The 54,998-nt window shown below is 73.1% G+C and carries 57 protein-coding genes, 1 tRNA gene and 3 pseudogenes (1 of these 61 running past the window's edge); 30 read left to right on the plus strand and 31 right to left on the minus strand.

All coding sequences use genetic code 11. The annotated features are described in order from the left end of the window. Positions 1-242: pseudogene (locus tag H1A17_RS07960) on the minus strand (aminotransferase); the annotation flags it as partial. 166 nt (positions 243-408) lie between these two features. Here H1A17_RS07960 and H1A17_RS07965 point away from each other — a divergent pair. Further along, on the plus strand, positions 409-2,541 hold the full coding sequence (locus H1A17_RS07965; protein ID WP_145921355.1) for a transglycosylase domain-containing protein: 2,133 nt from the start codon (positions 409-411) through the stop codon (positions 2,539-2,541). Positions 2,542-2,574: 33 nt separating this feature from the next. On the opposite strand, the gene H1A17_RS07970 is transcribed toward H1A17_RS07965, so the two are convergent. Continuing rightward, positions 2,575-4,005, minus strand: coding sequence for a cobyrinate a,c-diamide synthase (locus H1A17_RS07970; RefSeq protein WP_370516924.1), 1,431 nt, complete (start codon positions 4,003-4,005; stop codon positions 2,575-2,577). A gap of 128 nt (positions 4,006-4,133) precedes the next feature. Between H1A17_RS07970 and H1A17_RS07975 the strand changes: the two genes are divergently transcribed. Further along, positions 4,134-4,949 (plus strand): SURF1 family protein, encoded by an 816-nt coding sequence (locus H1A17_RS07975; RefSeq protein ID WP_145921356.1) that lies wholly within the window; start codon positions 4,134-4,136, stop codon positions 4,947-4,949. 424 nt (positions 4,950-5,373) lie between these two features. Then, on the plus strand, positions 5,374-6,129 hold the full coding sequence (locus H1A17_RS07980) for a hypothetical protein (RefSeq protein ID WP_194821522.1): 756 nt from the start codon (positions 5,374-5,376) through the stop codon (positions 6,127-6,129). Between the two features lie 24 nt (positions 6,130-6,153). On the opposite strand, the gene H1A17_RS07985 is transcribed toward H1A17_RS07980, so the two are convergent. From H1A17_RS07985 to H1A17_RS08000, 4 genes and pseudogenes are all read right to left on the minus strand, one after another. Then, positions 6,154-7,752 (minus strand): ATP-dependent DNA ligase, encoded by a 1,599-nt coding sequence (locus H1A17_RS07985; protein ID WP_194821523.1) that lies wholly within the window; start codon positions 7,750-7,752, stop codon positions 6,154-6,156. 103 nt (positions 7,753-7,855) lie between these two features. Continuing rightward, positions 7,856-8,062, minus strand: a complete 207-nt coding sequence (locus H1A17_RS07990; protein WP_088646578.1) for a hypothetical protein — start codon at positions 8,060-8,062, stop codon at positions 7,856-7,858. Between the two features lie 76 nt (positions 8,063-8,138). Continuing rightward, positions 8,139-9,491, minus strand: coding sequence for a dipeptidase (locus tag H1A17_RS07995; protein ID WP_194821552.1), 1,353 nt, complete (start codon positions 9,489-9,491; stop codon positions 8,139-8,141). After that, a pseudogene (locus H1A17_RS08000) lies at positions 9,484-10,428 on the minus strand (uridine kinase); the annotation flags it as partial. The pseudogene H1A17_RS08000 and the gene H1A17_RS07995, both read right to left, overlap by 8 nt. Between H1A17_RS08000 and H1A17_RS08005 the strand changes: the two are divergent. Beyond that, positions 10,363-10,764, plus strand: a complete 402-nt coding sequence (locus H1A17_RS08005; protein ID WP_145923004.1) for a rhodanese-like domain-containing protein — start codon at positions 10,363-10,365, stop codon at positions 10,762-10,764. The pseudogene H1A17_RS08000 and the gene H1A17_RS08005 sit on opposite strands and share 66 nt — an antisense overlap. 135 nt (positions 10,765-10,899) lie before the next feature. Here the strand turns inward: H1A17_RS08005 and H1A17_RS08010 are convergent, their stop codons facing one another. The 3 genes from H1A17_RS08010 to H1A17_RS08020 form a co-directional block, all read right to left on the minus strand. Next, positions 10,900-12,444 (minus strand): cobyric acid synthase, encoded by a 1,545-nt coding sequence (locus H1A17_RS08010; RefSeq protein ID WP_194821524.1) that lies wholly within the window; start codon positions 12,442-12,444, stop codon positions 10,900-10,902. Further along, positions 12,441-13,436, minus strand: coding sequence for a cobalamin biosynthesis protein (locus H1A17_RS08015; RefSeq protein WP_194821525.1), 996 nt, complete (start codon positions 13,434-13,436; stop codon positions 12,441-12,443). The genes H1A17_RS08010 and H1A17_RS08015 overlap by 4 nt, the downstream gene beginning before the upstream one ends. A gap of 157 nt (positions 13,437-13,593) precedes the next feature. Further along, positions 13,594-14,412 (minus strand): single-stranded DNA-binding protein, encoded by an 819-nt coding sequence (locus H1A17_RS08020; protein WP_194821526.1) that lies wholly within the window; start codon positions 14,410-14,412, stop codon positions 13,594-13,596. Between the two features lie 396 nt (positions 14,413-14,808). Here H1A17_RS08020 and H1A17_RS08025 point away from each other — a divergent pair, with 396 nt between their 5' ends. Then, complete coding sequence (locus H1A17_RS08025; protein ID WP_145921363.1) at positions 14,809-15,231, plus strand: HPF/RaiA family ribosome-associated protein; 423 nt, start codon at positions 14,809-14,811, stop codon at positions 15,229-15,231. Between the two features lie 165 nt (positions 15,232-15,396). Further along, complete coding sequence (locus H1A17_RS08030) at positions 15,397-16,416, plus strand: alpha/beta hydrolase (RefSeq protein WP_194821527.1); 1,020 nt, start codon at positions 15,397-15,399, stop codon at positions 16,414-16,416. A gap of 147 nt (positions 16,417-16,563) precedes the next feature. Here the strand turns inward: H1A17_RS08030 and H1A17_RS08035 are convergent, their stop codons facing one another. Beyond that, a complete protein-coding gene (locus H1A17_RS08035; RefSeq protein ID WP_194821528.1) occupies positions 16,564-17,247 on the minus strand; it encodes a hypothetical protein in 684 nt (227 codons plus the stop codon). A 151-nt stretch (positions 17,248-17,398) separates the two neighbouring features. Here H1A17_RS08035 and H1A17_RS08040 point away from each other — a divergent pair. After that, positions 17,399-17,471, plus strand: a tRNA-Arg gene (locus H1A17_RS08040). 211 nt (positions 17,472-17,682) lie between these two features. After that, on the plus strand, positions 17,683-19,104 hold the full coding sequence (locus H1A17_RS08045; protein WP_194821529.1) for a hypothetical protein: 1,422 nt from the start codon (positions 17,683-17,685) through the stop codon (positions 19,102-19,104). 166 nt (positions 19,105-19,270) lie between these two features. On the opposite strand, the gene H1A17_RS08050 is transcribed toward H1A17_RS08045, so the two are convergent. After that, positions 19,271-19,840, minus strand: a complete 570-nt coding sequence (locus tag H1A17_RS08050) for a TetR/AcrR family transcriptional regulator (RefSeq protein WP_194821530.1) — start codon at positions 19,838-19,840, stop codon at positions 19,271-19,273. Between the two features lie 83 nt (positions 19,841-19,923). Between H1A17_RS08050 and H1A17_RS08055 the strand changes: the two genes are divergently transcribed. Further along, entirely contained in the window at positions 19,924-20,871 is a 948-nt protein-coding gene (locus tag H1A17_RS08055; RefSeq protein ID WP_194821531.1) for a ketopantoate reductase family protein, read from the plus strand. Between the two features lie 96 nt (positions 20,872-20,967). On the opposite strand, the pseudogene H1A17_RS34315 reads toward H1A17_RS08055, so the two are convergent. Both H1A17_RS34315 and H1A17_RS08065 read right to left on the minus strand, forming a co-directional pair. Continuing rightward, positions 20,968-21,250, minus strand: a pseudogene (locus tag H1A17_RS34315) (hypothetical protein); the annotation flags it as partial. A gap of 8 nt (positions 21,251-21,258) precedes the next feature. After that, positions 21,259-21,435, minus strand: coding sequence for a hypothetical protein (locus tag H1A17_RS08065; protein WP_194821532.1), 177 nt, complete (start codon positions 21,433-21,435; stop codon positions 21,259-21,261). Positions 21,436-21,732: 297 nt separating this feature from the next. Between H1A17_RS08065 and H1A17_RS08070 the strand changes: the two genes are divergently transcribed. From H1A17_RS08070 to H1A17_RS08100, 7 genes are all read left to right on the plus strand, one after another. Further along, positions 21,733-22,617, plus strand: coding sequence for a helix-turn-helix transcriptional regulator (locus H1A17_RS08070; protein WP_194821533.1), 885 nt, complete (start codon positions 21,733-21,735; stop codon positions 22,615-22,617). After that, complete coding sequence (locus H1A17_RS08075) at positions 22,614-22,811, plus strand: DUF397 domain-containing protein (protein ID WP_194821534.1); 198 nt, start codon at positions 22,614-22,616, stop codon at positions 22,809-22,811. Before H1A17_RS08070 ends, H1A17_RS08075 begins: the two co-directional genes overlap by 4 nt. Before the next feature lie 102 nt (positions 22,812-22,913). Next, the gene (locus H1A17_RS08080; protein ID WP_194821535.1) at positions 22,914-23,453 is read left to right on the plus strand and encodes a DUF4240 domain-containing protein; all 540 of its coding nucleotides are present in this window, start codon (positions 22,914-22,916) and stop codon (positions 23,451-23,453) included. 156 nt (positions 23,454-23,609) lie between these two features. After that, positions 23,610-24,803 carry a sensor histidine kinase gene (locus H1A17_RS08085; protein WP_194821536.1) on the plus strand — a complete coding sequence of 398 codons (1,194 nt, stop codon included), beginning with the start codon at positions 23,610-23,612 and terminating at the stop codon, positions 24,801-24,803. Then, positions 24,793-26,004 (plus strand): hypothetical protein, encoded by a 1,212-nt coding sequence (locus tag H1A17_RS08090; RefSeq protein ID WP_194821537.1) that lies wholly within the window; start codon positions 24,793-24,795, stop codon positions 26,002-26,004. Before H1A17_RS08085 ends, H1A17_RS08090 begins: the two co-directional genes overlap by 11 nt. Next, a complete protein-coding gene (locus H1A17_RS08095) occupies positions 25,974-26,690 on the plus strand; it encodes a response regulator transcription factor (protein WP_145921384.1) in 717 nt (238 codons plus the stop codon). The genes H1A17_RS08090 and H1A17_RS08095 overlap by 31 nt, the downstream gene beginning before the upstream one ends. Before the next feature lie 75 nt (positions 26,691-26,765). Beyond that, the gene (locus H1A17_RS08100; protein ID WP_145921385.1) at positions 26,766-27,491 is read left to right on the plus strand and encodes a hypothetical protein; all 726 of its coding nucleotides are present in this window, start codon (positions 26,766-26,768) and stop codon (positions 27,489-27,491) included. Positions 27,492-28,129: 638 nt separating this feature from the next. Here the strand turns inward: H1A17_RS08100 and H1A17_RS08105 are convergent. The 9 genes from H1A17_RS08105 to H1A17_RS08145 form a co-directional block, all read right to left on the minus strand. Next, positions 28,130-28,879, minus strand: coding sequence for a 1-acyl-sn-glycerol-3-phosphate acyltransferase (locus H1A17_RS08105; protein WP_145921386.1), 750 nt, complete (start codon positions 28,877-28,879; stop codon positions 28,130-28,132). Positions 28,880-28,953: 74 nt separating this feature from the next. Beyond that, complete coding sequence (locus H1A17_RS08110) at positions 28,954-31,014, minus strand: amylo-alpha-1,6-glucosidase (RefSeq protein WP_194821538.1); 2,061 nt, start codon at positions 31,012-31,014, stop codon at positions 28,954-28,956. Next, the gene (locus tag H1A17_RS08115) at positions 31,014-31,385 is read right to left on the minus strand and encodes an SCP2 sterol-binding domain-containing protein (protein ID WP_145921388.1); all 372 of its coding nucleotides are present in this window, start codon (positions 31,383-31,385) and stop codon (positions 31,014-31,016) included. The genes H1A17_RS08110 and H1A17_RS08115 overlap by 1 nt, the downstream gene beginning before the upstream one ends. Before the next feature lie 160 nt (positions 31,386-31,545). After that, on the minus strand, positions 31,546-31,962 hold the full coding sequence (locus H1A17_RS08120; protein ID WP_145921389.1) for a CBS domain-containing protein: 417 nt from the start codon (positions 31,960-31,962) through the stop codon (positions 31,546-31,548). A 64-nt stretch (positions 31,963-32,026) separates the two neighbouring features. Further along, on the minus strand, positions 32,027-33,052 hold the full coding sequence (locus H1A17_RS08125; RefSeq protein ID WP_194821539.1) for an aspartate-semialdehyde dehydrogenase: 1,026 nt from the start codon (positions 33,050-33,052) through the stop codon (positions 32,027-32,029). 248 nt (positions 33,053-33,300) lie between these two features. After that, positions 33,301-34,647 (minus strand): pitrilysin family protein, encoded by a 1,347-nt coding sequence (locus tag H1A17_RS08130; protein ID WP_194821540.1) that lies wholly within the window; start codon positions 34,645-34,647, stop codon positions 33,301-33,303. After that, positions 34,644-35,936 carry a pitrilysin family protein gene (locus H1A17_RS08135; RefSeq protein ID WP_145921392.1) on the minus strand — a complete coding sequence of 431 codons (1,293 nt, stop codon included), beginning with the start codon at positions 35,934-35,936 and terminating at the stop codon, positions 34,644-34,646. Before H1A17_RS08135 ends, H1A17_RS08130 begins: the two co-directional genes overlap by 4 nt. Positions 35,937-36,057: 121 nt before the next feature. Beyond that, on the minus strand, positions 36,058-36,276 hold the full coding sequence (locus H1A17_RS08140) for a hypothetical protein (RefSeq protein ID WP_145921393.1): 219 nt from the start codon (positions 36,274-36,276) through the stop codon (positions 36,058-36,060). 86 nt (positions 36,277-36,362) lie between these two features. Beyond that, the gene (locus H1A17_RS08145; RefSeq protein ID WP_194821541.1) at positions 36,363-37,517 is read right to left on the minus strand and encodes an alkaline phosphatase PhoX; all 1,155 of its coding nucleotides are present in this window, start codon (positions 37,515-37,517) and stop codon (positions 36,363-36,365) included. Between the two features lie 314 nt (positions 37,518-37,831). Here H1A17_RS08145 and H1A17_RS08150 point away from each other — a divergent pair, with 314 nt between their 5' ends. Genes H1A17_RS08150 through H1A17_RS08160 form a run of 3 tightly spaced genes read left to right on the plus strand, consistent with a single transcriptional unit; the run spans position 37,832 to position 39,453 of the window. Next, positions 37,832-38,935 (plus strand): 3-deoxy-7-phosphoheptulonate synthase, encoded by a 1,104-nt coding sequence (locus tag H1A17_RS08150; RefSeq protein ID WP_145921395.1) that lies wholly within the window; start codon positions 37,832-37,834, stop codon positions 38,933-38,935. Between the two features lie 37 nt (positions 38,936-38,972). Further along, positions 38,973-39,215: an NAD-glutamate dehydrogenase gene (locus H1A17_RS08155; protein ID WP_145921396.1), complete on the plus strand. Its 243-nt coding sequence runs from the start codon at positions 38,973-38,975 to the stop codon at positions 39,213-39,215. Positions 39,216-39,243: 28 nt separating this feature from the next. After that, positions 39,244-39,453, plus strand: a complete 210-nt coding sequence (locus H1A17_RS08160; RefSeq protein WP_194821542.1) for a hypothetical protein — start codon at positions 39,244-39,246, stop codon at positions 39,451-39,453. 63 nt (positions 39,454-39,516) lie between these two features. On the opposite strand, the gene H1A17_RS08165 is transcribed toward H1A17_RS08160, so the two are convergent. The 3 genes from H1A17_RS08165 to H1A17_RS08175 all read right to left on the minus strand — a co-directional run bounded on the left by H1A17_RS08165 (position 39,517) and on the right by H1A17_RS08175 (position 40,766). Beyond that, positions 39,517-40,059, minus strand: coding sequence for a DUF1360 domain-containing protein (locus tag H1A17_RS08165; protein ID WP_088642719.1), 543 nt, complete (start codon positions 40,057-40,059; stop codon positions 39,517-39,519). A 69-nt stretch (positions 40,060-40,128) separates the two neighbouring features. Then, positions 40,129-40,446 carry a hypothetical protein gene (locus H1A17_RS08170; protein WP_145921398.1) on the minus strand — a complete coding sequence of 106 codons (318 nt, stop codon included), beginning with the start codon at positions 40,444-40,446 and terminating at the stop codon, positions 40,129-40,131. Continuing rightward, a complete protein-coding gene (locus tag H1A17_RS08175) occupies positions 40,446-40,766 on the minus strand; it encodes a DUF6158 family protein (protein ID WP_145921399.1) in 321 nt (106 codons plus the stop codon). Before H1A17_RS08175 ends, H1A17_RS08170 begins: the two co-directional genes overlap by 1 nt. Positions 40,767-40,909: 143 nt before the next feature. On the opposite strand from H1A17_RS08175, the gene H1A17_RS08180 reads away from it, so the two are divergent. Both H1A17_RS08180 and H1A17_RS08185 read left to right on the plus strand, forming a co-directional pair. Further along, positions 40,910-41,329, plus strand: a complete 420-nt coding sequence (locus tag H1A17_RS08180) for a hypothetical protein (protein WP_145921400.1) — start codon at positions 40,910-40,912, stop codon at positions 41,327-41,329. Positions 41,330-41,353: 24 nt separating this feature from the next. Next, a complete protein-coding gene (locus H1A17_RS08185; RefSeq protein WP_145921401.1) occupies positions 41,354-41,683 on the plus strand; it encodes a DUF3817 domain-containing protein in 330 nt (109 codons plus the stop codon). 26 nt (positions 41,684-41,709) lie between these two features. On the opposite strand, the gene H1A17_RS08190 is transcribed toward H1A17_RS08185, so the two are convergent. Beyond that, positions 41,710-42,225, minus strand: coding sequence for a DUF6232 family protein (locus tag H1A17_RS08190; RefSeq protein WP_194821543.1), 516 nt, complete (start codon positions 42,223-42,225; stop codon positions 41,710-41,712). 482 nt (positions 42,226-42,707) lie between these two features. Here H1A17_RS08190 and H1A17_RS08195 point away from each other — a divergent pair, with 482 nt between their 5' ends. After that, entirely contained in the window at positions 42,708-43,691 is a 984-nt protein-coding gene (locus tag H1A17_RS08195; protein WP_145921403.1) for a C40 family peptidase, read from the plus strand. A gap of 96 nt (positions 43,692-43,787) precedes the next feature. Here H1A17_RS08195 and H1A17_RS08200 read toward each other — a convergent pair whose 3' ends face one another. From H1A17_RS08200 to H1A17_RS08215, 4 genes are all read right to left on the minus strand, one after another. Continuing rightward, complete coding sequence (locus tag H1A17_RS08200) at positions 43,788-44,777, minus strand: RNA polymerase sigma factor RpoD/SigA (RefSeq protein WP_194821544.1); 990 nt, start codon at positions 44,775-44,777, stop codon at positions 43,788-43,790. Between the two features lie 443 nt (positions 44,778-45,220). Beyond that, positions 45,221-46,195 carry an N-acetylmuramic acid 6-phosphate etherase gene (gene murQ / locus H1A17_RS08205; RefSeq protein WP_370516925.1) on the minus strand — a complete coding sequence of 325 codons (975 nt, stop codon included), beginning with the start codon at positions 46,193-46,195 and terminating at the stop codon, positions 45,221-45,223. Continuing rightward, positions 46,192-47,106, minus strand: a complete 915-nt coding sequence (locus H1A17_RS08210) for a MurR/RpiR family transcriptional regulator (protein ID WP_145921405.1) — start codon at positions 47,104-47,106, stop codon at positions 46,192-46,194. Before H1A17_RS08210 ends, murQ begins: the two co-directional genes overlap by 4 nt. Positions 47,107-47,254: 148 nt before the next feature. Next, complete coding sequence (locus H1A17_RS08215) at positions 47,255-47,995, minus strand: thymidylate kinase (RefSeq protein ID WP_194821545.1); 741 nt, start codon at positions 47,993-47,995, stop codon at positions 47,255-47,257. Between the two features lie 156 nt (positions 47,996-48,151). Between H1A17_RS08215 and H1A17_RS08220 the strand changes: the two genes are divergently transcribed. The 5 genes from H1A17_RS08220 to H1A17_RS08240 all read left to right on the plus strand — a co-directional run bounded on the left by H1A17_RS08220 (position 48,152) and on the right by H1A17_RS08240 (position 50,591). After that, positions 48,152-48,757 carry a nucleotidyltransferase gene (locus H1A17_RS08220; protein ID WP_088642727.1) on the plus strand — a complete coding sequence of 202 codons (606 nt, stop codon included), beginning with the start codon at positions 48,152-48,154 and terminating at the stop codon, positions 48,755-48,757. Then, positions 48,754-49,020 carry a hypothetical protein gene (locus H1A17_RS08225; protein WP_088642728.1) on the plus strand — a complete coding sequence of 89 codons (267 nt, stop codon included), beginning with the start codon at positions 48,754-48,756 and terminating at the stop codon, positions 49,018-49,020. Before H1A17_RS08220 ends, H1A17_RS08225 begins: the two co-directional genes overlap by 4 nt. Before the next feature lie 10 nt (positions 49,021-49,030). After that, positions 49,031-49,753, plus strand: coding sequence for a metallophosphoesterase (locus H1A17_RS08230; protein ID WP_145921406.1), 723 nt, complete (start codon positions 49,031-49,033; stop codon positions 49,751-49,753). A gap of 42 nt (positions 49,754-49,795) precedes the next feature. Beyond that, entirely contained in the window at positions 49,796-49,939 is a 144-nt protein-coding gene (locus H1A17_RS08235) for a GPGG-motif small membrane protein (protein WP_007464364.1), read from the plus strand. Positions 49,940-50,096: 157 nt separating this feature from the next. Further along, on the plus strand, positions 50,097-50,591 hold the full coding sequence (locus H1A17_RS08240) for a TspO/MBR family protein (protein WP_145921407.1): 495 nt from the start codon (positions 50,097-50,099) through the stop codon (positions 50,589-50,591). Between the two features lie 39 nt (positions 50,592-50,630). Here H1A17_RS08240 and H1A17_RS08245 read toward each other — a convergent pair whose 3' ends face one another. Further along, positions 50,631-51,401 (minus strand): M23 family metallopeptidase, encoded by a 771-nt coding sequence (locus tag H1A17_RS08245; protein WP_194821546.1) that lies wholly within the window; start codon positions 51,399-51,401, stop codon positions 50,631-50,633. Positions 51,402-51,677: 276 nt separating this feature from the next. Between H1A17_RS08245 and H1A17_RS08250 the strand changes: the two genes are divergently transcribed. From H1A17_RS08250 to H1A17_RS08260, 3 genes are all read left to right on the plus strand, one after another. Then, complete coding sequence (locus tag H1A17_RS08250) at positions 51,678-53,018, plus strand: ABC transporter substrate-binding protein (protein WP_145921409.1); 1,341 nt, start codon at positions 51,678-51,680, stop codon at positions 53,016-53,018. 76 nt (positions 53,019-53,094) lie between these two features. Beyond that, positions 53,095-54,144, plus strand: coding sequence for a carbohydrate ABC transporter permease (locus H1A17_RS08255; RefSeq protein ID WP_145921410.1), 1,050 nt, complete (start codon positions 53,095-53,097; stop codon positions 54,142-54,144). A gap of 1 nt (position 54,145) precedes the next feature. Further along, positions 54,146-54,998: the 5' portion of a carbohydrate ABC transporter permease gene (locus H1A17_RS08260; RefSeq protein WP_145921411.1), read on the plus strand. The gene runs 113 nt beyond the window's last position; only the first 853 of its 966 coding nucleotides appear in the window; its start codon is at positions 54,146-54,148; its stop codon lies beyond the right edge, outside the window.

Genomic DNA, 54,998 nt, shown 5'->3' on the forward strand with positions numbered 1-54,998 from the left:
CGGGGGTCGGGGTAGCCGGCCAGGGCGGCGAGGGCGGCGGTGACCGGGGCGGCCAGCCAGTCCGGCATCGGGCCCCGGCGGACGTTGACGGCCAGGTCGACCAGGCCGGGGGTGGCCTCGGCGTCCCCGTGGTGGGCGAGATCCGGTCCGGGGTCGGCGGTCGTCCCGCGCGTCGTCGCCGGCACGTCGCCGCCGCCGTCCGGACCGGTCGACGGCGTGCCGCCGGTCAGTTGCCCATGCATGTCCGCGATCCTGCCGGGAAGCCGGCGCAGGGGACAGCCGATCCCGGGGTGGTCCACATCACGGCATGCCGGACTCTTCCCCCGCGGTCGCCGTCCCGGTCGGGGAACGCCCGAGCGTTCATGAATTCTTCTCATGGACGAATCGGAAATGTCATAACTTGACCAGGTGAGCAATCGACCCCTTGCTGCCGCTGGTCGTTCCGTTCCTCTGCTGCGTGCCGGGCTGATCGCCGGCATCGTGCTCGCCGCCGTGGCGTACCCGCTGGCCGCCGTGACCGGCCTGGGCGCCAAGGCCACCGCGCACGCCGTGGAGCACAAGACGAACATCCTGCGCACCGCCCTGCCCGCCGAGACGTCCTACCTCTACGCCCCAGACGGCACCACGATCCTGACGATGTTCTACGAGGAGTACCGGCAGTACACCAAGTTGTCGGACATGTCGCCGAACATCCAGCAGGCCATCGTCGCCGCCGAGGACAACCGCTTCTACCAGCACCGGGGCGTCGACCCCAAGGGCGTCGCCCGCGCCTTCGTGGCCAACGCCCGCTCCAGCGGCGTGTCCCAGGGCGCCTCCACCCTGACCATGCAGTACGTCCGGATGGCGCTGCGGGACAGCGCGCAGACGCCGCAGGAGGTCCAGGAGGCCACCCAGCAGACCAGCCTGCGCAAGGTCAAGGAGATGCGGATGGCGCTGGACATCGAGAAGGAGCTGACCAAGGAGCAGATCCTGGAGCGCTACCTCAACTCGGCGTACTTCGGCCACCGGGCGTACGGCATCTACGCCGCGGCGCAGATCTTCTTCTCCAAGACCCCGGCCACGCTCACCCCGGTCGAGGCGGCCACCCTCGCCGGCCTGGTCAAGTCCCCCTCCGAGTACGACCCGCTCAGCTCCGACCAGAAGGAGGCCACCGGCCGGCGCAACTACGTCCTCGACAAGATGTCCCAACTCGGCTACCTGTCCCCGGACGCCGCCGCGGTCGCCAAGAGCGAACCCATCCGGACCCGGCCCACCACCCCCGCCAACGACTGCGCCTCGATCCCCGGCAAGTACAACACCTGGGGCTTCGCCTGCGACTACGTGAAGAACTGGTGGAGCGCGCAGCCCGCGTTCGGCGAGAACCGGCTGGAACGGATGGACAAGTTGCGCCGGGGCGGCTACCGGATCGTGCTGAGTCTCGACCCCAAGGTCCAGGCCGCCGCCGAGAAGAACGTCGGCGCGAAGGACGGCGTCGGCAGCCCCTTCGCCAACGGCATCGTGGTCGCCGAACCGGGCACCGGGCGGATCAAGGCGATGGCGGTGAACCGGACGTACTCCCTGGATGTCAGCCAGAACGGACCCAGCTCGAACCCCGAGGCCGACCCGAAGACGAAGGCGAACTACCCGAACACGGTCGCCCCGCTGCTCGGCGGCGGCACCCTCCCCGGTTACCAGGCCGGCTCGACGTTCAAGATGTTCCCGATGCTGGCCGCCCTGGACGCCGGGATGCCGCTGTCCACCGCGTTCGACTCGCCGTACCGGTACAAGTCCGCCGTGTACGACGGGTGGGCGCCGTCCAACGCCAGCGGGGCGATGACCGGCCGGCAGACCATGTGGTCCGGGTTCGGCAAGTCGGTGAACACCTACTTCGTCCAGTTGGAGGAGAAGATCGGCGCGGACCGGGGGGTGCACCTCGCCGAGCAGCTCGGCCTGCGCTGGCGTACCGACGTGGACAAGGACCAGGCGTCGCCCAGCAAGGCGAAGAAGTGGGGCGCGTTCACCCTGGGCGTCTCCGACGCCACCCCGCTGGAGATGGCCAACGCCTACGCCGCGATCGCCGCCGACGGGCGCTACTGCGAGGCGATGCCGGTCAACTCGATCACCAACCGGGACGGCACCCCGGCCACGTACAAGACCGCCGGTGGCATCGAACGGGAGGTCGCCAAGCCGCGCTGCCGGCAGGTGGTGAACGCCGACGCCGCCCGTGCCGCCACCGACGCGGCGCGCTGCCCCACCGGCGACACCCCGGCCAAGGGCAGCTGCGGCGGCTGGTCGACGGCGGACAGCGTCCGGGGCACGGTGGGCCGCCCGGTGGCCGGCAAGACCGGCACCACGGACAGCACCCGGTCGGCCTGGTTCGTCGGCTACACCCCGGAACTGGCGGCGGCGAGCTTCATCGCCGACCCGGACAACCCGTTCAACGCCGTCGGTGACGGGCAGTCCCAGGTCCCGGTCAACGCGGTCGCCCAGACCCTGCGCGACGGTCTCAAGGGCACCCCGACCCGCCAGTTCACCCCACCGTCGGACGCCATCGTCGGCTGAGGCGGGGGCGGCCGGCCGAGGCTGGCCGGCCGGTCAGGCCGGTGCGGCGACGCCCTCGACCGGCGAGGGCAGCGCCGCCGCCGTCACCAACCGGGTCGCGATCTCGGGGTACGCCGCCCAGTGCAGGCCGAGCTGGGAGGCGTGCACCCCCCGCCAGACGAAGCCCTCGGGCGTGCCGCCCTCCCAACTCCAGGCGGCCCGCTGCCCGGAGCGGGGGGTGAGCACCGCGCCGTGCTGCTTGTAGCCCACCACCGTCGCACCGGTACGGGCGACCGCGCTGTCGGACAGGGCGGTCGCCTCCCGGTAACCGACCACCAGGCCGTCCCGGCTCGCGCCGATCGCGTCCAGCACCCCGCACATCGGCAGCCCGTCCAGCTCCCGGGCCAGCCACAGCAGACCGGTGCCCTCGGCGATCACCGGCCGGCCGGTGCGGGCCAGTTCAGCCACCGCGATGCACAGCCGCCGGTTGGCCGACAGGTCCCGCGCGTACGACTCGGGCAGCGCGCCCCCGACGACCAGCGCGCGGGTGCCGGCGGGCAACGCCTCGTCGCGCAGCGGGTCGACGGTGACCACCTGGGCCCCGGCACCCCGCAGCAGCTCGGCGGTCTCCGGGTGGCTGTAGCTGCCGCCGGGGCCGCCGGCGAGCGCCACCACCGGCGCGTCCCCCACCGGAGCGGCGGACACCGGCGACCAGGACGGGACGGAGAGCGCCGGGGCCGAGCGGGCCAACCCGAGCAGCCGTTCCAGGTCGACCGTTCCGGCGACCGCCTCGCCGAGCCGGCGCACCGCGCGGGACGCCTCGGCGTCGCGGCCGAGGACCGGCACCACGCCGTGCCGGCGGGCGGGCAGCACCGGGGGCAGTTCGTGCCGGCGCAGCGCGCCGTAGACCGGCATCCCGACGTCGTCGAGCGCCTCCCGGAGCATGGCCTCGTGCCGGCCGGAGGCGACCTGGGTGAGGATCACCCCACCCAACCAGAGCTGCTCGTCGTACGAGCGGAAGCCGTGCACCAGGGCAGCCACCGACTGCCCCATCGCCGCCACGTCGATCACCAGCACGACGGGGCTACGCAGCGCGGTCGCCACGGCGGCCGTGGATTCCGCCTCGGGGCGGCCCGCGACCGAGTCGTACAGCCCCATGGTGCCCTGGACCAGGGCCAACGCGGCACCCTGCGCGCCGTACGCGAAAAGGGGCCCGAGCCGGTCGCCGCCGATCAGCCGGGGGTCGAGGGTGCGGCCGGGACGGCCGGCGGCCAGGCCGAGGTAGGCGGCGTCGACGTGGTCCGGGCCGACCTTGAAACCGGCGACATCGAGCCCCCGGTCGGCGAGGGCGGCGAGCAGACCGACGGACAACGCGTTGGTGCCGTGACCGGAGGACGGCGCGCTGAACACGAGGCGCGGCACGGCGGTCATCATCGACTCCTCGGTGGCGACGGGCGGTGGCTCGCGGACGGCCGGGAGGAACACCGGCGGCGATCCGCAGGCGTGACCATACCCGCCCCCGGCGACAGGCGGAGACCGCCGATCCGACGGCGTACGGGCCGGTGCCGGGCCGTCGCGCAGGGTGGCGTCGGTCATACGGGTAGCCTCATGCTGTGTACCGGTTCCTGCTGACCCCACGCTGGCTGGGCATCCTCGCGCTGACCCTGGTCGCCGCCGCCGTCATGGTGCTGCTCGGCAACTGGCAGCTGGACCGCTACCGGGAACGTACCGCCGTCAACGAGCGCATCGACGCCGGCACCGCCGGCACCCCCGCACCGCTGCGGTCGACGCTGCCGGCCCCCACCGGGGGCGCGGGCACGGTCGGTCCGGCCCCCGCCGCGCAGGCCGAGTGGAGCCGGGTCACCGTCACCGGCCGGTACGACGCCTCGAACGTCATCCTGATCCGGGGCCGGACGGTGGAGAGCCGGGTCGGCTTCGAGGTGCTCGCCCCGCTGGTGCTCGACGACGGCACGGCCGTGCTGGTCGACCGGGGATGGGTTCCCCCGGCGCCCGGCGGCGCGCTGGCCATGCCCGAGGTGCCGGCGCTGCCGACCGGTCAGGTGACCGTCGTCGGCCGGGTGCACCCCACCGAGAGCGGCGGCAACGGCGTGGACCGGCGCGACGGCCGGTTGGAGACCCGTCGGGTGACCGTGGACAAGCTGGCCCGGGAACTGCCGTACCCGCTGCACGGGGCCTACCTGCTGCTCGACGAGCAGACCCCGGCGAACGACCCGGCGTTCCGGGCGGTGCCGATCGGGCACACGAACAACTGGCAGAACTTCGGCTACGTCGTCCAGTGGTGGTTGTTCGCCGCGATGACGCTGTTCGGCTACGGCTGGGTGGCCCGGCGGGAGGCCCGCCGGGCCGCCGGCCTGGACGCGCCGAAGCCCCCCGTCGACCGGGCCGCCGAACCGGCCGCCTCCGCCTGACCACCGCCCCTGCCGGACCGCCCCGCCCGCCAGGCTGTTCCGCCCGCCAGGCTGCCCCGCCCACCAGGCTGCCCCGCCCGCCGAACTGCCCGGCCCCGCCAGGCTGCCCGCCATACGGCACCAGCCGGGCGGCCTCCCACCATGGGTGCGCGTCCTTTCGAGCTGATGACGTCACGACATCACCCGGTCGAGTGCCGGAGCCGCGCGATTCGGTCCACCACTCCCGGTCGGCCCTGACTCGTTCTCGTCATCACCTCGAAAGGACCCACGACAGTCACCCACCCGGCCGGGGCGACCGGCTGGCGGTGGCTGCACCGGGCCCTCTGCGGGCCGCCGTGCCCCGGGGTCGGAACCACGCCGGGACGCGGGACGGCGGCGGACGCTGTATGGTCCGCAGGATGTCCAACGCGCGTGAGGTGTCGCGGTGACCTCCGACCCCGCCCCGTCGTACCCGTCCGATCCGCCCACGCAGGCGAGCCCCGCCTCCGACCCGTGGGCACCGTCGCCGGACGCGCCCCCGGCGGTACCGGCGCAGCAGACGCCTCCCACGGCCCCGTTCCCGGCCACGCCTCCCCCGGCGGCACCGCTCGACCCCTCCACCCCGTCGCCGGCCGGACCGTACTCGGCCCCACCGGCGCAGTTCTCCGGCCCGCCGGCCCAGTTCTCCGCACCGCCCGCGCAGTTCTCCGCGCCGCCGGCCCAGTTCTCCGCGCCGCCGGCACCGTTCCCGGCACCGGCCGGGGTCGACCCGTACGCCGCGCCGGTGGGCCAGCCGGGGCCGTACCCGCCGCAGTTCACCCCGCCGCTGCCGGGGGCGGCGGGCGGTCAGCAGCCGGCGGCGGTGCAGATCGGCGAGATCATGGTGAGTCCGCCGGTGATCCGTACCCCGGCCGGGGTGATGCCCCTGGCCGGCGCCACCTGGTACGTGACCGACCACTGGCAGCGGGAGGAGAAGATCGCCAGTTGGGCGATCGTCTGCGCCATCCTCGGCTTCTTCTGCCTCACCATCTTCAGCCTGCTCTTCCTGCTGATCAAGGAGACCCGGTACCACGGCACGGTGCAGGTGACGGTGACCAGCGGCGGCCACCAGTACGTGGCCCGTATCCCGGTCGTCGACCAGGGGCAGGTGCAGCAGATCAACAACCAGGTCAACTACGCCCGGTCGCTGTCCACGGTCTGAACCGGCCGTCCCGCCGGGTGCGGCTCAGTCGGTGGGCCGCCCGGCGTGCAGCGCCCGGACCGTGTCGATGGTGTCCGCCTCGGCGGCCGACTTGTCGTCGCGGTAACGCAGCACCCGGGCGAACCGGAGCGCCACCCCTCCCGGGTAGCGGGTGCTGGCGAGCACCCCGTCGAAGGCGATCTCGACCACCTGCTCGGGGCGGACCCGCACCACCCAGTCACCGCGTTCCACGGCCAGCCCGAGGAAGCGTTCGGTCTGCCAACGCAACAGGTCGTCGGTGAGGCCCTTGAAGGTCTTGCCGAGCATGACGAACTCGCCGGTGCGCGGGTCCCGGGCACCGAGGTGGAGGTTGGACAGCCACCCCTCCCGCCGGCCGCTGCCCCACTCGACCGCCAGCACGACCAGGTCGAGGGTGTGCCGGGGCTTGACCTTGACCCAGGCAGTGCCCCGTCGACCGGCGTCGTAGGGCGCGTCCGGCGACTTGACCACCACCCCCTCCTGGCCGGCGTCGAGCGCAGCGGCGAACACCGCACCGGCCTGCTCGGGGTCCTCCACCTCGGCCCGGCCGACCAGCAGCGACCCGTCGACGACGTCGGCGAGGCGGGCCCACCGCTGCCGGCCCGGCAGGTCGATCAGGTCGTCGCCGTCGAGGTGCAGCAGGTCGAAGAAGTACGGCGTGAGCGCGGTCGCCTCGGCCAGCGGGGCCACGTCGGCCGCTGCGGCGGCACCGCCGGCGGAGGTGACCCCGGTCGCGGCGGCGGTGGCCCGTCGGGCCGCCCGGCTGGAGGTCTGCGGGAACGGCAGCGGACGGCCGGCGGTGTCCAACCCGATCGCCTCGCCGTCGAGCACCACGTCGCGGACCGGCAGGGCGCGTACGGCGGCGACCACCCCGGGCACCCGGGCGGTGATCTCGTCGAGGCTGCGGGTGAAGACCGCGACGTCGTCGCCGGAGCGGTGCACCTGGATGCGGATGCCGTCGAGTTTGACGTCGACCACGGCCGGGACCCCGGTGGCCTGGAGCGCGGCGTCGACCGAGGGCGCGCTCTGGGCCAGCATCGGCGCGAGCGGGCGGCCCACCTGGAGCCCGAACCCGGCCAGCGCGGCGGCCCCGCCGGTGCGGGCGGCCAGCGCGACGGCCCGCAGGTCACCGGCGAGCAGCAGGGCGCGGCGTACCGCCGTCACCGGGACGTCGGCGGCCTTGGCGACGGCGTCGGCGAGCAGGCCCGCCTGGGCGCCCTGGCGCAGTTCGCCCCGGAAAAGGTCGACCAGCAGCCGCTGCTCGTCGGCGGTGGCGGCACCGAAGAGGGCGGCGAGCAGGTGCCGGCGACGGGCCTGGGAGCCCGGCCCGTGCACGGCGGCGATCTCGTCGATCGCCGCGTCGACGGCGGTCACGGTCAGGGTCGGCTCGGCGGCCGGCGGCGGCAGGTCGCGCAGGCTGGCCCAGCCCACGCCGGTCTGCCGCTGGCGCAGCTCACCGGCGAGGTAGCCGGAGCCGACCGACACCTCGGACGGGTCGAGCGCCCGCAACGCGTCGGCCAGCAACTCCACCTTGGCCCGCCGGCCGGAGGTGGCCGCGACGGCCGCGGAGGTGGCTGCCAGGTCGAGGAACCGCACGCACCTCATCCTGCCAGCCACCCCCGACATCACCCGGGTATTGCCGTACCCGGGCCGTCCCGATCCGGCCGTCCTCCCCAGTGGCACCGGGTGTGGCCACCCGGACCACGGCTCAGACCGAGACGGGCTCCTCGATGCGCAGCCCACGGGCGCGGACGCCGTCGGCGACCCGGGACAGCACGCCGTCCAGGGCGACCAACACGGCCGAGAGCTCGCCGAGCTGTTCCTTGAGCGTGTCCTCGGGCCACGCGGAGACGTCGACGTCCCCCAGAGCGCTCACGGCGGCTTCCAGCCGCGTCATCACGTCGTTCGTACGCATGTTCGAAGGCTATACCAGGCCGTCGTCCGACACGCCGCGAACTCCGACATCGACCCCGAAGTTATGGTTCCGCGACCTAACCGGCCTGCCGCCCCTGCTCGGCCACCTTCGCCAGCAGCAGCGCCTCCGCCAGGCAGACCCGGGCGAACTCGCCGAGGTGCAGGCTCTCGTTGGGGCCGTGCGCCCGCGCGTGCGGGTCCTCCACCCCGGTGACCAGGATCGCCGCCTGCGGGAACATCTCCTGGAAGGTGGCGATGAACGGGATCGACCCGCCGACGCCGATGTCCACCGGCTCGGTGCCGTCCCAGGCGGCCCGGAACGCCGCGCGGGCGGCGTCGAACACCGGCCCCGACGCGTCGATGACGCACGGGTCACCGTCGTGCTCCAGGGTCACCGCCACCCGGGCGCCCCACGGCGCGTGCTTCTCCAGGTGGGTACGCACCGCGTCGTACGCCCGCTTGGGGTCGTCGCCCGGCGCCAGCCGTACGCTCAGCTTGGCCTTCGCCGCCGGGACCAGCGCGTTCGGCGCCTCGCCGGTGGCCGGGGCGTCGATGCCGAGCACCGCCACCGCCGGTCGGGTCCAGAGCCGGTCGGTGATCCGGCCGGTGCCGATCAGCGACACCCCCTCGACCAGCCCGGCCTCGGCCCGGAACCGGTCCTCCGGATAGTCGACGGCGGCCCCCGCCCGGCCGGTCAGGCCCTCGACGGCCACGTCGCCGGCGTCGTCGTGCAGGGTCGCCAGCAGGCGGACCAGCGCGGTCAACGCGTCCGGCACGGCACCGCCGAACATGCCGCTGTGCACCGCGTGGTCCAGGGTGCGCAGCTCGACGAACAGGTTGACCACGCCGCGCAGCGAGGTGGTCAGGGCCGGCACGCCCACGTCCCAGTTGGTGGAGTCGGCGATCACGATGACGTCCGAGGCGATCTCCTCGCGGTGCTCGGTGAGCAGCCGCTCCAGCGAGTCCGAGCCGTACTCCTCCTCGCCCTCGATGAACAGCACCACGCCGACCGGGAGCCGGTCGCCGAAGGCGCGCAGGGCGGCGACGTGCGCCATGATGCCGGCCTTGTCGTCGGCCGCGCCGCGCCCGTAGAGGCGGCCGTCCCGCTCGACCGGCTCGAACGGCTCGGACTCCCACAGCGACAGGTCGCCGACGGGCTGGACGTCATGGTGGGCGTACATGAGCACGGTGGGCGCGCCGGGCGGGGCAGCCTTCGTCCCGATCACGGCGGGCTGACCGCCCGACCGCACGATCCGTACGTCGAGACCGCAGCCGCGCAGCAACTCGGCGACCGCCTCGGCGGAGCGCTCGACGTACGAGTGGTCGAACCCCTCGAACGCGATGCCGGGGATGCGGACGAGACGTTCCAGGTCGGCACGGACCCCGGGCAGTTCCCGCGCGACGGCGGCCCGTACCTCGGACTCGGACATGATCGGTGAGGTCATGACCGGCATCGTATGCCGGCCTTACCGCGAGCCACCCGGCGAGCCGGAACCCGCAGTCGGGCCGGACCGCCGACCGGCCCCGGCCGCCGGCCCGACGGCCGGACCGGGAGCACCGACGGGTGCCGGGCGGCGGACGTAGTAGTGGTCCCGGTCGTGCGGCAGGGTCGGTGCGCCGTCGACCACCAGGTCGACCGCGTCGGCGGTCCGGTCGGCGGCGAAGTGGGCCGCCTCACCCACGTGCCAGCGCCGCAGTTCCGCCAGCAGGTGCGCACCGTCGCGGTCCAGCGCGCGGCGCAACCGCACCGGCTCCGGCGCGGTCACCTGCACCGACAGGGTCAGCTCCGGGCGGATCGCCGCCCGCGCCGCGCTCACCCCCTCCAGCAGCAGCACCGGCGCGACCGGCACCGGCACCTCGCGGGGCAGGAACGCCCGGCGCACCCAGCTGTACCGCCGGTAGGAGCCCGGTCGCCCGGCCCGCAGCGGGGTGAGCACCCGTTCCTCCAGTCGGGTCCAGAAGGTGAACTGGTCGTCCCAGCCGTCGAGCAGGTCGTCGGTGTGCACCACCGGTGGCCGCCCGCCGTCGGGCAGGCCGGCCAGGGCGTCCGCGAGGCACGCGGTGAAGACGCTCTTGCCCGCGCCGCTGGGCCCGTCGACGGCCACCAGTCGGGTACGCCCCAACCGGGCCGGCCCGGCGAGCACCCGCCGGGCCAGCGTCGCGTACGCCTCGACCAGGGCCACCGTCACACCGGTGACGCTAGTGGGTGTCCCCCGTGAGCCTGGTTCCGCCGTGGGGAGTGCGGTTCGTCGGGCGGGGCCGTGGGTGCCGGGGCATGATCTGGACGTGCTCAATGACGTAATGAGTCCCGGCGTGGACGCCCTGCTGGAACAGGCCCGGGCCGGGCTGCGACGGTTGAGTCCTCACCAGACGGTCGAGGCGGTACGGGCGGGTGCGCTGCTGGTCGACACGCGTACCGAGGGGCAACGCCGGGAGCAGGGGGAACTGCCCGGCGCGATCGTCATCGACCGGACGGTGCTGGAGTGGCGGCTGGACCCGGCCAGCGAGTGGCGCATCCCCGAGGCGACCGGCTACGACCGGGAGATCGTGGTGGCCTGCCGGCACGGTTACAGCTCCAGTCTGGCGGCGGCGAGCCTGCAGGCGTTGGGCCTGCGCAACGCCACCGACATGACCGGCGGCGTGCAGGCGTGGCAGGAGGCCGGGTTGCCGCTGTCCGACCAGCCCGCCGACGTACGTCGCTGACGACCGGCACGACGACGGCCCGACCGACCGGCCCGACACGGACGGCAGCGGGCGCGGACCGGGGTTCCCAGCGGGCGCGGGCGCGGACCGGGCGTCCGGCCGGGGCGGGCAGGATGGTCAGGGCGGGCAGGATGGTCAGGTCGTCGGTGGTGCGCCGGGTGGGATGAACGGCAGATCGGCGGGGGCGCCGGTCTCGATGAGCCGCCACAGCGCGGCGGTGTCGAGGTGCTCCTCGACCAGGTCGCCGAGCAGGTCGAGGGAGCGTTCGCGGGCGGCGTCGAAACTGGTGCCCGGTGCGACGGTGAAGCCGTGCCGACCGGCCGACCGGGCCACCTCGGTCAGGAACCGGCGGCGGAACTCGTCGGACTCGAACGCGCCGTGCCAGTGGGTGCCGTGCACCGCGCCGAGCCGCGCGCCCTCGGGGCGGCCGTCGGCGTGGTGCAGCAGCGGCGGCAGGTCCGCGTCGGCGGTGGAGACGTACCCGTGGTGGATCTCGTAGCCGCGTACCGGGACGTCCGGCGCGGCGGTGCCGACGGCGGGGCGGACGGTCTTGACCGGGTCGAAGGTGATCTCGATGGGGAGCAGGCCCAGGCCGGGGACGCTGCCCCGGCGGCTCTCCACCGGGTCGTGGATGGCCGTGGCCAGCATCTGGAAGCCGCCGCAGATGCCCAGCAGCGGCCGGCCGGCGGCGGCGTGCGCGGTGACCGCCTCGGCGAGCCCGGTCTCCCGCAGCCAGGCCAGGTCGGCGACGGTGGACTTCGAGCCGGGCAGGACGACCAGGTCGGCGGCGGCCAGTTCGGCGGGCTCGACGGTGAGCCGGACCCGCACGCCCGGTTCGGTGGCGAGGGCCTCCACGTCGGTGGCGTTGCTGATCCGGGGCAGCCGGACCACCGCCACGTCGAGCCAGTCGGTGCCGTGCGGGGCGGCGGGCCGGCCGAGCACCCGGCCGTAGGCGAGCGAATCCTCCGCGTCGAGCCACAGGTCGAGGTGCCAGGGCAGCACGCCGTAGGTGGGCCGGCCGGTCACCCGGTGCAGCATGTCGAGCCCGGGGCGGAGCAGCCCGAGATCACCCCGGAACTTGTTGATCACGAAGCCGGCGATCAGCGCCTGGTCGGCGGGGTCGAGCAGGGCCACCGTGCCGAACATCGAGGCGAACACGCCGCCCCGGTCGATGTCGCCGACCACGATCGTGGGGAGACCGGCGTGCCGGGCGAGCCCCATGTTGACGTAGTCGCCGGCCCGCAGGTTGATCTCGGCGGGGCTGCCCGCCCCCTCGCAGATCACCACGTCGTACGTCGCCCGCAGTTCGGCCAGGGCCGCGTACGCCGTCTCGGCGAGCTTCGGACGCAGGGCCCGGAAGTTGCCGGCGGTGACCGTGTCGACGGCCTCGCCGAGCAGCACCACCTGACTGGCCAGGTCGCTGCCGGGCTTGAGCAGCACCGGGTTGAACCGCAGGTCGGGGACGAGACCGCAGGCGGCGGCCTGCATCGCCTGGGCCCGCCCGATCTCGCCGCCCCGCCCGTCCGGGCCGACCACGACGGCGGAGTTGTTGGACATGTTCTGCGCCTTGAACGGGGCCACGGCGACGCCGGCCCGGTGCAGCCAGCGGCAGATGCCGGCGGTGAGCACGCTCTTGCCCGCGTCGGAGGTGGTGCCCGCGACGAGCAGCCCGCCGCTCACCGACCCCGCCCCCCACCCCACAGCGCGCCACCGGCGGCGGCGACCAGCCGCCCCCCGGTCGTCGGCCAGGCAGCAGCCAACGCGAGGGCGGCCAGGCCGACCGTGCCGGAGAGCCGGGCGGCCCGCTTGAGGTGCCGCGCCTCGGGGCGTGGGCCGTCGCCGAGGAACTGCCGCACCTCGGACCGCCCGAAGTAGACGTTCCGGCCGCCGAGCCGGACTCCCAGCGCGCCGGCCATGGCCGCCTCGCACTGCCCGGCGTTGGGGCTGGGGTGGTCGTTGCGGTCCCGACGCCAGACCTGCCAGGCCCGCTCCCGGTCGCCGTGCACGGTGGGCGCGGCAGCCACGGTGAGCAGCCCGGTCAGTCGGGCCGGCAGCAGGTTGAGCAGGTCGTCGAGCCGGGCGGCCGGGGTGCCGAACCGGGCGTAGCGCGGTGAGCGGTGCCCGACCATCGCGTCGAGGGTGTTGGCCGCCCGGTAGCCGAGCAGGCCGGGCAGCCCGGCGAGGGCGCCCCAGAACAGCGGCGCGACGACGGCGTCGGAGGTGTTCTCGGCCACCGACTCGACGGTGGCGCGGGCCAGCTCACCCTCGTCGAGCCGGGACGGGTCCCGACCGCAGAGGTGCCCGAGCCGGTGCCGGGCCGCCGGCAGGTCACCGGCGCGCAGCGCCGCGCCCATCACGGTCGCCTCGTGGCGCAGGGTCCGCCCGCCGAGCACCGTCCAGGTGCCGGCGGCCACGGCCAGGGCCCGGGCCACCGGGTGTCGCCGGGTGGCCCGGCTGACCGCCGCGCCGAGCAGCACCGGCCCGCCCACCGCGACGGCGGTGAAGAGCGCTCCCGCCCGGCGGTCGGCGCGGTAGACCCGCCGTTCCAGGGCACCGGCGGCCCGACCGAAGCCGGCCACCGGATGCCAGCGCCGAGGATCGCCGAGCAGGCTGTCCAGCGCGTACCCGGCCAGCAACCCGACCGTGTCCGCCGTCGCTGTGCGTCGCCCCACCCGTCACCACCTCCGGCCGGCCAGCCTAGTCGTACGGCGGGGTGACCACGTCGCCGTCGCCACCCCGCCCCCGTCCGTACGAACCGGCACCCGTGTCCCTTCCCCGGCACGGGTTCCGGAGCGCGCCCACACCCGGTGCGGGCACCCGTGGGCGGTCTCAGGCCGGGACCGGTACCCGCCCCCGGCCACGCCGGCCCCGGCCCGCCAGACCGAGGGCCACCTCGCCCGGGGTCGGGACGACCGCCTCCTCCGCAACGGCCGGCCCGTCGCCGCCCGGACCGTTCTCCTCCTCCGACCGGTTCCCGCCACCCGGACCGTCCCCGCCGCCCGACCGGTCCCCGCCGCCCGACTGCGCCGCCGGTTCGTCGTCGGGCAGCGGGACCGGGTCGTCGTCGGGTTCGTCGTCGAACGGGTCGGCCGGCGGGACGTACCCGCTGCCGGACAGGTCGTGGCCGGCGCGCGGGAGACCGAAGCCGGACAGGTCGAAGTCGTCGTCGAGGGGGCGGTCGTCGGGCCCGGCGGGGACCTGGCCGGCCGGCACCGGCTCGGTCGGCTCGCCGTGCACCCGTTGGGCCGCCGCCGCGTCCTCCACCGTGCTGGTGGCCATGGTCGGCCGGTTGCGTTGGAACCGGGACCGGCCCCGGGACAGGTCGTGCCCGACCGCGACCGCCTCCAACTCGTAGAGCACCCGGTGGTTGCCGGCGTCGTCGGTCCAGTCGCGGGTGTAGAGCCGTCCCGCGACCACCACCGGGTCGCCGACCATGACCGAGGCGGCCACCCCCTCGGCCAGCTTGCGCCAGCAGTTGACCCGGACGCGCAGACTGTTGCCGTCGACCCACCGGCCGCTGTCCCGGTTGAGGCGGCGGGCGGTCGAGGCCACCTTGAAGTTGGCGACCAGGGTGTTGCTCTGTGCCGTACGACGCCATTCCGGCGCGGTCAGCACGTTGCCGACGACCGTGACGTAGGTATCGAACATCGTCCCCTCCCAGGGGCCTGTGGATGCAATGGCGAGTCGACTCGGGATCGAGCCTGGCCGGTACGGCACGGCGACGCGAGTCCCCGACCCCGTCCTGTGGACAACCGGAGCGCCTGTGGACGACGACCTGATCAAGGTCCCGGTGTGCTAGGCCATCAGGCCCTGGGTGGCCCGACCGGCCGGGGCGAAGATCAGGTGGCAGGGCCGGCCCCACCCCTCGGGTCACGACGACACCGCCGAAGGTGGCGTCACCCGGAGTGAGGTCGACCCCGGCTGGGTAAAGAGTTGATCACCCAGGCACCACCAGGCACGACGTCCGACGAGAAAGGCAACGCTGATGATTCGGACCCCGTTGCGTACGACCGGCTCCGTCCGCACCGAGCGGGAGGTGCGGCGATGAGCGCGGTGGCGAACCCGGCGACCGTGGCCGAGTGCCTGCGGATGGGCGCGGGCTTCTCCCAGGGCGACCGGAACTGGATCGTCGAGCAGTTCGGCACCCTGGACGCCCGGCTGGCCGCCTTCCACGCCGACGCCACCGAGCTGGAGGTGTCGGTCAAGGACCGGGAGGCGCGCGGGCAGAAGGTCACCCTGGAGTGCTGGATCGCCGGCCGGCAGAAGATCGTCACCACGTCGAGCGAGGAGGACCTGCGGGCCGCCCTCAACGACGCCCGGGACGACCTGCGCCGCAAGCTCAACGACGCCAAGACCAAGCAGGAGCCCCGGCACAACAAGCACATCCGGGAGATGGCCCAGCCCACCCCCGCGCCGGATCTCGACGCCGACGGGAACCTCGACCGGGTGGACGCCGAGACCGCCTGACCGGCCACCGGGCCGTTCCCCTCCCCCGCCGGAGGGGAACGGCCCGGCGCGGGGCTGCCCGCCACCGACCGGACAGCGGGCGAGCGGCCCGCGCCGACGCCGTCCACCACGACGGTCGGCCCCGGGGGCTACCGCCGGGTAGCCTGCGGGCGTAGCGTCGCGGTCGTGGAACAGGACGTGCTGGGGCCGCCGTACGAGCGGCAGACGATCGACCTGGGCACCGACGACGAGGGTCCGGTGGTCGCGACGCTGGTCCGGCGGCGCGCCGACCGCCCGACCGGCCGCGCGGTGCTCTACGTGCACGGCTTCGTCGACTACTTCTTCCAGACCCACCTGGCCGACTTCTACGCCGAGCGCGGCTGGGACTTCTACGCCCTCGACCTGCGCAAGTACGGCCGCAGCCTGCTACCCCACCAGACCCCGAACTTCTGCCGCGACCTGAGCGACTACTTCCCCGAGCTGGACGCCGCCGCGAAGATCATCCGGGACGAGGACGGGCACGACACCCTGCTCGCCATGGGCCACTCCACCGGCGGCCTGATCATCTCGCTCTGGGCACACGCCCGCCGCGACGCCGCAGCCGTCGACGGGCTCGTCCTGAACAGCCCCTTCTTCGACCTCAACGCCCCCTGGCTGGTCCGTCGACCCCTCGCGGCCGCCGTCTCCCGACTGGGCCGTCACGCGCCGCACCGCATCCTCCCCTTCGGCCTGGGCACCGTGTACGGCGAGAGCCTGCACGCCGACCATCGCGGCGAGTGGACGTACGACCTGGCCTGGAAGCCGCTCGCCGGGTTCCCCGTCCGGGCCGGCTGGCTGGCCGCCATCCGCACCGCCCAACGGCAGCTCCGCGCCGGACTGGACATTCCCGTCCCCGTGCTGGTGGCCTGCTCGACCCGGAGTTTCCGGGGCACCCGCTGGCACGACTCGGCGGCCCTGGCCGACGCCGTGCTGGACGTGGAGCACATGGTCCGCTGGGCGCCCCGGCTCGGCCGGCACGTGACCGTGGCCCGCTTCGACGGCGGCAAGCACGACCTGGTCCTCTCCGGCCCCGCCGTACGCGAGCGGGTCCTCACCGAGGTCGGCCGGTGGGCCGAGGCGTTCCTCGGTGCCGGCCCGACGCCTCCCGCCTCGTCCGGGCCGGCGGCCGGGGCCGTGCCCCAACCACGTCCCGCCCACTCCCCATGATCGACTCACCTGAGCCGACGTAGCGGCATACGACATCGGGCTCGACTCATCTGAGCCGATGTAGCGGTAACCGGCAGACGGGGACACCGCCACATCGCCACCCTTGAGTCGATCAAGCCGGCGGGTCGGCAGGTGGAGGGGCGGCGGTCAGGAGGCGGGCAGGGCGGCGAGCACGCGATCGAGGGTCGCCACCGGGTGTCCGCCTCCGGACGCGTCGTCGCCGGGCAGGAGCACGCCGAGACAGCACAGGCCGATCTCCCCGGCGGCGTCGGGACGTACCCCGAAGACGGGAGCGCCGACGTAGCCGGTGGGGAGCGCGGCGGTGACCCGCAGCCGGTCGCCGTCGCGGACGGCCCGCTCGACGGCGACCTCCAACGGTCGACTGCCGTCACCGCCGAGGCCGAGGGCCAGCACGATCGCGGTGACCGGCCCGATACCGAACGCGGCGAGATCGTCCGCCGTGACGGCCACCGCGGCGGGCACCGGCTGCACCCGCCACCGCCAGCCCTGCCCGGCGGCGTACCCGTGCAGCTCGCCGGTGGGCAGGGCCGCCACGCCGAGCCGCGCGTCCCGGCGCCAACCGGCGGACAGATCCGCCAGCGGCAGCGAAACGCCGGCCACACCGGCCGGCTCGGTGACACTCGGCCGCAGGCCGAGCCGCTGCGCCCGCCCGGCGACCACGTCCGCGGTCAGCAGGAGATCGCCGGCCGGATGGCCGAGGAAGAAGGCGGTGCCCGGGTCGCCGGCCGTGTCGACCGGCAGGATGGCCCGGCCCAGGAGCTGGCACAGCTCGTAGGCGACCTCGTCTTCGGCGTCGGGTTCCAGCAGCACGGACCCGAGGGTACGGCCCGCCGCGCCGGACGGAAGAGGGGTGCCCGGATCGGGCGTGCCGTGGGACGCTGATCACGCGTGTCCGGATGCGACCCGTTCCGCCGTACGGCGGGGGGTCGGCGGTACCCTCTTGGCGCGACACGTACGCCGCGCGCCCGTAGCTCAGCGGATAGAGCAGGGGACTTCTAATCCCAAGGCCGCAGGTTCGAATCCTGCCGGGCGCACCCACGCCGACCCACACAACGGCTCACCCCACCCGATCCACCAACCGTGACGGATCAGTCACGACAGGTTGTCGGCCAGCGGGCAAGCGCATATCCAGGACCTGGGAATGACCTTGTTCACCATCCATCAACATTGATCCATGTCACGCAGATCGTTTGGATGGATACGCACTGTCAACCGGCAGTGTCCGCCACCCACCGAGGAGCATCCTTGCCCCGGTCCCCGTTCCGGACCCGCCGGCCGCGCACCCTCGCCGCCGTCGCCGCCACCACCCTGGCCACCGCCCTCGCGGTGCTCTCCGCCCCGACCCCGGCCCTGGCCTGGGGGCCCGGCACCGAGCCGGCCCAGCCGTACGCGCAGCCGAGCATGCCCACGGTGCCCAAGCGCGGCTGCCAGTCCACCGTCGCCGACCCGGCCGCGCCGACCGGGGCGACCCCCGCCGTCCAGGTGATCTACGCCTGGCACGACGGCGTCGGCAACAACTACGAGGCCAACGTCGAGTACATCGCCAAGGTGGTGGACCGGATCGACTGGGCGCTCGACGAGTCGACCAACTACGACCAGCACTACAACTTCAGCTGCCGCACCGGCTACGACACCAGCACGTACGCCGGCTACGCCCGCGCCCTGGTCGCGCCCGAGAAGATCGACGCCGGGGCGAACCCGAACACCCCCGCCAGTACGGTCCGCAGCGACCTGGTCTCCGCCGGATACCAGGACAGCAACCGGATCTACCTGGTGTTCACCGATTTCGCCTCGAACTCCGACGCCTACCAGTGCCCGTCCGGCGGCAACTCCAGCGGCGTGCACTGCTCGGCGGTGACCGAGTCGTGGACGACCGGCGTCGCCGGCCACGAGTTGCTGCACGTGCTCGGCGCCGGGCACGCCTGGATGGCCGAGACGGGGGCCTCCTACGTGCCGGACATCATGTACGGCTGGTGGGACAACTGGAACACCGATCCGGGGTTCCGCAGCTACTACGACCCGAGTGAGCTGTCGGCCAGCTTCTACCTCGACCCGAGCCCGTCGACGGCGAAGGTGAACGTGGCGAACCACCCGATGCTGACCGCCCCGGTCTGCTGCGACGTCGGCGCGAACAACGACCTGCTCACCGCCGAACAGCGCACGGTCGAGGCCGCCACCCCGAGCAGCAGCACGTCGACGTTCACCTCGTCGGGCGGCTGGCACCAGGTGACGCCCGCCTGCGGCGTCTCGACGAACTCCTGCACCTACTTCGACGGCCGCCGGTCGGTCCAGTTCAACACCTACACCGGGCCGTCCAACACGTCGTCGATCTCGCTGACGAACCGGGCAACGGTCACCGCCGGCCGGACGTACAAGCTGTTCACCCGGTTGCGCAGCGGCACGGCGGTGAACACCCAACTCCAGCTCGCCTGGTACAACTCGGGCGGCACCCTGTTGTCGACCAGCACCGGAGCGACCGACACGCTCGCCGGCAACTGGCTGGAGTACCGGACGACGGCCACCGCCCCGGCGAACGCGGCCAGCGTGCGGCTCACCGTGAACGTGCCGGCGCAGTCCACCACCGGCAACCAGGCCATCAACCTGGACAGCCTCCAGCTCAACGACTGCACGGCGAACACCGGCGGCACCTGCCGCTACGACACCTGAGCCACCGGCGTGGTGCGGGCGGACGAGGGACGCCCGCACCACGCCCCGCCTCCACCGCTCCCCCGGCGACAGGCCGCCGAGCCCCGACGGCCGGCCGACAACACAAGACCGACACCCGACGACAGGCCGACGACACCCGACGGGGCAGCACACCGGCGCAGGCCGTTCACCGCGCCGGTCGGCGTAGGCCGGCGAGGACGAGGGTGATCACCCCGTCCGCGTCGGGTCGGTAGGCCGGGTGGCCGTAGGCCGCGCAGATGCCCTGGAGGGCCATCATGACCGCGCCGGCCCCCACGTCGTCGCGGATCTTCCCGGCCCGGACGGCGGCGGCCAGCAGGTCGGTGACGGCCCGGCCGAGGGCCTCGGCGCCCTCGGCGAGCGCGCCCGAGCGGGCGGCCATCAGCGTGGACAGGGTGCGGGCGAGGCCCTCGTGGTCGTGCAGGTGGGCCACGAATCCGCGCAGGAAGGACTCCAGCGCCTCGTCGGCGGACAGGGTGGTCTGCGCCTCGCGGGCCCGGTCGCACATGGCGGCGAGTTCTTCCCGGTAGACCGCCTCGGCCAGGGCTTCCCGGGTGGGGAAGTGGCGGTAGAGCGTGCCGGTGCCGACGCCGGCCAGCTTGGCGAAGTCGTCGAAGCGCAGGTCGTAGCGACCCTCGGCGAACAGTTCGCGGGCCTTGGCGAGCAGGGCGTCGCGGTTGCGGCGGGCGTCGGCACGCAGGGGCTTGGCGTCGGTCATGTGGGGCCTCGCGTTGACAAGTGGAGACTGTCTCCATATTTTGGAAGTGGAGATGGTCTCCAATTGTAGCTGGTGAGGTGCGCGTGAAGATCTTGATGTTCGGCCGGGGCGTGATCAGCGCGACGTACGGGTGGGCCCTGGAACGGGCCGGGCACCACGTGGAGTTCTACGTCCGCCCGGGGCGGGCGGCGGCGTACGGGGAGGCGATCGACCTCGACCTGCTCGACGCCCGGCGGCGGCCCTGGGGCCGGCGGGTCGCCGAGAAGTGGCCGGTGCGCTACCGCGAATCGTTGGAGCCGGACCACGACTTCGACCTGATCGTGCTGAGCGTGCAGCACTACGGCTTCGCCGAGGCTGCCGCCTTCCTCGGGCCACGGGTGGGCGGGGCCACGGTCCTCGTCTTCAACAACCTGTGGCAGGAGCCGCTGACCGCGACCGCGCACCTGCCCGCCGACCAGGTGGCCTGGGGCTTCCCCGGGGCCGGCGGCGGCTTCGGCGACGACGGCGTGCTGCGCGCGTCCCTGCTGCCCGTGGTCTTCCTCGGCACGCTCGACCGGCCGCCGACCGAGCGCGAGCGGGCCGTGCGTCAGGTGTTCCGGGCGGCCGGGTTCCGGGTCCGGGAGAACGCCGACTTCCGTGGCTGGCTGTCGGTCCACTTCGCCCAGAACGCCGGCCTGCACACCCAGAGCCTGCGGCGGGGCACACTGTCCAACCTGACCACCGGTGACCTCCGCGAGGCGATCCTCGCCACCCGCGAGCTGCTGCCGCTGGTCGAGGCGCGCGGCGTCGACCTGCGGCGGCACCGCGCCGAGCTGCTCCCCTTCACCGCACCCCTCTGGCTGGCGGCACCGGCCATGTCCTGGCTGATGGGGCATTTCCCGCCGATGCGCCGGGTGACGCAGGCGCACGCCAACCCCGAGGAGCTGCGCGCGGTCTGCCGCGACACCCTGGCCGAGGCACGCCGGCTGGGCATCCGGGTCCCCCGGCTGGAGGCGGCCGAACCCTACTTCGCCGCCACCACGACGCCCTGACCCGTCACCCCCTACCGGCCGCGTCCCGTCCGCCGCCCGCCGGCCGGCGCTCGGGCGACGCACCTGCCGCACCCCGCTCACCGCCCGCCGGCGGCACCCCGGCCGGCCGGGGCCCCTGCCGCATGTTCGGCGTCACCCCCGCCCGGCCCGGCGCGCGCGGCACCGGCGCGGGCCGCACCGTCGCCAACCCCGCCGGCCGTACGAAGATCGAGCGCCGGACCACCGCGTCCCCCTTGGCGTCGAGCTGGTAGACGTCGAGCCAGCACCATCCGTCGTAGGTGATCCAGTCGAGCACCCGGATGACCCGGCACCTGATCGGCCTGACGAACTGCACACTGGCCGCCCGGCCCACGTCCACCAGGTCGCCCGCCTTCGGCAGCGGCGCGCTCACCGCCGCCCCCAGACGTGCCGGAACCTGCGCCACTCCCTGATCCGGTGCCGGGCGGCCTCCACCACCGGGCAGAACCCGGCCTCGGCACACCTCCCGCACCGCCGGTGCCGGTGCCGGTCCAGGCAGTCCCACGCCAGCCGGACCAGCAGCGGCATCTCGCGGCGGGCCGTCACGACGCCACCCCGGGCCGGCCTCCGCGCTCGCAGGTGGCACACATCGGGTGTCCTTTCCGGAAATAGCGCCGCCCCGCCCGCGCGCTATTCGCAACGAGCGGGACAGCGGGCTATTGTCGACGCCTTTCTCCACGCCCAGATCACCGTCCGGCGATTCACACAGTGCGACACGACCGACACCTTGCGCAACACCTCACCCTCCCCCTAATGTCGGGTCGATTTGACGCGCGAGGAACGGAGGAGAGAAATGGCGGAGGGGAAACAATTGTTGTTGCATCAGGGGTGCGGTGATGTTGCATGACGGAGGAAACAAGCGGTTCCACCGTCCCCCGGCGGCAGCTCGGCCGGCTGCTCACCCAGCTCCGTGAGGATGCCTCGGTCTCCCTGGACAGCGCGGCCGAGGGGCTGGACTGCTCCCGGCAGAAGGTGTGGCGCATCGAGAAGGGCCTAGTGCCGGTGCGGGTGGTGGACGCCCGCGCCATGTGCGCGATGTACCGGGTGCCGGAGGAAATGACGTCCATCGTCGCCGGGCTCGCCCGGGAGACCCGCGCCAAGGGGTGGTGGCATTCCTACGGCGACGTGGTCCCGTCCTGGTTCTCGCTCTACGTCGGCCTCGAATCGTCGGCGTCGACGCTGCGTCAATACGATGCGGAACTGATCCCGGGCCTGCTCCAGACCCGCGAGTACGCGGCAGAACTGTTCCGCCGCAAGAATCCCACCATGAGCCCGGCGGAGCGCGAAAAGCTCGTCGAGGTACGGATGCAGCGCCAGCACGTCCTGACCCGCCGGCTGCCCAGCGCGCCCACCCTCAAGGTGGTGCTGAGCGAGGCGGTGCTGCGGCGCACCCTCCCCGACCGGCAGGCGATGGCCGGGCAGCTGCGGCACCTGCTCGACATGGCCACCCTGCCCAACGTGAGCCTGCGCGTCCTGCCGTTCACCGCCGGCCCGCCGCTGGCCAGCGAGACGGGCACCTTCGTCCTGCTGGACTTCCCGCAGGCGTTCGGGCGGGCATCGACGGAGCCGACTACCGTCTACCTGGAGAACATCACCGGCGCGCTCTATCTGGACAAGCCGGCGGAGGTCGCCGCCTACGACCGCGTCTGGGCCGACCTGGAGACGCTCGCGGCCGACGAGGCGGCAACAGAGAAAATCATCCGGGCGATCATCGAGGAGCGAGCATGACTGACCTGGCCGGGGCCGTCTGGCGCAAGAGCACCCGCAGCGGCGGGAGCGGCGGCAACTGCGTCGAGGTGGCCGACAACCTGCCCGGCCCGATCGGCGTACGGGACAGCAAGGACCAGTCCGGCCCGGCGTTACGGTTCCACCCGGCCGCCTGGTCCACCTTCGTCCGCGCGGTACCTCGCGGACCGCGCTGAACCCCGCCGGGGCTGCCCGCCCGGGTGGGCGGCCCCGACGTCCCACGTCGGCGGCACGGCGTTGCCCGGAGAACGTCGGGGCCGCCCGCTACCGTGCTGCCCATGAGTGACACGGAAACCGCGAACCGCCTGCCCACGGCCGAGGAGGAGGCCCGGTTCTGGGGTCTGGTGGAGGCCGCCTGGGAGCGGCTCGGCCCCGAGCCGGCCGCGCTGCGCCGGGCGCTGCTCACCCGCGACCGGGCCGCCGACGACGACAGCGTGTACGCGATCGACGGCTGGCTGGACGCCTTCCTCGACCAGTTGGGCCAACTCTGCGCCGACCTGTCCGGCCCCGAGCTGACCGACCTGGACCGGGTCACCGAGCGCAAGCTGTACGACATCGACCGGGCCGACGTGCACGCGGTGATCGACGGTTCCGACGACGGTTTCCTCTATGGCCGGGGTCACGTGCTGGCGCTGGGGCGGGAGTTCTACGAGGCGGTCCGGGCCGACCCGACCTGGGCGTTGCCCGACGGCTACCTCCAGGGCATGGGCTACTTCTTCGCCCGGCTGCACCGGCAGCGCTTCGGCGAGTCGCCCCGGACCGGCTCCGGCATCTCCCGGGAGTCGTGCACCAACCCGACCGGCTGGGCCGGCCGGTGAGCCGCCCGGCTGCCGGTGGTCTGGCACCCGGGTACGGCGGATCGACACGCCGCACACCAAAGGTAAACAGTTAGGGCAGCTCATGCTATTCTCCGGCTTCGATGCACCGCCGAGCAGACCCGGACGGGTCACCGCCCGAAGGACGCCCTCCCCCCGATGTCGGCCCTACCCGCTCCGACCTCGTCACCGTCGTTACTGGAGCGGCCGGCCGGTGGCGCGCTCCAACTCATCTTCACCACCCTGCCGGCGCTGCTGCGGCTGAGCTGCGGGCTGTTCGGTGCGGTGACCGCGCTCGCGGTGCGTACCCCACCGGTGCGGGTGCCGCTGCTGCTGGCCGCCGTGGCCGCGCTCACCGGCTGGTCACTGTGGTACGCGGCGCGGGCCCTGCGGGTCGGCATCGGCCCGGGACTCGTCGCCGGGGACGTCACGTTCACCGTCGCGGCGAGCCTGCTGGCCCCGCTGCTGGTCGCCCCGGAGGTGCTGCCCGGCGAGGGTAGCTGGCTCGCCGTGTTGGCCAGCACCACCGTGATCAACGCGCAGGCCACCGCGCCGGCCCGCTGGTCGGTGCCGGCGGGCCTGCTGGTCACCGCCGGCTACGCGGCCGGCACCTCGGCCGCCGGCAACACCGTCGAGGCCGGTGCGCACGCGGCGACCCTGCTCATGCAGACGGCCTGCGCGGCGATGATGGCGGCGGTGATGCGTCGCTGGATCGGCCGGGCCGACACCGCCTTCGCCGACTTCCAGCGCCTGCGCCGGGACGTGGTGCTGGCCCGGACGGCCCGCGAGGTGGAACGGCGGCAGAACCGGGACCTGCACGACACCGTCCTGGCCACGCTCACCATGGTCGGGCTGGGCGCCCTGCCGGCCGGCTCGGCGGCGTTACGTGACCGGGCCGCCGCCGACCTGCGTACCCTGGTCCGCCTCGCGCACGCCCGGTCCGCCCCGGCGGGCGAACCGGGCGACGCCGGCCCGGGCGACGTCGACGCCGGCCTGCGCGCGCTGCTCGCCACCCACCCGCAGTTACGGGTGACGGCCACGCTGCCGCCCTGCGCGGCACCGGCGGGGGTGACCGCCGCCCTGGTCGACGCCACCGCCGCCGCCCTGGCCAACGTGGCCCGGCACGCGCCGGACGCCGCCGTGACCGTCCGGCTGGGCCGCGACCACGGCGGCATCGGGGTCGAGGTGGTCGACGACGGTCCCGGTTTCGACCCGGCCACCGTCCCCCTGCACCGGTACGGGGTACGCGAGTCGATCCGGGGCAGGATGGCCGAGGTCGGTGGCCGGGCGGTGGTGACTTCCGCCCCTGGCGTGGGCACCCGGATCAGGCTGGAGTGGCCGCATGTCGACTGAGCTGAGCGCGACCGCGCCGGCCCGCGTACCCCCGCCGACAGTGCGGCCGACGGGCCCGGCGGGGTCCGACGCCGTGGCGGTGCCCGACAGCCCGGCGGTGGACGTGGGCCGGGCCTCGGACCGGGGGGCCCGGATCGCGGCGGTGGCCATCGCCCTGGTGTGGCACTTCGCGATCGGGCTGCCGGCGCTGCTCGGCGCCTGGCCCACGCTGGCCGCCCCCACGGTGGTCGCGGCGGGCTGGCTGGCCGCCTGCGCCATCGGCGGGTACGCCGCGCACCGGTTGCTGCACGGCCTGCTGCCACCGGCGCTGCCGCTGGCGGCGGCCCTGCTGACGGTCGACGCGGCGGTCTTCGCGGCGGCCGGCCGGGAGCAGCTCTTCGCCGCCGCGAACTGGGCGTGGACGGGGCTGGCCTGGTTCCTCGTGGTGGTGCTGTGGGGTCGCCGGATCCGCTGGATGATCGTCCTGCTGGCCGGGCACGCGGTGATCGCGCTCGCCGCGCTGGTCGGTGACGGGGCGACCGCCCCCGCCGACCTGACCCGCTACGCGATGTACGTCTACGGCACCTCGTCGCTGCCGGTGGCGGTCTTCACCGGTGCGGCGGTGATCGCCACCCTCGCCCGGGAACGCGCCGACACCGCCACCGCGACCCTCGCCGTCCGCGCCGAACGGGACGCCGCCGAACGGGCCTGGGCGGACCGGCGGGCCCGGCTCGCGCTGGTCGGCGGGGCCGCCGAGCAGGTGCTGGCGGAACTGGCCGACGGTCGCGCCGACCCGGGCGACCCGTTCGTGCAACGGCGGTGCGTGCTCGCCGCGACCCGGCTGCGTCGCCTGATCGCCGAGTCCGACGACGTGCCGGACCCGCTGCTGCACGAGTTGCGGGCCGCCGCCGACCTGGCCGAACGCAACGGGCTGCCGATCGAGCTGATCGCCATCGGCACGCCACCGCCCCTGCCGGTGGAGGTCCGTCGACGGCTGGCCGACCCGCTGGCCGCCGCCCTGGCCGATGCCACCGGTTGGGCCCGGCTGACCGTGGTGGCCGGCCCCGACGAGGTGGCGGTCAGTCTGGTCACCCCGGACGGACAGGGCCCGGGGGCGGCCGATCCGCCGACCACCCGGGCCGGCGACGACGACCAGGTGGAACACGTACATGAGCGGGACGGGGAGATCAGGTGGACGCAGACCCGATGGCGCAGGCCATGAGCGGGGAGCGCCCGGTCGGTGTGTCGATCGTCGACGACCATCCGGTGGTGATCGACGGTGTGCGGGCCTGGCTGTCCACCGAGCCCCGGCTGCGGGTGCTCGCCACCGGCGACGACCCGGATCTGGTGCTGCGGACCGCCCCGGAGGCCGACGTGATCCTGCTGGATCTGCGGCTGCGCGGGCGGATGGTGCTGGACAAGCTGGCCGAGCTGAGCGCCGACGGTCGGCGGGTGGTGGTCTACTCCGAGCACACCGACCCGGCGACCATGCTCGCCGCGCTCGACGCCGGGGCGACCGCGTTCCTGGCCAAGCACGAGGGGCGGGAACACTGCGTGGCCACGGTGCTGGCCGCCGCCAGCGACCGCCCCTACGTGCCGCCGGCCCTGGCCGGGGCGATGGTGGGCGATCCGCGCCCGGACCGTCCGGCCCTGTCGGACAAGGAGCGGGAAGCGCTGCTGCTGTGGTTCCAGTCGATGTCGAAGGCGTCGGTGGCCCGCCGGATGCAGATCAGCGAGCACACCGTCAAACAATATGTGGACCGGGCCCGGATCAAGTACACCCGGGCGGGTAGACCGGCCGCCACGAAGGCGGCGTTACTGGCCCGGGCGATCGAGGACGGTCTCATCCGGCCGGAGGAGATCGGCATCTACCGGTCACAGGCGTCGTACGACCGGCCGACCCCCTAACGGGTGTCATGACAGCCCGTCACGACTCGGCGAGGCTGGACGCCAGAAGACCACTGCGCGGGGGAGGTCGTGACGATGCGCGAGAACATGTCCCCGTTCTTCATCGCACCGCACCGGTTCGATGCGCCGGAGGACGATTCCGCTCCCGTGCTCGACCGGCGTTACGAACTCGTCCCGGAACCCGGCGAACGGGTGCTCGGCCGGTACCCGACGTCGGTGGCCGGCTGCCTGATCAGCCCGACCGGCGCCCGGCGGCACTGGGTGCTCCCCGCCCCCGCCTCGATCACCGTCACCGACCGCCGACTCGCCTACGTCTGCCTCGCCGGTGACCTGGCCCTGGTCGCCGGGAAGATCGACGCGACGGGGGTCCGGCACCGCCGCAACGTCCGGCTGCCGCGCCTGGTCAGCGGGCAGGTCCGCTGGCAGTGGCCGTCCCGGTTGGAGCTGCGTACCACCGGCCGGCCCACCGCACAGGGCACCGCCGAGGCGGAACTGCTGGTGGTCTGCGACGCGCTGCGGACGATCCAGCAGCCGGCCCTGGCGCTGGGCGGCGCGGTGGGCCCGGTGACCGAGCTGGCCCGGCTGATCCGCCGGACGGTGGCCTGCTTCCGGGTCACCCACCCCGAACTGGTGGAACTGGCACCGCCGGAGCGGGACGTGCTCATCCGCCGGGCGACCGCCCCGCCGCTGACCGGTGAGGCGCGGGTGACCCTGCCGGGGTCGCTGCCGGTGGAGTTCCTCTCCCGCGACGACTACTACCGGGTCCCCGAGCGCGCCGGTCAGGACGCGGTCGGCAGCTGACCCCACCCTGACCGACCTGGGCTGAGCTGACCTGGGCTGATCTGGCCCGGGTGTGGCCTGGCCCGGGTGTGGCCTGTCTGGGCCTGGTCTGGCCCATCTGCCTGGCCTGGCCGGACGGCCGGTAGGTATACCTCTCAGCGTCCTTTCGACCTGATGACGTTGACGAATCGCCGACGGTGGTCGCCCCCCGGGTACCGGACCGGTGGGCGGCGGTTGCATCGCAGGTCGTCAGTGGTGGGGGCGTAATCGGCTTCACCACAGAGGCCGAGCCACCGCGTCGACCGACCCGGCCGAGCCAGACCAGCCAGCCGCGTCGACCGACCCGACCGAGCCAGACCAGCCAGCCGCGTGGACCAACCCGGCCGAGTCAGACCAGCCGGCCGCGTCGACCAACCCGGCCGGATCGGGACCAGCCGGCCACGCCGATCGGGTCGGCCGGTCGGACCGGATACGTCTGACTCGCTGACGTCGTCAGCTCGAAAGGACGCGAACCCACCACCCTCTCCCCCGACCTTCCGGCCTCCGTCCACCCGAAAAGTCCGCACCGCCCCCGCCCCCGGCAGCGGCAGCGGCAGCGGCAGCGGCAGCGGCAGCGGCAGCGGCAGCGAATAGGAGTCACGAGGGAAGGGGACCGGCGGTCAGGATGCGGTGGAGCGGCGGGGGCGGCGGTCCAGTTCGGCGGCCTCCTGGGGGGTGGGCGCGGTGCCGCCCAGGTGCGCCGGCTGCCACCAGGAGTCGTCCGGGCCGGCCGGCTTGTCGGGGTACTCCTGCTGGGCCCGGTCGACCAGCGCGGTCAGCCGGGTCTTCAGCTCCGCCGTCATCGTGTTGGCGTCCGGGTACGCGCCCGGGTCCATCGGCTCGCCCAGCAGGATGGTGATCGGGGTGTGCCGCCGGGTCAGCGTCTTCGGCCGACCCTTGGTCCAGAGCCGCTGGGTCCCCCACAGCGCCACCGGCACCAGCGGCACCTCCGCTGCCTGCGCCATCCGGGCCGCCCCGCTCTTCAACTCCTTCACCGTGAACGAGCGACTGATCGTCGCCTCGGGGAAGACGCCCACCACCTCGCCGCGCCGCAACGCGTCCACCGCCGTGTTGTACGAGCCGACCCCCGCCGCGCGGTTCACCGGGATGTGCTTCATGCCGCGCATCAGCGGGCCGGACACCTTGTGCGCGAAGACGTCGTGCTTGGCCATGAACCGCACCAGCCGCCGGGACGCGTGCGCCCCGTACCCGCAGAAGATGAAATCGAGGTAGCTCACGTGGTTGCTGGCCAGCACCGCCCCGCCGGTACGCGGGACGTGCTGGTTGCCGTCCACGGTCAGGCGCAGGTCGAGGACCCGGAACAGCGTCTTGGCAGCGGCAATCACGGGCGGGTACACGAGTTCCGGCATCCGGTTACTTTACCCCGCGTAGGTTACGGAACCGTAGGGCGGAGCCGACGCACCGTGGCGTGTGCCGCCGCCGCTCACTCGGCCAGTTTGTGCCGGTCGAACCGGCCCCGGGCGAAGGCGTCCACCCGTCCCCAGCGACCCGGGATGTCCAGCACCTCGATCCGGCCCATCCCCACCGGCAGCACCGGCTCCACCGCCAGGTGCCCCTCGTGCGGCTCCAGCCCGAGCATGGTGCGCAACAGCAGCAGCGGGGCCCCCGTCGACCAGGCCTGCGGGCTGCACGCCGTCGGGTACTCGACCGGGAACTTGGTCTGCTCCCGGGGGTAACCGCCGAACGCCTCGGGCAGCCGCCCGTCGAAGTAGGTGGCCGCGTCGAGAATGCCGTTGGCGATGATGGCGGCCTCCTCGGCGAAGCCGTACCGCCGCAGGCCCCAGGCGATGAAGGAGTTGTCGAACGGCCAGATCGTGCCGTTGTGGTAGCCGATCGGGTTGTACCGCACCTCCCCCTCGGCGAGGGTCCGCACGCCCCACCCGGTGAACAGCCGGGGCCCGACCATGTGCCGGGCGATCTTCTCGGCCCGGTCGTGGTCGACGATCCCGCTCCACAGCAGGTGCCCGATGTTGGAGCTGAGCACGTCGCACTGCCGGCCGTCCGGGTCCAGGGCCAGCGCGTAGAACTCCCCGTCGGCCACCCACCAGTCCCGGTTGAAGCGCTCCTTCAGGGCCGCGGCCTCCTGCTCCAGCCGGTCGGCGAAGGCCGGGTCACCCCAGAACTCCCGGGCCATCCGGGCCGCCCGCAGCTTGGCGTCGTACGCGTACCCCTGCACCTCGCAGGTGGCCCGGGGGAACGGCGGCAGGCTGCCGTCGGCGTACGAGATGGAGTCCCAGGAGTCCTTCCAGCACTGGTTCTCCAGGCCGGTCTCGGTGTTGCGCCGCTCGTACCAGATGTAGCCGTTGCCGGCCAGGTCGGCGTACTCGTCGATCCACTTCAGCGCCGCCCGGCACTCCCGTTCCAACTCCTTGACCAGGGCGACGTCACCGCTCCACCGCTCGTACTCGTCGAGCAGGACCACGAACAGCGGGGTGGCGTCCACCGAACCGTAGTACGGCGAGTGCGGCTGCTCCTCGAAGGCGGCCGTCTCGCCGTAGCGCATCTCGTGCAGGATGCGGCCCGGGTCCTCGTCGCGGAAGTCGTCGAACCGGCTGCCCTGAAGCGACGCCAGGATGCGCAGCGTGGTCTTGGACAGCTCGGGGGCGAACGGCAACACCTGGAGGCAGGTCAGGATGCTGTCCCGGCCGAACATGGTCATGAACCAGGGCAGGCCGGCGGCGGGCAGGGTCTGGCCGCCCAGCGACAGCGGCGCGAACCGCAGCGCCGCCAGGTCGATCAGGCTGCGCCGGTAGGTGGCGGCCACCCGGTCGTGCTCGCTGTTGACCTTGGGGGCCTTGGCGATCCACTCCTGGAGGTCGTGCTGGAGGGCGAGCCGTTCGTGGCCGTGTACCGTCACCCCGAGCCGCAGGTCACGCCCCCCGGGGCCGACCGCGAAGGTCTGCACGTCGATCTCGGCGTCCCACTGCTCGTTGGGCTCCAGGTGCACCGAGTACGCGAACCCGTTGCGGTCGTAGCGGGCCGGCCGGGACGACGAGATGACCGTCTCCCGCACGAAGTTGCCCCGCCGGTAGCCCAGCCGCAGCCGGTCGGATTCGACCTCGGCGTACAACTCGCCCTTCTTGTTGAGGATCTCGTCCTTGACCTGGAAGAGGTCGGCGAAGTCGGCCCCGGCGTCCATCCGGATCTCCAGGTCGACCGCCTTCTCGTCGTGGTTCAGGATGGTCAGCTTCTCGCGGAAGCTGCCGCCGACAGCCCGTTCCCGGATGATCGACAGCTTGGCGTCGACGTAGTGGGTGGCCATCCCGGGCACCAGGAAGAACCGTGCCTCGTAGTACTGGAGGTCGTCGTAGGACAGCGCGTTGAGCCGTTCCCCGTTGATGGTCAGCACCCAGCGGGACAGGAACCGCATGTCCAGGGAGAACAGGCCGGTCGGCTCGGTCGGCGTCGCCTCGATGTCACCGGTCTCCTCCGAGACGACGAACGTGTTGCCGTCCAGGATCCGGATCGTGTTGCTCTGTCCCATCACCGCACCTCCCGATGGTGGAGCCGGCGCGGCCCCTGCGCGTCCGGGGAACCGGGGAAGATCCGTTCGATCTGCACCACCAGCCGGGCGTCACCGGTGACCGTCATGTCGCCGCGCAGCACCGCCGCCAGGCCGTTCTCCCGCCCGGCGGCCATCTCCTCGAACAGCTCCGGCGTGGTGCCGATGACCGTGTCGGCCTCCCGGTCCTCCTGGCTGACCGTGAGCTTCCCCCGGTCCACCCGGAGCAGCCAGTGGGTGGTCTGCGCCCCCTCGTGCAGATCGAAGCGCAGCGTCCCGGCCGCCTTGTTCAGCAGCGGCTCGTGATCCCGCCGGTTCAGGCTCTCGAAGAACCTCGTGGTCGCGTCCACCATCGGGCCCTCTCCCCCGTCGTCGCATCGACCTGCCGGTACCCGCACGGGGTCCCCGCACCGCCCGGTGTCAACCTCGCCCGGATCGGGTGAGCACGACCGGCGCACACGACGACGCCGGCCCCCGGGAGGTCCCGGAGGCCGGCGTCGGACGGGGCGGACGTCAGTTGTTGGGGTCGTCGGCGCTGATGTCGGCGAGCACCGACTGGGGTTCCCGTTCCACCGCGAGGTCACCCATCGACACCAGGCCCACCAGCCGGCCGTCGTCGACCACCGGCAGCCGGCGTACGGCGTAGGTGCGCATCAGGTCCGCGGCGGCGACCGCGTCGTCGTACTGGCTGACCGTGATCACGTCCCGGCTGGTGATCTCCCGTAGCCGGGTGCGGTTCGGGTCGAGATCCTCGGCCACCCCCCGGACGGTGATGTCCCGGTCCGTCACGATCCCCACCACGTCGTCACCATTGGTCACCACCACGTCGCCGATGGCGCTGTCCCGCATCTCCTGCGCGGCGGCGGCGAGGGTGTCGTTGCCGTCCATCGTCACCAACCGGGTCGTCATGAACTCTCCGACCGTTGTCATGGTGCTCCCCTCTCGGTGTCGGCACGGCGGTCTACCCGCCGGCCCCGAGCAGGTAACACGCCCCTCAGCGCAGCTCGGCGGCGACCAGCTCGGCGAGCTGCACGGCGTTCAGCGCGGCACCCTTACGCAGGTTGTCGTTGGCGCAGAACAGCGCGAGGCCGTGCTCGACGGTCTCGTCGGCGCGCAGCCGGCCGACGTACGTCGGGTCCTGGCCGGCCGCCTGCAACGGCGTCGGGACGTCCGACAGTGCCACCCCCGGCGCACCGTCGAGCAGTTCCCGGGCCCGCTGCGGGGTGATCGGCCGGGCGAACCGGGCGTTGATCTGCAACGAGTGGCCGGTGAACACGGGCACCCGGACGCAGGTGCCGGAAACCTTCAGCTCGGGGATCTCCAGGATCTTGCGGCTCTCGTTGCGCAGCTTCTGCTCCTCGTCGGTCTCGAACGAACCGTCGTCGACGATCGAACCGGCCAGCGGGAGCACGTTGAAGGCGATCGGCCGGGCGAACGAGCGCGGCGCGGGGAACTCGACGGCCGACCCGTCGTGGGTCAGCGCGGTGGCCCCCTCGACGACCTTGCGGACCTGCTCGTCCAGCTCGGCGACACCGGCCAGGCCGGCCCCGGAGACCGCCTGGTAGGTGGCGACGACCAGGCTGACCAGGCCGGCCTCGTCGTGCAGCGGGCGCAGCACCGGCATCGCGGCCATCGTGGTGCAGTTCGGGTTGGCGACGATGCCCTTCGGCCGGTCGGCGAGCGCGTGCGGGTTGACCTCGGCGACGACCAGCGGCACCTGCGGGTCGGTGCGGAACGCCGACGAGTTGTCGATCACCACCGCGCCGGTCGCGGCGACCCGGGGGGCCAGTTCCTTCGCGGTGCCCTTGCCGGCGGAGAACAGCACGATGTCCAGCCCGGAGTAGTCGGCCGTGGCCGCGTCCTCCACGGTGACCTCGCCGTCCCGCCAGGGCAGGGTGCGCCCGGCCGACCGGGCCGAGGCGAACAACCGCACCTGCTCCGCCGGGAACTCGCGTTCCGCCAGCACCTGCCGCATGACCCCACCGACCTGGCCGGTGGCTCCCACAATGCCGATCCTCATGCCCGCGAGGCTACCCAGCCGCAGGCCCACACCGGGAAGCCTTTCCCACCGCCCGGGTCGCCGCCCGCCCGGCCGGTCACCGCCCACGCCGCTCGCCGTGCCGGAAACCACCCGACGGTACGCCCCGAAGCCCCGGAAGATCGGCCGTGGCCGGGCCGTCCGGCCGCAGCATCCGCACCGCCGGCCCGGCCCGGCGCCCCCGGGGCGGCGCGACCGGAATCACACCGCCCCGGTCGCGCCGACGCCGGTCAGCCGACGTGGTCGGTCACCTCGCCGAGCCCGGAGGCGACCAGCTCGTCCCGGATCGCCGCCGCGTCGCCCTCGATGACCAGGGTCAGCGCCTCCGGGTGCAGGTGGGTGGCAGCGGCTGCCGAAACCTGCGCCACGTCGGCGGCGAGCAGCGCTTCCCGCAGTCGGGCGTGGTAGTCGTCGGGCAGGTCGTGCACGACCAGGGTGGTCAACGCGGAGGCGATCGCCCGGGGGCTCTGCAACTCGACCGAGAGCTGCCCGGCCCGCCAGGACCGGGCCACCGCCAGCTCGTCCTCGGTCACCCCGCCGGCCCGGGTACGGCTGATCTCCCCGACCGCCTCGACCAGGGCCGGCGCGGTCACCGCCGTCTGCACCCCGGAGCTGACCGCGAACCGGCCGAACCGGCGGGACGAGGCGAAGTCGCCCCGGATGCCGTACGTGTAGCCGCGTACCTCGCGGATCAGGTGGTTGAGCCGGGAGGTGAACGCCCCGCCCAGCACGGTGCCGGCGAGCGTCATCGGCACGTGGTCGGGGTGGGCGCGGTGCGGCGCGGGGTGGCCCAGCCGCAGCGTGGACTGCACCGAGCCGGGCCGGTCCACCAGGATGATCCGCCGGCCGGCGGGCAGCGGCACGTCGATCGGGCCGCCCAGTTCGGCGGGGCCGCCGCCGGTGCCGGCGAACGCCGCCACGCCCAGCGCGTCGAGGTCGAGGCGGTCCAGGTCACCGGCGACGATCAGGGTGCCGGGGCGCAGGAACCACTCGGAGTGGAAGACGGTGACGTCCTCCACGTCCAGCCCGGCCACCGAGCCGGGGTCGCCGTAGAGCGGGCGGCCCCACCGGTTGTCCGCGCCGAACAGGTCGGCGCGGAGCACCGCGTCGGCCCGGGGGCCGGGGTTGGCCCAGTCCATCCGCAGCGCGGTCGCCTCGTCGTCGCGGACCCGGCGCACGTCGTCGGGGTCGAGCCGGGGCGTCCGCACCGCCTCGGCGAGCAGCTCCACCGCCGCGCCGAGCCGGTCAACCGGCACCTGGACGCTGACCTGGAAGCTGTCCCAGTCCAGCCCGGTGGCGAGTTCGGTGCCGAGGCCCTCGACGGCCAGCGCGAACCCGGTGGCGTCCCGCTGCGCGGTGCCCTCCTCCAGCGCCTTGGCCAGCACCGCGCCGAGGCCCTCCTTGCCGACCGGTTCCCGGCCGGCACCCGCGTCGAGCAGCAGCAGCGCGACGGCGAGGGTCTGGCCGGGCAGGTGCGCGGCGACGACCCGGCCACCGGCGACGTCCCGCCGGACCACCGTCGGGAACCGGTACGGGCGGGCGGTGCCCGGACCCGGCCGGGTGGTGATCAGTGTCATCGGGTCTCCTCCGGCAGGTAGGTCAGGGTCACCCGGTCGGCCGGGGTGAGCACGTCGGCGGCCAGCTCGGCGATCTGCCCGGCGGTCACCGACAGCCAGCCGGGCAGCCGGTCGGCGGTCCTCGCCGGGTCGCCGAACTGGGTGGCGTACCTGCCGAGCGCGTCGGCCCGGCCGTCCACCGTGGACATCTGCCGCCACCAGGCGGTGCTGAGCAGCGCCTTGGCCCGGTCCAGCTCGGTGGCGGTGACCGGCACGGTGGCGAGTTCGTCGACCACCTCGGCGACCCCGGCGGCGAGCTGTTCGGCGCTCACCCCGGGGCGGGCGGTGGCGGTGGCGATCACCGGTGCCGGGGCGTGCGCCAGGTCCACCCCGTACGCCCCGACCAGGTCCGGTTGGGCGAGCCGTTCGCCGTCGGCGAGCCGCTGGTAGAGCCGGCTGCCCCGGCCGCTGCCGAGCACGGTGGCGGCCACCGTGGCCACGTCGTAGCCGGTGCTGCCGAACGGGTGGGTGCGGTGCGCGACGTAGACCCGGGCGGCCGGCACGTCGGCGGTGACCGTCTCGACGGCGGGTCGGCCGGTGCCGGCGACGGTGTGCCCGTCCGGCGCGGCGGGGATGTCACCGCGCGCCGGGATCGCCCCGAAGTACCGCTGCGCCAGCGTGAACACCTCGGCGGCGGGGGCGTCGCCGACCACGGTCAGCACGGCGTTGTCGGGCGCGTAGTAGGTCTGGTGGAACGCCTGGAAGGTGGCCAGGTCGGCGGCGTTCAGGTCGGCCATCGACCCGATCGTCGCGTGGTGGTAGGGGTGCCCCGGCGGGTAGAGCAGCGGGAGCAGCCGCAGCCAGGCGTCGCCGTACGGGACGTTCTCGTAGCGTTGCCGCCGCTCGTTCTTGACCACGTCCCGCTGGTTGTCCAGGGTCTCCTGGGTGAGCGCGGGGACCAGGCCGCCCATCCGGTCGGCCTCCAGCCACAGGGCCAGTTCCAGGTGTTCGGCCGGGACGGTCTCGAAGTAGTTGGTCCGGTCCGGGTTGGTGGTGGCGTTGAGCGAGCCACCGGCGCCCTGGATCAGTTTCATGTGTTCGGTCTTGGCGACGTTGACCGAGCCCTCGAACATCAGGTGCTCGAAGAGGTGGGCGAAGCCGGTCTGTCCCGTCGGCTCGTGCCGGGAGCCCACGTCGTACCAGAGGTTGACCGCGACCGCCGGGGCGGTGCGGTCCTCGCTCACCACCACGCGCAGGCCGTTGTCCAGTCGGGTCGTCTCGATGGGCCAGGGGTAACCGCTGTCGGGCATGACCCGACGCTATCCGATCTCCGGGGCGGGATGGCGCCGTGTCGTCGTCCGGCCGCCACGCCGACCGGCGTGGCGGCGCGGGTCTGCGCGCCCCGCCGGTCGCCGAGGGGGTGGGGGTGGCTCAGTCGGGGGGTTCGATCGGGGGGACTGTCTCGGCGGAGGTGCGGTGCTCCAGCACCGTGCCGGGGGCGGCCTGCGGATCGGCCGTCCGGAGATCCGACTCGGCGAGGATCGCCTCGGCCTGGGCCTGCGGGTCGTCGCTGCCCACCGCTGCCTCCTCGGGCAGCAGGTGGGCCCGCGACTCCACCCGTTCCTGGTCGCTCTGCTCGTGGGTTTTCATGCCCATCCCGTTACCCAGTCGGCGTCTCCGCCACGCCGGTCCCCCGGGCTTGCCGGGGAGTCGACGCCGGGGCGGGCGGCCGGGCGTCAGCGGAACGGGCCGCGCACCTCGTAGGTGATCCCACCGGCGGAGATCCCGGCCGTGCCGCGCTGGGAGGAGAAGTAGAGCCGGCTGCCGTCCGGGGAGAACGCCGGGCCGGTGATCTCCGACGAGGACTGCCCGGTGATCCGCAGGAACGGCGTCACCACCCCGGTCGGGGTGATCAGGTTGATCTCCATGTTGCCGCCGTCCTCGGCGACGTAGAGGTCACCGGAGCGGGTGCCGGTGATGTTGTCCACCCCGGTCAGCGGGGCCGTCCCGCCGGTCACCAGCGAGTCGTCGTACGCCAGGTCGATGCGCTGGCCGACCGCGTCGTACGCCCAGACCCGGTTGTCGCCCTTGGTGGTGAACCAGCAGGTGCCGTCGGCGTACCAGCAGCCCTCGCCGCCGGTGAACCGCTTCGCCCCGGCGACCTGGTTACGGGTCGCCGTCGGCGAGCCGTCCGGGTCGGGCACCCGGGCCCAGCTCACCGCGCCGCTGGTGGCGGTGCCGGCGACCAGCACCTCCAGGGTGCCGGCGGACAGGTCGCCCCAGACGGTGGGGCGGAACCGGTAGAAGCAGCCGTCGGTCTCGTCCTCGGTCAGGTAGATCACCTGGCGGGTCGGGTCGGCCGCCGCCGCCTCGTGCTTGAACCGGCCCAGCGCCGGGCGCTGCACCGCGGCGGTGCCGCCCTGCGGGTAGGTCTCGTAGACGAAGCCCCGGCTGATCTCCTCGCAGGACAGCCAGGTGCCCCACGGCGTCGCGCCACCGGCGCAGTTCTGGTTGGTCCCGGACAGGATGCGGTACGCCGAGGTGACCGTGCCGTCGGCGGCGAACCGCACCGCCGACGCGCCGCCGCTGGGGGTGATCTCGGAGTTGGAGACGTAGATCCAGCCGGTGCCGGCGGCGAAGCAGGCCCCGCCGTCGGGTGCGGCGTGCCAGGTGTACGAGGTGCCGGGCACCGTCTGCCGGGAGCGGGCGACCACCCGGCTGGTGAAGCCGGCGGGGAGCTGGATGCCGTTGCCGTCGGCGCTGCCGGGCGGCCCGTAGGGACCGGTGCCGGGTTGGGCCGGTGCGGCCGACGCGGCACCGGACCAGAGGCTGCCGGCGAAGGCGGCGGCCCCACCGGCGACGGTGGCGCGCAGGACGGTTCGACGGTCCATCGGAAACCTCCGGGGATGCGAGCGGTGCGGCCGAAGTTACCGACGGTGGCAGTGACGGAGGTGAACGTCAGGCGAGGGTTGGCCGACGGGCGGATGAGTCCTTGCCTCCGCCTCGGGTACGCTTGCCGGCGTGACACGTACGTATCCATGGTTTAGGCAGCCGGCTGCGGAGCCGGTGACCTCACCATGAGCTGACGTCACCGCGTTTCGAGCCGGCCGGGCAGGAGCCTTCGAGCTTCCTGCCCTTCTGTTTACGAGCAGCCGGCTCGACCCGGGCACCGGCCCCGGGCACGGTCGGCGGAAGGATTCCCACCGTGACGACCCCGGACAACGGGCCCACCCCGGACAACGGCGCGGTCATCGACCAACGGATCGACCGTGTCGTGCCGCTGACCACCCCCGCCCTGCTCCTGCACGAGCTGCCCCTGGACCCGCCGCTGGCCTCGGCCGTGCTGGCCGGCCGGCGCGACGTCGGCCGGGTGCTCGACCGCGCCGACGACCGCCTGCTGGTGGTGGTCGGCCCGTGCTCGGTGCACGACCCGGCGGCGGCGCTGGAGTACGCGCACCTGCTGCGTGAGGCCGCCGACCGGCACGCCGACGACCTGCTGGTGGTGATGCGGGTCTACTTCGAGAAGCCGCGTTCCACGGTCGGCTGGAAGGGCCTGATCAACGATCCGGCGCTGGACGGTTCCGGCGACGTGAACACCGGCCTGCGCACCGCGCGGGCGCTGCTGCGGGACGTGATCCGGTTGGGGCTCCCGGTGGGCTGCGAGTTCCTCGACCCGATCACCCCGCAGTACATCGCCGACACCGTGGCCTGGGGCGCGATCGGCGCCCGGACGGTGGAGAGCCAGGTGCACCGGCAGCTCGCCTCCGGCCTGTCCATGCCGATCGGCATGAAGAACCGCCCGGACGGCAGCATCGGCACCGCGGTGGACGCGATCCGGGCCGCCGAGGTGCCGCACGTCTTCCCCGGCATCGACGTCTCCGGCACCCCGGCGATCATGCACACCCGGGGCAACGCCGACGGGCACCTGGTGCTGCGCGGCGGCGGGGGCCGGCCCAACTACGACGCCGCCTCGGTGGCCGGGGCGCTGGACCTGCTCCGGGCGGCCGGGCTGCCGGAGCGGCTGGTGGTCGACGCCAGCCACGCCAACAGCGGCAAGGACCACCGCAACCAGCCGAAGGTGGCCGCCGACGTGGCCGCCCAGCTCGCCGCCGGGCAGCGCGGGATCGTCGGCATCATGCTGGAGAGTTTCCTGCTGGAGGGCCGGCAGGACCTGGACCCGACCCGGGAGCTGACCTACGGCCGGTCGGTCACCGACGCCTGCATCGGCTGGGACACCACGGCCGAGGTGCTGGAGCAGCTCGCCGTCGCGGTGCGGGCCCGCCGGGCCACCCTGCCCACCCCGGCCTGACGGGTTTGACCGTTTCGACCCCGGGTAGCAGGGCGGGGTGACCGACGACGTAGCCGCGCCCGACGACCTGCCCGGGACCGCCCAGCCGGACCTCCGGCAGCTCGACGAGCTGCTGGACGAGATCTACCACGGCCAGGAACGGCTCAGCCAGGCCGACATCTACCGCTCGGCGGTCAGCGCGGACCTGCCGGCGGAGCTGCTCACCCGGGTCGCCGCGCTCCCCGAGGGGGAGTACGCGGTGGACGAGGTGGCCGACCTGCTGGGCGGGTCGGCGGGCTGACCGGCGACGCCGGCGAGAGGAGATCGAGATGTCCGACCAGACCGAACGCCACGAACGGATGCCCGCCCTCGGCCAACCCCCCGAGGGGCGGGACACCCTGCCCGAACCGGACTTCGCCAACGAGCACGACAGGACCGCGGTCGACCGCGACGTGATCACCGGCGCGGACGCCGACGAGCGGGAGCCGGAGGCGTCGCGCGGCTGGGCGGGCGAGGACCACGGCACCACCCCCACCTGAGCGGGCGTCGACGGGTGACGGAAAGGGGCCGGCGGACACGATCCGCCGGCCCCTTCCGCCTGGTCACCGTTCGTCGTGCCGCCCGCCCTCGGCGGCCTGCTGCGCCACCGCGTACCCCATCTGGAGGAAGTCGGACGCGGCGACGGCGGTCAGCGCGGTCGCCACCAGCCGGGTCAGCCGGGGGGCCAGCACCAGGCCGCCGGTGAGCCCGGTGGCCACCCAGACGGCCAGGCAGAACGGGCAGCTGAGCAGCTCACCGATCGCGTGCCGGGTGGAGCTGCCCTGGTCCCGGACCTGTTCCATCACCTCGCCGCTGCCGATCGGACGGTCGTAGCGGGTGAACGGGGCCCGCAGCGGGCTGGTCACCGCGTCCTTGGACAGCAGCCGGCTCAGCTTGTGGGTGGCGACGGCGAGCAGCACCACGTCACCCGGGGAGGGCCGTTCGGGCACCGGCCGGCCGGTGGCCTTCACCAGCGCCGCGATGGAGGCGGTCACCCCGGCGTACGTGCCCATCGCCGCCAGGTAGCCGCCCAGCGGCCGGTGCTCGTGCGGCGCGTACGCCTGGCGCAGCCGCGCCACCTTCTGCTTCAGACCACCGTCGGTCACCGGGTCTCCTCGTTCGTCGTCGCACCGTCGGGTGCGGCGCAGCGGTCTCGTCGGGGTGGGCGGGTGGGGTCAACCTGCGGTCAGGTTCTCGGCGACCTCACGTTCGAGGTTGACGAGCGATTCGTCGGCGAGCCCGGCGTCCGCGCCGGCGGGCAGGTCCAGCCGGACCCGGGCCCCGCCGGAGTCGGCCGGGGCGACCCGCAGTTCGGCCGCGCCGTCCGGGCCGTCCCAGCGGGCCCGCAACTCGTCGTCGGAGCGGCTGCTCGGGGCCGGGCCGTCGGCCCGCAGCGCCCCGGGCAGCCAGGCGTCGATCCGTTCGGGGTCGGTGGCGGTACTGAACACCACCTCCGGCGGCGCGGACATGCCACGCTCGGCGTGCGTGCCCATCAGGCGTCCCGGAGCCGGTGCGGGTCCACCTCGCGGCCGGGGTGCCGGGCCAGGTACTCGGTCTCCAGTTCGGCGGTGCGGCGCAGGTGGTTGGCGAGCGCCGAGTCGGCGGCGTGCCGCAGCGTGTCGAGCCGGGTGCGGTGCAGGCTCTGCAACTCGCGGATCAGGTCGTCGTCGTCGAGGTCTGCCGGGTCCACCCCGAGCAGCTCGCCGTCGGTCTCGGTGACCACGGTGGCGGTCCGGTGGACGTGGTCGCCGTCCCACTCCGGCATCCGCTGCTCGGCGCTGGCGTCGCCGGAGCGGTGTACTGATTCGGTCATGTCGCCCCCTCGGGTTCGACTGGGCTGGCTGTCTAGACGGTTGCCCAGCCGCGCTGGCACCAAACCAGCGCTCCACCGACCGGCGGCGCGGCGACTACGACATCGTGTCGGAGTCGCCGGGCGCTCCCGGTACCCTCGACGGCATGAAGCGGCTCTGGACACCGGCGTGGATCGTCCGCCACGTGGCCCTGGTCGTCCTGGTCACGGGATTCCTGGCGCTGGGTTGGTGGCAGATCAGCCGGGCCGCTTCCGGTAACACCCTGAGCTGGGCGTACGCGGTGGAGTGGCCGATCTTCGCCGGTTTCGTGGTCTTCGTCTGGTGGCGGGAGGTCCGGCACGCGCTGCGCGCCCCCGCCGCAGCGCCCCCACCGGCCGGGGCGGCCCCGGCCGAGCCGGCCGCCCCCGGGCCGGGCACCCCGGCGGTACGACGTCCGGTGCGGGTCGCCCGGGTGCCGGCGACACCTGTCGACGGCGCGGACGACGCCGACCTGGCCGCGTACAACCGCTACCTGACCTGGTTGAATGCCAATCCGGGCGCGAGGCCCGGCGACTATCCCGGCTGAGGCCGGTCGGAAGGACGGACGACGGTGGGCGGAGCCCTTACCCGGTACCGCGTGATCGCCTGGATCGTGGGCGTGGCGCTGGCCGTGCTGGTGCTGATCGGCATGCCACTGAAGTACGTGTTCGACGAGCCGATCGTGGTGGCCGTCGTCGGCACCGCGCACGGCTGGCTCTACCTGCTCTACCTGGCCGCCACCTTCGACCTGGGCCGGCGGGTGGACTGGCCGCTCAAGCGGATGCTGCTGGTGATGCTCGCCGGCACGGTGCCGTTCGTGTCGTTCGTCGCGGAGCGCAAGGTGACCCGCGAGCTGGCGGCTACCGCGCCGACCCGTACCCCGGAGCCGGTCGGTCGCTGACGGCCGGGGCTGGCGCGCGGCCGGGCTCAGCGCTCCGGTCGCCAGTAGGCGGCGGTGGGTGACGGGTCGTCGGCGTCGGGGTAGCGGTGCTGCTCGCGGGCCTGGTGCAGGGCGTCGACCACCTGCTCGAACTGCTCCCGGTCGTCGCTGCTGAACAGCAGCAGCTCGGTGCCGTGGCAGTGGCCGTGCAGCTCGTGGGCCGGTGGCCGCCAGCGGTCGCCGAGCAGCACCAGCAGCACGGGCAGCAGGCACACCAGGCCCAGCGCCAGGTACGCCCCGGCGGTGAGCCGTTCCAGCCCTCCGGTGAAGCCGAGCAGGACGCCGACGCTGCCCGCCCCGACGGCGGCGCAGGTGACGACCCGGGCGGCGAGCCGGTCGTGCGGCCCACGGCCGGTACGCAGGTGGGTGAGGTCGGCGACGGCGTAGCTGCTGCGGCCGGCGGTGAACCGTTCGGTGGTCACCACGATGCCGGGCCGGGCGTAGAGCAGGGTGGTCGGTCGGGACCAGTGTGGCGGTCGGGTGCTGGCGCGGTCTGCCTGCACGGCGTCCTCCCGGGGGCGGACGGAACCGGTCGCCCACCGCCACGCCACCTGCGTACGGCGGGATTCCCGGCCGGGGCTCCATTCTGGTGCCGACCCGCCCGGGCCGCTCTCCGATTTCCGACACATCCGGCGAGCGCGACGTCCCAGCATCGCCGGCATCTGACCACCATTCCGGTTTTATCCGGCTAATACCGCGCGATCCCTGCCGGTATCCGCCTGGAACGACGAATCAGACCTTCCTCGCCTACCGCGCGGAACCCGGTCGCCGGCCGTCCGCCCCGCATCACGGGTGCCACCTGCCACAACGACCCGCCGGAGCGCTCGGCCAACATTCGCCGCTGCTTTGTCTGCGCGTCACTCCCGCCACAGGTTAGGTTGATCGGGCCGGCTCGGTACACGGCCGTCCATCCGGACGGGCCCGGGCCGGTGTCGCCGGGGGCTCAGCATCCTCCGGTGACCGGTGGGAGAGGAGTCTTCCGCTCTTGTCGTCCTTACGGATGCTGCTGCGCACCCTGGCGGTCGCCGGCCTGTCGGCCGCGTTGATCGCCCCGTCGGCGCCGGTCCGGGCCGAGCCCTCGGTCGCCGACCTCACCGCCCGGATCGAGCGCTCCTCGGCCGAGCTGGAACGGATCGTCGAGTCGTACAACAAGCTCAACGAGGAGATCAAGACGAACCAGACCACCGCGGCCGGCCTGCACGCCAGGATCGGCCCGCTGGAGGTCCAGGCCGCCCAGAGCCGGGCGGCGGTGGGCGAGATCGCGGCCACCGCGTACAAGACCGGTGGGCTACGGACGGCCGAGGCGATCCTCGACCCGGCCGGCGGCTCGCTGGTCGACCGGCTGGGCACCCTCGACCAGCTCACCCGGCACCGGCAACAGCAGATCGACGGGTACACCGCCGACCAGCGGGCGCTGCTGGACCAGAAGACCAAGCTCGACGCCACGCTCGCCAGGCAGGCCGCCCAGTCCCGGGCGCTGACCAAGACGAAGAAGCGGATCGAGCAGGATCTGGCGGAGCTCTACGAGATGCGGCGGGCGGCGTACGGTCGGGCGACCGAGGCGCCGGTGAAGAAGCCGAAGAGTGCCGCACCACCCGACACCCCCGACGCGCCGGCCGTCTCCGGCAGCGCCGGGGCCGCCGTCCGGTACGCCTACGGCGCGATCGGCAAGCCGTACGTCTGGGGGGCCGAGGGGCCCGGCGGCTACGACTGCTCCGGCCTGACGCTCGCCGCCTGGCGGTCCGCCGGCAAGCGGCTGCCGCACAACGCGGCGATGCAGTGGAACGCCACCTCCCGGGTCAGCCGTAGCGAGCTGCGCCCCGGCGACCTGGTCTTCTATTCGGGGCTGGGACACGTCGCGCTCTACGTCGGCGGCGGTCAGGTGATCGACGCGCCGAGCGCCGGGCGCAACGTGCTCAAGCGGAAGATGAACATGATGAGCATCGCCGGCTACGGCCGGGTCCGCTGACCGCAACGACAACGGCGAACGGCCGGCGTCCCCCTATCGGACGCCGGCCGTTCGCCGTCATTACTACCAGCTCAGGCCGCCTGCGGGACCACCAGCTCAGGCCGCCTGGAGGCCCTCCGCGCGGGCCAGCTCACGCAGCCGGCCGAGCGCCTGGATCTCCAGCTGCCGGATCCGCTCCCGGGACAGCGAGAACCGGGACGCGACCTCGGTCAGCGAGTGCTCCCGCCCGTCCTCCAGGCCGTACCGGGCCCGCATGATGCCGGCGGACCGGTCGTCGAGGTGGTTGAGCAGGCCCTCGATGCGCTGCCGCTCCAGCCCGGTGAGGACGATGTCCTCCGGGGACGGGGCGTCGCTGTCGGCGACCAGGTCACCGAGGTTGGTGTCGCCGTCGTCGCCGACCGGGGTGTCCAGCGACACCGTGTCCTGCGACCAGCGGACCAGCTCGTTGACCCGCTCGACGGTGACGCCGAGGGCGGCGGCGATCTGTTCCGGCTCCGGGTCGCCACCCAGCTCACGGGTGAGCTGCCGGGCCACGTTGCGCATCCGGTTGACGTCCTCGACCAGGTGCACGGGCAGCCGGACGGTGCGTTCCTGCTGCGCGATGGCCCGACTGATCGCCTGCCGGATCCACCAGGTGGCGTAGGTGGAGAACTTGTAGCCGCGCTCGTAGTCGAACTTCTCGACCGCGCGGACCAGACCGGTGTTGCCCTCCTGGATCAGGTCCAGCATGGGCATCCCGGAACGCACGTACCGGCGGGCGATCGACACGACCAGCCGCAGGTTGGCCCGGATGAAGAGATCCTTCGCCCGTTCCCCCTCGACGACCAGCCGCTCCAGGTCGTCCCGGTCGGCCCCGGCGGGGACGCGGTCCTCGCCGAGCAGGTGCTCGGCGTAGAGGCCGGCCTCGATCGCCTTGGAGAGATCGACCTCCTTGGCGGCGTCCAGCAGTGGCGTCCGGGAGATCTCGTGAAGGTAGACGCCGACCAGGTCACGCTCCTCGGCGACCTCGTCGGTTCGCATGCCGATGTTCTTGTCCACGGTGTCCACGGTCCCCTCGCTCGCGCCGGTTGCCCGGTTCCTTGCCATCCCCACGTCCATCAGCCCTCCCCCGTGCAACGCCCCTGCTGCCCGCCGGTGCTGACACCTGCACAACAGTCGAGACGGGTCGGGGATTCCATGTCGTGAGTCGAAAGTGTCACGAATGCCTGAGTACCAGCTGAAAGCCCGGTCCACGTTTGCTGTCAGCGGCCCCGGAGAGCCACCTGTCGGCCGCACGATCGCCGCTGGTCGGCACGGGTGTCGACGGGCGTACGCCGGGCCCCGCTTCATTGCGGTGCCCCGGATAAACCGCGACCCTCGTCACCGTCCGGCTGCGATCGGAGTCACTGCCAGATACGGGCCGGTGGACCGGTCGGTTCACCCGGCGGTCCTGGATTACCCCACGCCCGGAACAACAATCCGTGGCGTGGCCGACGTCCCCCCGACACGGTGTTCTGCGTCACCCCGCAGCACCCGACCGGTGGGACGGGTCAGGAGGCGAGCAGGGCGATGGCACCCCGGACGTGGTGCGCGGTCCGGGCCAGCGCGGCGCGGGCCGCGTCGACCTCGGCCCCGGACAGCAGCGAGACGAGGGCCGTCTTCAGGTCGCCGTCGGCCTCGTGCAGGGCCCGCCGGGAGACCTCCTCGGAGCAGCCGGTCGCCTCGATCAGGATGGAGATCATGCGGCCCCGCAGCTTGGCGTTGGTGGCCACCATGTCGATCATGAGGTTGGAGTAGACCCGGCCCAGCCGCACCATCACCGCCGTGGAGAAGGTGTTCAGCACCAGCTTCTGCGCGGTGCCCGCCTTCATCCGGGTCGAGCCGGTCACCACCTCGGGGCCGGTGTCGACCCCGATGACCACGTCGACCTCGGCCGCCGCCCGGACCTCCGGATTGGCGCACAGCAGCACGGTCGAGGCCCCCCGCTGCCGGGCCGCGTCGAGTGCGCCCAGGACGTACGGGGTGCGTCCGCTGGCCGCCAGCCCCACCACCAGGTCCCCGGCGGTGACGCACCCGGCGGCCTCGCCGGCCCCGGCGGCCAGGTCGTCCTCGGCGTCCTCCACGGCCTGCCACATCGCGTCCGGCCCACCGGCCAGGTGGGCGCAGAACCAGCCGCGCGGGGAGTTGAAGGTGGGGGCCAACTCGGCGGCGTCGATCACCCCGAGCCGGCCGGAGGTGCCGGCCCCGAAGTAGTGCACCCGGCGCCCGCCGCGCAGCGCGGTCACCGCGAGGTCGACGGTCACCGCGATCTCGTCCAGGACGGCGGCCACCGCCGCCGGCACCCGCCGGTCGGCGTCGTTGATCACGGTGAGCACGTCCCGGGTCGACATCAGGTCGAGGTCGGTGCTGTGCGGGTTGCGTCGTTCGGTCGGGGCACCGACCCGGACCACCGGCCGCAGGTCGACCACGCCCTCGCCGCCCCGCTGCCCCACCACGTCGTCCGGCCCGACCCGGCCGGCGGTCACGAGCGCCTCCGACTGCCGCCGACCCGGTGTGTTCGCACCGCCTCGGCGGTGACCTCCAGCGCCCGCCGGGCCCGGGTCCGGTTCCGGGCGGCCACCCCGACGAAGAGGCAGTCCACCACGGTGAGCTGGGCGATCCGGCTGGCCATCGCCCCGGACCGGTACGTCGTCTCGCGGGCGGCGGTGGTGAGGACGAAGTCGGCCCGTTCGGTGATCGGCGAGCGGGGGAAGTTGGTCAGCGCGACGGTGACCGCCCCCCGGGAGCGGGCCTGTTCGAGCACCTCGATCACGTCGGAGGTGGTGCCGCTGTGCGAGATGCCGATCGCCACGTCGCCCTTGCCGAGCAGGGCGGCGGAGGTCAGCGCGGTGTGCACGTCGGGGAAGGAGAACGCGATCCGGCCGATGCGGTGCAGCTTCTGCTGGAAGTCCGAGGCGACGAAGCCGCTCGCGCCGGCGCCGTAGACCTCGATCCGGCCGGCGCTGACGATCGCCTCCACGACCTGCTCGCAGACGGCCGGGTCGAGCTGCTCGGCGGTCTCCTCGACGGCCCGCGCGTCGTTGAAGGAGATGGTGGCGATGATCTGGGCCAGGTCGGCGCCGGGCGGGATGTCCCCACCGACCACCCGGGCGTCCGGCGGTTCGATCCGGCGGGCGGCCTCCGCGGCGAGCCGGATCCGCAACTGCGGGTAGCCGTCCATGCCGACGGACCGGCAGAACCGGATGACGGTGGCCTCGGAGGTCTCGGCGGCGGTGGCGAGGTCGGTGATGGTCCGTCGGGCGGCATCGGCCGGGTCGGCGACGACCAGTCGGGCGACCCGCTGCTCGGCGGGGGACAGCGACGGGAGCAGGCCGCTGATGTGGACGATCAGTCCACCCGGCTCGTGACTCGCGGAAATCTTCGGACTTTTCGCCACGGATGAAACTTACTTTCATGAGCCGCGAGCGTCAACCACGACCGCGCGGATCCGACAGGAAGTATCCCCCGGCCCGGGGGCGTACCGGCACAGACTCCCATTTGCGCAGCCTGACGCGCCTCCGCCGGTCCGGTGGAATCGCCTCGGTCTACGGGCGGGACTGCGCGGCGACCGGCTCCCGGGGTCCGCCGGCGGCCTCCGGGGCGGACGGGCCGGTGTCGTCCGGCGGATCATCGACGACCGGCCCCGCCTCCTCCGGCGGCAGCCAGCGCGCCAGGTGCGCCCGGATGCGCCGGGAGACCTCGTCGGGCCCGCCGCCGGCGTCGACCACCACGAAACCCGGGTACTCGGGCAGCGACCGGTAGGCAGCGTCGGCGGCGGTCAGCCAGCCCATCGTCTCGTGGTCCTCCCCCCGCCGCTCGATCCGCCGGTACGCCTCGGCCGGGTCGACGGCGAGCAGGAAGGTGACCTGCGGCGCGGGGAAGACCCGGTAACCGGCCCGGGCCAGCCGCTCCCACCGCTGCCCACCGTGCGCCCGGATGCTGGCGTACTGGCAGGCGGAGTAGCGGTCCATCACGGCGGTACGGCCGGTCACCAGGCAACTGAGCAGCGCGGCGGCGATCGCCAGCCAGCGCAGCACGGACTCCACCGCGAGCATCCCGTCCCGGCCCACCAGCAGCTGCGCGTCGGCCCGGCCGAACCGGGCGGCGAGCCGGCCCAGCCAGCGCCGGCCGCCCGCGTTGCGGTGGTAGGTGGCGGGTCGCCCGGCCGCGGTGAGCGCGGCGGCGAGCCGGTACGCCTGGGTGGTCTTGCCCGAGCCGTCGATGCCGATCAGCGCGACGCGCCGCAGTCGGGCCCCGCCGTCGGTCGCGCGCCGTGATCTGGCCACCCTGCACAGGATATCCGACCGGCGCATCTCCCCCGTCCGGTTGATGCCCGTCCGGGGCGCGGTGACCGGGACCGGCACGCCGGGCAGGTGTGGGCGGGCGGACAGCCGGGTACGCAACGTCATTTCCCACCGACCATCCACGACGGGAGAGACCAGATGGCCGAGCGCGGGGACGTCAGCCTCCTGCACACCCTCAAGCGGGTCGCCGCCGTGCTCAAGCAGAACGAGATCCCCTTCGCCCTCGGCGGCAGCTTCGCCGTCTACGCCCACGGCGGCCACTCCAGCGAGCACGACGTGGACTTCCTGCTCCCCGAGGAGCATGTCGAGCGGGCGTTGGAGGCGCTGACCGACGAGGGCTTCACCGCCGAGCGCCCGCCGGAGGACTGGCTGGTCAAGGTCTACGACGACGGTCGGATGGTCGACCTGATCCACCGGCCGGTGGAGACCCCGGTGACCCACGAGACCCTCGCCGACACCGTGGTCCGCCCGGTGGACGCCATCCACATGCCGGTGCTGTCGGCGACCCGGCTGATGGTGCACAAGCTGCTCAGCTTCTCCCAGCACTACTGCGACTTCGCCCGGGGCCTGCCCCTGGCCCGGTCGCTGCGTGAACAGATCGACTGGGAGCGGGTACGCAAGGAGACCCAGCACTCGCCGTACGCCGAAGCGTTCCTGATGCTGCTGGACCGGCTCGACGTCGTCCCGTACGGGGGCACGCCGGTGCCGTACGCCCGCATCCCCGAGGGAAGGGAGACCCCGTGACCGAGCACAGCGCCGGCCCGCCGGACGCCTACGTCGAGGCGGAGATCCAACGGCTGCTGACCGAGGACCCGGACGTCGCCGAGCAGGGGATCACCGTGGTCCACCGGGAAACAGGACTGGTCCTCACCGGCGAGGTGGAGAGCCCGCAGCGCCGGGCGGAGATCCTGCGCCGGGTGGCCGAGCGGTTCCCGGACGAGGCGATCACCAGCGACATCGGGGTGATCCGCACCCAGGCCCCGGTCCAGGTCGAGGAGCTGCCGTGAGGAGGACCCGATGATCCGGATCGCCGCGGTCGGCGACGTGCACCTGGACGCCGACGTGCTGGGCCGGTTCCGCCCGGCCCTGGAGGAGTTGCCCGACTGCGCCGACGTGCTGCTGCTCGCCGGCGACCTGACCCGGCACGGCACCGAGTCCGAGGCGCGCTGCGTCGCCGAGGAGTTCGGCGGGCTGGGGGTGCCGGTGGTCACCGTGCTGGGCAACCACGACCACCAGTGCGACCAGGTGCCGCAGGTGGTCAAGGTGCTGGAGGATGCCGGGATCACCGTGCTGGAGGGGACCGGCACGGTGCTGGAGTGCCCCGGTGGCCGGCTCGGGGTGGCCGGCGTCAAGGGCTTCGGCGGCGGGTTCGCCGGCCGGTGCGCCAGCGACTTCGGCGAGCCGGAGATGAAGTCCTTCGTCCGGACCAGCAACGAGAGCGCGGCGGCGTTGGGCGCGGCGCTGCGTGGGCTGGACTGCGACCTGCTCGTCGCGCTGACCCACTACGCCCCGGTGCCGGACACGCTGGCCGGCGAGCCGCTGGAGATCTACCCGTTCCTCGGGTCGTACCAGCTCGGTCAGGCGATCGACTCGGCGCCGACGGCGCTCGCCCTGCACGGGCACGCGCACGCCGGCAGCGAACGCGGCGTCACCCCGGGCGGGGTACGCGTACGCAACGTCGCCCACCCGGTGATCAAGCAGGCGTACAGCGTCTTCCACCTGGGAGATCAAATCGACTGAGAACCAGGTTTTCGGGTTCGGACGGCCGGGTATTCAGCAGCCATGGAGCTGATTCTCTGGATTCTCGCAGTCGTACTCGTGGTCGCCGGCATCCTCGCGCTGTTCCGCCGGCAGATCCTGTGGGGCATCGTCCTCATCGTGGTCGGCCTTCTGGTCGGCCCGGGTGGTGTCAGCATCTTCAATTGACGCCGGAACCCGCACCTGACCCGCCGGGGTCGTCGCCCCCGGAAGCTCCGTCCTCCCAGACAGGAGCCTCCGGCACCGACGACCCCGGCGCTGTGCTGTGCGGGGGTCGGCGCGGTGGGGCGGGTTTGGGACGGCGTACCCGGGAAATATCTTGACCATGGAGATAACCCGGAGCGACCGGCGGACCGGCTCGGCGCGGACCTGGTGGGTGCTGCTCGGCTTCGGCGCGGCCGTCGCGGTCGCCGCCGCGATCGGCGGGCTGGGGGTGTCCGGCACCCGCGACGAGTACGCCTCGCTCCAGCAGCCGACCTGGGCCCCGCCGGGGTGGCTGTTCGGCCCGGTCTGGACCCTGCTGTACGCGCTGATCGCGGTCGCCGGCTGGCTGGTCTGGCGGCGGGTCGGTTTCGGCCCGGCGCTCGGGGCGTGGACGGTCCAGCTGGTGCTGAACGCGATCTGGACCCCGCTGTTCTTCGGCGCGGGACGCTACGGGCTGGCCTTCGCCGAGATCGTGCTGATGTGGCTGGCGATCGCGGTGACGGTGGTCGCCTTCTGGCGGATCTCCCGGCCGGCGGCGGCCCTGCTGCTGCCCTACTGGGCCTGGGTCACCTTCGCCGCCGCGCTCAACTTCTCGATCTGGCAGCTCAACGGCTGACCGGGCACCGGGCCCGGTGCGGACCCGGTGCCCACAGGCTCAGCAGCGGGGCACGTTGGGGATGTAGCCGTCGTGGCCGGTGTAGACGTAGGCGTCGGCGATGAACCGGCCGGAGCCGATCCGGTCCCAGATCGCGCTGGTGCCGAAGGTGCCGGTGACCGTGGTGCCGCTGGTCTGGCAGCCGATGGTGACCTTGGCGCCGTCGGCGACCGTGCCGACCGACGCGTAGCCGGTGCCCGGCCCGGAGCGCACGGTCAGCGGGGAGCCGGCGGTGTCGACAGTGCCCGACCCGGTGCTGCTGGAACAGCCGTTTCCACTGGTGTACGTCTTGGTGCCCCAGTACAGGGCGAGCGTGCCGTTGAACCGGACCTTGATGTCGTCGCCGTTGAGGCGCTGCTCGTAGTGCAGGTGCGGGCCGGTGGAGCCGCCGGTGCTGCCGACCCAGCCGATCACCTTGCCGTAGCCGACCTGCTGCCCGACCGAGACGTTGAAGCCGTTGAGGTGGGCGTAGTAGGTCGTGTAGCCGCCGCCGTGGTCGATCCGGACGTACTTGCCGTAGCTCGTGCCGCCGAGGTCGGTGACCCGGTCGACGGTGCCCGGGGCGCTGGCGACCACCGGGTCGCCGAGGTCGTCGGTGCGGTTGAAGTCCACCGCGTTCGCCGGGCTGTGGTCGGACCGGGTCTGGCCGGACCAGGACTGGTTGCAGGGGAAGGGCACCTTGAACGTGGGCGCGGCCCAGGCCGGGCCGGCCGGGACCAGGCTCCCGGTGACCAGCAGGGCCGCCGCCAGCAGGCTCCACCGTCTGCGCATCGCACACCTCCGATGTCGAGATCCTTCAATACCTTGCCCCGAGGGTGGCAGATATCGCCATCGATTCCAAGCCGCGCCCACCCCTGCCGACCCCTATTCGGTGACCACGGGTGGGAGCGCACCCACCTGCGGTGAGGGGGTTTCGGGATTGTTACCGGGCCGTGTCCGGCAGGGGGTGGACCGATCGGGATGCAAGCGCTTACATGTGGGGACGACTCATCGGACCGGCGTCGGGTTCCCCCACCTGTGGGCGCGCCGGCAAGGAAGGAGAACGGCATGGCGTTTGCCAGATCACGCCAGGCTCTCGCGATCGCCGGCGTGCTGGGGCTGGCGCTCGGCGCCGCCGCCTGTGGCACCGGCAACGACAAGAAGAGCAGCAACGCGGGTTCGGCCGAATGCGCCGCATACGAGAAGTACGGTGACAACGACGGCAAGAAGGTCACGATCTACTCGTCGATCCGGGACATCGAGGCCGACCGGCTGGCCCAGTCCTGGAAGCAGTTCGAGGACTGCACCGGCATTGAGATCGACCACGAGGGCTCCGGCGAGTTCGAGGCCCAGCTCCCCGTCCGGGTGCAGGGCGGCAACGCGCCCGACCTGGCCTTCATCCCGCAGCCGGGTCTGGTCAAGCGGTTCGTCGACGGCGGCAACCTCAAGCCCGTCTCCGCCGCCACCAAGACCGAGGCCGAGGCGAACTTCTCCCCCGACTGGCTGAAGTACACCACCATCAACGGCCAGTTCTACGGCGCCCCGCTGGGCTCGAACGTCAAGTCGTTCGTCTGGTACTCGCCGAAGACCTTCAAGGAGAAGGGCTGGACGGTCCCCACCAGCTGGGACGAGCTGATCAAGCTCTCCGACACGATCGCGGCCAGCGGCACCAAGCCGTGGTGCGCCGGCATCGAGTCCGGTGACGCCACCGGCTGGCCGGCCACCGACTGGATCGAGGACGTGCTGCTGCGTACGGCCGGGCCCGAGGTCTACGACCAGTGGACCACCCACGGCATCCCGTTCAACAGCCCGCAGGTCGCCGACGCCCTCAACCGGGCCGGCACCATCCTCAAGAACGACAAGTACGTCAACGGCGGCTTCGGCGGCGTGAAGAGCATCGCCACCACCTCCTTCCAGGAGGCCGGCGTGCCGATCACCACCGGCAAGTGCGCCCTGCACCGGCAGGCGTCCTTCTACGCCAACCAGTGGCCCGAGGGCACCAAGGTGGCCGAGGACGGCGACGTCTTCGCGTTCTACTTCCCGTCGATCGACCCGGCCAAGGGCAAGCCGGTGCTGGGTGGCGGCGAGTTCGTCGCGGCCTTCACCGACCGTCCCGAGGTCCAGGCGGTGCAGACCTACCTCGCCTCCGGCGAGTACGCCAACAGCCGCGCCAAGATCGGCGACTGGGTGTCGGCGAACAAGAAGCTCGACCTGGCCAACGTCCCGAACCCGGTCGACAAGCTCTCCGTGGGCATCCTCCAGGACCCGAAGACCGTCTTCCGCTTCGACGGCTCCGACCTGATGCCGGCCGCAGTCGGCAACGGCACCTTCTGGAAGGGCATGGTCGAGTGGATCAACGGTAAGGACACCACCACGGTGCTGAACGGCATCGAGAACAGCTGGAAGTGATCTGAGACGGGTGGCCCGGTCCGCACGGTGCGGACCGGGCCACCCGTCGGATACGAACCCTTGAGAGGGAGGGTCGATGGAGTTCGACTTCGCTGAGGAACAGCCGAAGTTCCTCATGCTGATGTACGGGCTGATCGCTTTCGTCGCGGTGGTGGGCGGTCTGCTCCTGCTCCTCGACGTGGTGCCGGCCTGGTTCGCCCGCCGTCGGGAGGCGCAGCTGATCGCCGCCTCGACCGGTGGTGGCCCCCTGCCCCGCCGACGCAAGCCGAGGGAGGGCCTGTTCGCGCTCTTCTTCCTGCTGCCGACGCTGCTGCTGCTCTCCGTCGGGCTGGTGGTGCCGGCGCTGCGCACCGTGCTGCTCTCCTTCATGGACGCCGGCAGCGACAACTGGGTGGGGCTGCGCAACTACGGCTGGATGTTCTCCGAGGACTCGATCGTCCGGGTGCTGCTCAACACCCTGATCTGGGTGCTGCTGGTGCCGCTGGTGGCCACCACGTTCGGCCTGCTCTACGCCGTGATGGTGGACAAGGCCCGGTTCGAGTCCATCGCCAAGTCACTGATCTTCCTGCCGATGGCGATCTCGTTCGTCGGGGCCAGCATCATCTGGAAGTTCGTCTACGCCTACCGCAGCGAGGAGCAGGACCAGATCGGCCTGCTCAACCAGATCGTGGTCAGCCTCGGCGGCGAACCACGGCAGTGGCTGCTCGACTCACCGCTGAACACCTTCCTGCTCATCGTGATCATGGTGTGGATCCAGGCCGGTTTCGCCATGGTGGTGCTCTCCGCCGCGATCAAGGCGATCCCCGCGGACATCGTCGAGGCGGCCCGCCTCGACGGGGTCACCCCGTGGCAGATGTTCTGGCAGATCACCATGCCGAGCATCCGGCCCGCGCTGATCGTGGTCGTGGTGACCCTGTCGATCGCCACGCTGAAGGTCTTCGACATCGTCCGGACCGCCACCAACGGCAACTACGACACCAGCGTGATCGCCAACGAGATGTACAACCAGGCGTTCCGGTACGGCGAGAACGGGCAGGGCTCCGCCCTGGCGGTCTTCCTCTTCATCCTGGTGATCCCGATCGTGATCTACCAGATCCGCAACCTGCGTCAACAGCGGGAGGGCTGAGATGACCACCGCCACGCCCACCGTCGGAGCCGGGGCCCAGGCCACCGGGAAGCCGACAAGCGCCGCCGGCCGGGTCCGTAGCCGGCTCAACAGCCGTACGGCCACCCTGGTCTCGATCGTCATCGCGCTGCTCTGGACGATCCCGACGTTCGGCCTGTTCGTCTCCTCGTTCCGGCCCGAGGCCGAGATCAAGTCCACCGGGTGGTGGACCTTCTTCACCGACCCGCAGTTCACCCTGGAGAACTACCAGGACGTCCTGTTCGGCTCCTCCTCGTCGTCGGGGCAGCTGGCCAGCTACTTCATCAACTCGCTGGCCATCACCATCCCGTCGGTGCTCTTCCCGCTGGCGTTCGCCTCGCTCGCCGCGTACGCGCTGGCCTGGATCAACTTCCGGGGACGGGACTGGCTCTACATCGCGATCTTCGCGATGCAGATCGTGCCGTTGCAGATGGCCCTGGTGCCGCTGCTGAAGTTCTTCTCCACCGGGGTCACCGTGGCCGGCATCCAGCTGCTGCCGGCCTGGAACCTGGTGGACGAGCAGAAGTTCGCCCAGGTGTGGTTCGCGCACACCTGCTTCGCCCTGCCCTTCGCGGTGTTCCTGCTGCACAACTTCATCTCCCAGCTCCCCCGGGACCTGATGGAGGCGGCGCGGGTCGACGGGGCCACCCACCCCAAGATCTTCCGCACCATCGTGCTGCCGCTGATCACCCCGGCGCTGGCGGCGTTCGGCATCTTCCAGTTCCTCTGGGTCTGGAACGACCTGCTGGTCGCGCTGATCTTCGCCGGTGGCGGCAACGAGACCGCCCCGCTCACCGTGCGCCTGGCCGAGATGGCCGGCACCCGGGGCAACGAGT

It is taken from the genome of Micromonospora sp. S-DT3-3-22, from assembly GCF_015354745.1.
GTDB classification, from domain to species: domain Bacteria; phylum Actinomycetota; class Actinomycetes; order Mycobacteriales; family Micromonosporaceae; genus Micromonospora; species Micromonospora wenchangensis.

Bases quoted from the DNA above. Each gene is read 5' to 3' on its own strand.
- H1A17_RS07985 (WP_194821523.1), bottom strand. From the start codon at position 7,752: ATGAGGTGCGTGCGGTTCCTCGACCTGGCAGCCACCTCCGCGGCCGTC.
- H1A17_RS07990 (WP_088646578.1), bottom strand. From the start codon at position 8,062: ATGCGTACGAACGACGTGATGACGCGGCTGGAAGCCGCCGTGAGCGCT.
- H1A17_RS07995 (WP_194821552.1), bottom strand. From the start codon at position 9,491: ATGTCCGAGTCCGAGGTACGGGCCGCCGTCGCGCGGGAACTGCCCGGG.
- H1A17_RS08005 (WP_145923004.1), top strand. From the start codon at position 10,363: ATGAGTCCCGGCGTGGACGCCCTGCTGGAACAGGCCCGGGCCGGGCTG.
- H1A17_RS08020 (WP_194821526.1), bottom strand. From the start codon at position 14,412: ATGTTCGATACCTACGTCACGGTCGTCGGCAACGTGCTGACCGCGCCG.
- H1A17_RS08025 (WP_145921363.1), top strand. From the start codon at position 14,809: ATGAGCGCGGTGGCGAACCCGGCGACCGTGGCCGAGTGCCTGCGGATG.
- H1A17_RS08050 (WP_194821530.1), bottom strand. From the start codon at position 19,840: ATGACCGACGCCAAGCCCCTGCGTGCCGACGCCCGCCGCAACCGCGAC.
- H1A17_RS08070 (WP_194821533.1), top strand. From the start codon at position 21,733: ATGACGGAGGAAACAAGCGGTTCCACCGTCCCCCGGCGGCAGCTCGGC.
- H1A17_RS08075 (WP_194821534.1), top strand. From the start codon at position 22,614: ATGACTGACCTGGCCGGGGCCGTCTGGCGCAAGAGCACCCGCAGCGGC.
- H1A17_RS08080 (WP_194821535.1), top strand. From the start codon at position 22,914: ATGAGTGACACGGAAACCGCGAACCGCCTGCCCACGGCCGAGGAGGAG.
- H1A17_RS08085 (WP_194821536.1), top strand. From the start codon at position 23,610: ATGTCGGCCCTACCCGCTCCGACCTCGTCACCGTCGTTACTGGAGCGG.
- H1A17_RS08090 (WP_194821537.1), top strand. From the start codon at position 24,793: ATGTCGACTGAGCTGAGCGCGACCGCGCCGGCCCGCGTACCCCCGCCG.
- H1A17_RS08100 (WP_145921385.1), top strand. From the start codon at position 26,766: ATGCGCGAGAACATGTCCCCGTTCTTCATCGCACCGCACCGGTTCGAT.
- H1A17_RS08105 (WP_145921386.1), bottom strand. From the start codon at position 28,879: ATGCCGGAACTCGTGTACCCGCCCGTGATTGCCGCTGCCAAGACGCTG.
- H1A17_RS08110 (WP_194821538.1), bottom strand. From the start codon at position 31,014: ATGGGACAGAGCAACACGATCCGGATCCTGGACGGCAACACGTTCGTC.
- H1A17_RS08115 (WP_145921388.1), bottom strand. From the start codon at position 31,385: ATGGTGGACGCGACCACGAGGTTCTTCGAGAGCCTGAACCGGCGGGAT.
- H1A17_RS08120 (WP_145921389.1), bottom strand. From the start codon at position 31,962: ATGACAACGGTCGGAGAGTTCATGACGACCCGGTTGGTGACGATGGAC.
- H1A17_RS08125 (WP_194821539.1), bottom strand. From the start codon at position 33,052: ATGAGGATCGGCATTGTGGGAGCCACCGGCCAGGTCGGTGGGGTCATG.
- H1A17_RS08130 (WP_194821540.1), bottom strand. From the start codon at position 34,647: ATGACACTGATCACCACCCGGCCGGGTCCGGGCACCGCCCGCCCGTAC.
- H1A17_RS08135 (WP_145921392.1), bottom strand. From the start codon at position 35,936: ATGCCCGACAGCGGTTACCCCTGGCCCATCGAGACGACCCGACTGGAC.
- H1A17_RS08140 (WP_145921393.1), bottom strand. From the start codon at position 36,276: ATGAAAACCCACGAGCAGAGCGACCAGGAACGGGTGGAGTCGCGGGCC.
- H1A17_RS08145 (WP_194821541.1), bottom strand. From the start codon at position 37,517: ATGGACCGTCGAACCGTCCTGCGCGCCACCGTCGCCGGTGGGGCCGCC.
- H1A17_RS08160 (WP_194821542.1), top strand. From the start codon at position 39,244: ATGTCCGACCAGACCGAACGCCACGAACGGATGCCCGCCCTCGGCCAA.
- H1A17_RS08170 (WP_145921398.1), bottom strand. From the start codon at position 40,446: ATGGGCACGCACGCCGAGCGTGGCATGTCCGCGCCGCCGGAGGTGGTG.
- H1A17_RS08175 (WP_145921399.1), bottom strand. From the start codon at position 40,766: ATGACCGAATCAGTACACCGCTCCGGCGACGCCAGCGCCGAGCAGCGG.
- H1A17_RS08180 (WP_145921400.1), top strand. From the start codon at position 40,910: ATGAAGCGGCTCTGGACACCGGCGTGGATCGTCCGCCACGTGGCCCTG.
- H1A17_RS08200 (WP_194821544.1), bottom strand. From the start codon at position 44,777: ATGGCAAGGAACCGGGCAACCGGCGCGAGCGAGGGGACCGTGGACACC.
- H1A17_RS08220 (WP_088642727.1), top strand. From the start codon at position 48,152: ATGGCCGAGCGCGGGGACGTCAGCCTCCTGCACACCCTCAAGCGGGTC.
- H1A17_RS08230 (WP_145921406.1), top strand. From the start codon at position 49,031: ATGATCCGGATCGCCGCGGTCGGCGACGTGCACCTGGACGCCGACGTG.
- H1A17_RS08235 (WP_007464364.1), top strand. From the start codon at position 49,796: ATGGAGCTGATTCTCTGGATTCTCGCAGTCGTACTCGTGGTCGCCGGC.
- H1A17_RS08240 (WP_145921407.1), top strand. From the start codon at position 50,097: ATGGAGATAACCCGGAGCGACCGGCGGACCGGCTCGGCGCGGACCTGG.
- H1A17_RS08245 (WP_194821546.1), bottom strand. From the start codon at position 51,401: ATGCGCAGACGGTGGAGCCTGCTGGCGGCGGCCCTGCTGGTCACCGGG.
- H1A17_RS08250 (WP_145921409.1), top strand. From the start codon at position 51,678: ATGGCGTTTGCCAGATCACGCCAGGCTCTCGCGATCGCCGGCGTGCTG.
- H1A17_RS08255 (WP_145921410.1), top strand. From the start codon at position 53,095: ATGGAGTTCGACTTCGCTGAGGAACAGCCGAAGTTCCTCATGCTGATG.